This window comes from Paenibacillus eucommiae (assembly GCF_017874215.1).
Lineage (GTDB): Bacteria > Bacillota > Bacilli > Paenibacillales > NBRC-103111 > Paenibacillus_AI > Paenibacillus_AI eucommiae.
In genome coordinates, this window is sequence record NZ_JAGGLB010000019.1 from 1 (window position 1) to 57,671 (window position 57,671).

Annotated in this window: 48 protein-coding genes (1 of these 48 running past the window's edge); 7 read left to right on the forward strand and 41 right to left on the reverse strand. The window is 44.6% G+C overall.

The window, feature by feature from the left end; all coding sequences use genetic code 11:
• Positions 1-282 precede the first annotated feature (282 nt).
• Positions 283-1,497 carry an S-layer homology domain-containing protein gene (locus J2Z66_RS24280; RefSeq protein ID WP_209975276.1) on the reverse strand — a complete coding sequence of 405 codons (1,215 nt, stop codon included), beginning with the start codon at positions 1,495-1,497 and terminating at the stop codon, positions 283-285.
• A gap of 294 nt (positions 1,498-1,791) precedes the next feature.
• On the opposite strand from J2Z66_RS24280, the gene trhO reads away from it, so the two are divergent.
• Together trhO and J2Z66_RS24290 are read left to right on the forward strand one after the other, a co-directional pair.
• Positions 1,792-2,697 (forward strand): oxygen-dependent tRNA uridine(34) hydroxylase TrhO, encoded by a 906-nt coding sequence (trhO, locus tag J2Z66_RS24285; RefSeq protein WP_209975278.1) that lies wholly within the window; start codon positions 1,792-1,794, stop codon positions 2,695-2,697.
• 257 nt (positions 2,698-2,954) lie between these two features.
• Positions 2,955-3,230 (forward strand): AbrB/MazE/SpoVT family DNA-binding domain-containing protein, encoded by a 276-nt coding sequence (locus J2Z66_RS24290; protein WP_209975280.1) that lies wholly within the window; start codon positions 2,955-2,957, stop codon positions 3,228-3,230.
• Between the two features lie 200 nt (positions 3,231-3,430).
• Here J2Z66_RS24290 and J2Z66_RS24295 read toward each other — a convergent pair whose 3' ends face one another.
• The 19 genes from J2Z66_RS24295 to J2Z66_RS24385 all read right to left on the reverse strand — a co-directional run bounded on the left by J2Z66_RS24295 (position 3,431) and on the right by J2Z66_RS24385 (position 27,992).
• Positions 3,431-4,450 carry a copper amine oxidase N-terminal domain-containing protein gene (locus J2Z66_RS24295; RefSeq protein ID WP_209975281.1) on the reverse strand — a complete coding sequence of 340 codons (1,020 nt, stop codon included), beginning with the start codon at positions 4,448-4,450 and terminating at the stop codon, positions 3,431-3,433.
• Between the two features lie 27 nt (positions 4,451-4,477).
• Entirely contained in the window at positions 4,478-5,161 is a 684-nt protein-coding gene (locus tag J2Z66_RS24300) for a hypothetical protein (RefSeq protein ID WP_209975283.1), read from the reverse strand.
• Between the two features lie 293 nt (positions 5,162-5,454).
• Complete coding sequence (locus J2Z66_RS24305) at positions 5,455-7,275, reverse strand: polysaccharide biosynthesis protein (protein WP_376774470.1); 1,821 nt, start codon at positions 7,273-7,275, stop codon at positions 5,455-5,457.
• Between the two features lie 27 nt (positions 7,276-7,302).
• Positions 7,303-7,992: a CpsD/CapB family tyrosine-protein kinase gene (locus J2Z66_RS24310; protein WP_209975286.1), complete on the reverse strand. Its 690-nt coding sequence runs from the start codon at positions 7,990-7,992 to the stop codon at positions 7,303-7,305.
• The gene (locus J2Z66_RS24315) at positions 7,970-8,728 is read right to left on the reverse strand and encodes a YveK family protein (RefSeq protein WP_209975287.1); all 759 of its coding nucleotides are present in this window, start codon (positions 8,726-8,728) and stop codon (positions 7,970-7,972) included. The genes J2Z66_RS24310 and J2Z66_RS24315 overlap by 23 nt, the downstream gene beginning before the upstream one ends.
• A gap of 110 nt (positions 8,729-8,838) precedes the next feature.
• Complete coding sequence (locus J2Z66_RS24320; RefSeq protein ID WP_209975289.1) at positions 8,839-11,262, reverse strand: S-layer homology domain-containing protein; 2,424 nt, start codon at positions 11,260-11,262, stop codon at positions 8,839-8,841.
• Positions 11,263-11,309: 47 nt separating this feature from the next.
• Positions 11,310-12,074, reverse strand: coding sequence for a tyrosine-protein phosphatase (locus J2Z66_RS24325; protein ID WP_209975291.1), 765 nt, complete (start codon positions 12,072-12,074; stop codon positions 11,310-11,312).
• Between the two features lie 1,036 nt (positions 12,075-13,110).
• Positions 13,111-14,283 carry a DNA sulfur modification protein DndB gene (locus J2Z66_RS24330; protein ID WP_209975293.1) on the reverse strand — a complete coding sequence of 391 codons (1,173 nt, stop codon included), beginning with the start codon at positions 14,281-14,283 and terminating at the stop codon, positions 13,111-13,113.
• Positions 14,280-15,416, reverse strand: a complete 1,137-nt coding sequence (locus tag J2Z66_RS24335; protein ID WP_209975295.1) for a DGQHR domain-containing protein — start codon at positions 15,414-15,416, stop codon at positions 14,280-14,282. Before J2Z66_RS24335 ends, J2Z66_RS24330 begins: the two co-directional genes overlap by 4 nt.
• Positions 15,417-15,768: 352 nt before the next feature.
• Positions 15,769-16,644 (reverse strand): SMP-30/gluconolactonase/LRE family protein, encoded by an 876-nt coding sequence (locus tag J2Z66_RS24340; protein ID WP_209975297.1) that lies wholly within the window; start codon positions 16,642-16,644, stop codon positions 15,769-15,771.
• Between the two features lie 595 nt (positions 16,645-17,239).
• Complete coding sequence (locus tag J2Z66_RS24345; protein ID WP_209975298.1) at positions 17,240-19,135, reverse strand: ATP-dependent protease PrkA; 1,896 nt, start codon at positions 19,133-19,135, stop codon at positions 17,240-17,242.
• Between the two features lie 159 nt (positions 19,136-19,294).
• Positions 19,295-20,803: an FAD-dependent oxidoreductase gene (locus tag J2Z66_RS24350; RefSeq protein WP_209975299.1), complete on the reverse strand. Its 1,509-nt coding sequence runs from the start codon at positions 20,801-20,803 to the stop codon at positions 19,295-19,297.
• A gap of 93 nt (positions 20,804-20,896) precedes the next feature.
• Positions 20,897-21,517 carry a TraX family protein gene (locus J2Z66_RS24355; protein WP_209975300.1) on the reverse strand — a complete coding sequence of 207 codons (621 nt, stop codon included), beginning with the start codon at positions 21,515-21,517 and terminating at the stop codon, positions 20,897-20,899.
• A gap of 17 nt (positions 21,518-21,534) precedes the next feature.
• Positions 21,535-22,272, reverse strand: a complete 738-nt coding sequence (locus tag J2Z66_RS24360; RefSeq protein ID WP_209975301.1) for a DUF2161 domain-containing phosphodiesterase — start codon at positions 22,270-22,272, stop codon at positions 21,535-21,537.
• A 156-nt stretch (positions 22,273-22,428) separates the two neighbouring features.
• The gene (locus J2Z66_RS24365) at positions 22,429-23,364 is read right to left on the reverse strand and encodes an NAD(P)/FAD-dependent oxidoreductase (protein ID WP_209975302.1); all 936 of its coding nucleotides are present in this window, start codon (positions 23,362-23,364) and stop codon (positions 22,429-22,431) included.
• A gap of 72 nt (positions 23,365-23,436) precedes the next feature.
• The gene (locus J2Z66_RS24370; RefSeq protein ID WP_245375807.1) at positions 23,437-24,681 is read right to left on the reverse strand and encodes an MFS transporter; all 1,245 of its coding nucleotides are present in this window, start codon (positions 24,679-24,681) and stop codon (positions 23,437-23,439) included.
• 150 nt (positions 24,682-24,831) lie between these two features.
• Entirely contained in the window at positions 24,832-26,139 is a 1,308-nt protein-coding gene (locus tag J2Z66_RS24375) for an ABC transporter substrate-binding protein (RefSeq protein WP_209975303.1), read from the reverse strand.
• Positions 26,140-26,274: 135 nt separating this feature from the next.
• On the reverse strand, positions 26,275-27,111 hold the full coding sequence (locus J2Z66_RS24380) for a carbohydrate ABC transporter permease (protein ID WP_209975304.1): 837 nt from the start codon (positions 27,109-27,111) through the stop codon (positions 26,275-26,277).
• Positions 27,111-27,992 carry a carbohydrate ABC transporter permease gene (locus tag J2Z66_RS24385; protein ID WP_209975484.1) on the reverse strand — a complete coding sequence of 294 codons (882 nt, stop codon included), beginning with the start codon at positions 27,990-27,992 and terminating at the stop codon, positions 27,111-27,113. Before J2Z66_RS24385 ends, J2Z66_RS24380 begins: the two co-directional genes overlap by 1 nt.
• A gap of 217 nt (positions 27,993-28,209) precedes the next feature.
• On the opposite strand from J2Z66_RS24385, the gene J2Z66_RS24390 reads away from it, so the two are divergent.
• The 4 genes from J2Z66_RS24390 to J2Z66_RS24405 are packed head-to-tail and all read left to right on the forward strand — an operon-like array spanning position 28,210 to position 33,168.
• Positions 28,210-30,006: a cache domain-containing sensor histidine kinase gene (locus J2Z66_RS24390; protein ID WP_209975305.1), complete on the forward strand. Its 1,797-nt coding sequence runs from the start codon at positions 28,210-28,212 to the stop codon at positions 30,004-30,006.
• Positions 30,003-31,625 carry a response regulator gene (locus J2Z66_RS24395; RefSeq protein ID WP_209975306.1) on the forward strand — a complete coding sequence of 541 codons (1,623 nt, stop codon included), beginning with the start codon at positions 30,003-30,005 and terminating at the stop codon, positions 31,623-31,625. Before J2Z66_RS24390 ends, J2Z66_RS24395 begins: the two co-directional genes overlap by 4 nt.
• Positions 31,626-31,663: 38 nt before the next feature.
• On the forward strand, positions 31,664-32,101 hold the full coding sequence (locus tag J2Z66_RS24400) for a hypothetical protein (RefSeq protein WP_209975307.1): 438 nt from the start codon (positions 31,664-31,666) through the stop codon (positions 32,099-32,101).
• The gene (locus tag J2Z66_RS24405; RefSeq protein ID WP_209975308.1) at positions 32,101-33,168 is read left to right on the forward strand and encodes a phosphodiester glycosidase family protein; all 1,068 of its coding nucleotides are present in this window, start codon (positions 32,101-32,103) and stop codon (positions 33,166-33,168) included. The genes J2Z66_RS24400 and J2Z66_RS24405 overlap by 1 nt, the downstream gene beginning before the upstream one ends.
• A 306-nt stretch (positions 33,169-33,474) precedes the next feature.
• Here the strand turns inward: J2Z66_RS24405 and J2Z66_RS24410 are convergent, their stop codons facing one another.
• Positions 33,475-33,732: an AbrB/MazE/SpoVT family DNA-binding domain-containing protein gene (locus J2Z66_RS24410; protein WP_209975485.1), complete on the reverse strand. Its 258-nt coding sequence runs from the start codon at positions 33,730-33,732 to the stop codon at positions 33,475-33,477.
• A 203-nt stretch (positions 33,733-33,935) separates the two neighbouring features.
• Complete coding sequence (gene trmL, locus J2Z66_RS24415; protein ID WP_209975309.1) at positions 33,936-34,400, reverse strand: tRNA (uridine(34)/cytosine(34)/5-carboxymethylaminomethyluridine(34)-2'-O)-methyltransferase TrmL; 465 nt, start codon at positions 34,398-34,400, stop codon at positions 33,936-33,938.
• Positions 34,401-34,512: 112 nt separating this feature from the next.
• Here trmL and J2Z66_RS24420 point away from each other — a divergent pair, with 112 nt between their 5' ends.
• Positions 34,513-35,226, forward strand: coding sequence for a response regulator transcription factor (locus J2Z66_RS24420; RefSeq protein WP_209975310.1), 714 nt, complete (start codon positions 34,513-34,515; stop codon positions 35,224-35,226).
• 93 nt (positions 35,227-35,319) lie between these two features.
• Here J2Z66_RS24420 and serC read toward each other — a convergent pair whose 3' ends face one another.
• The 19 genes from serC to ytxC form a co-directional block, all read right to left on the reverse strand.
• Complete coding sequence (gene serC, locus J2Z66_RS24425) at positions 35,320-36,408, reverse strand: 3-phosphoserine/phosphohydroxythreonine transaminase (RefSeq protein WP_209975312.1); 1,089 nt, start codon at positions 36,406-36,408, stop codon at positions 35,320-35,322.
• A 69-nt stretch (positions 36,409-36,477) separates the two neighbouring features.
• Positions 36,478-36,999, reverse strand: a complete 522-nt coding sequence (locus J2Z66_RS24430; protein WP_209975314.1) for a mismatch-specific DNA-glycosylase — start codon at positions 36,997-36,999, stop codon at positions 36,478-36,480.
• Positions 37,000-37,152: 153 nt separating this feature from the next.
• Complete coding sequence (glnA, locus tag J2Z66_RS24435; protein ID WP_209975316.1) at positions 37,153-38,577, reverse strand: type I glutamate--ammonia ligase; 1,425 nt, start codon at positions 38,575-38,577, stop codon at positions 37,153-37,155.
• A 967-nt stretch (positions 38,578-39,544) separates the two neighbouring features.
• Positions 39,545-40,588 carry a 3-deoxy-7-phosphoheptulonate synthase gene (aroF, locus tag J2Z66_RS24440; RefSeq protein WP_209975317.1) on the reverse strand — a complete coding sequence of 348 codons (1,044 nt, stop codon included), beginning with the start codon at positions 40,586-40,588 and terminating at the stop codon, positions 39,545-39,547.
• Positions 40,589-40,851: 263 nt separating this feature from the next.
• A complete protein-coding gene (locus J2Z66_RS24445) occupies positions 40,852-41,817 on the reverse strand; it encodes a 4-hydroxy-3-methylbut-2-enyl diphosphate reductase (RefSeq protein WP_209975320.1) in 966 nt (321 codons plus the stop codon).
• Between the two features lie 61 nt (positions 41,818-41,878).
• On the reverse strand, positions 41,879-43,348 hold the full coding sequence (locus tag J2Z66_RS24450) for a sensor histidine kinase (RefSeq protein ID WP_209975322.1): 1,470 nt from the start codon (positions 43,346-43,348) through the stop codon (positions 41,879-41,881).
• Between the two features lie 2 nt (positions 43,349-43,350).
• Entirely contained in the window at positions 43,351-44,040 is a 690-nt protein-coding gene (locus J2Z66_RS24455) for a response regulator transcription factor (RefSeq protein ID WP_209975324.1), read from the reverse strand.
• A gap of 150 nt (positions 44,041-44,190) precedes the next feature.
• On the reverse strand, positions 44,191-45,777 hold the full coding sequence (locus J2Z66_RS24460; protein WP_209975325.1) for a S1C family serine protease: 1,587 nt from the start codon (positions 45,775-45,777) through the stop codon (positions 44,191-44,193).
• Positions 45,778-45,949: 172 nt separating this feature from the next.
• Positions 45,950-46,366: a YugN family protein gene (locus J2Z66_RS24465; protein WP_209975328.1), complete on the reverse strand. Its 417-nt coding sequence runs from the start codon at positions 46,364-46,366 to the stop codon at positions 45,950-45,952.
• 94 nt (positions 46,367-46,460) lie between these two features.
• Positions 46,461-47,114, reverse strand: a complete 654-nt coding sequence (locus J2Z66_RS24470) for a response regulator (RefSeq protein ID WP_209975330.1) — start codon at positions 47,112-47,114, stop codon at positions 46,461-46,463.
• On the reverse strand, positions 47,107-48,174 hold the full coding sequence (locus J2Z66_RS24475) for a HAMP domain-containing sensor histidine kinase (RefSeq protein ID WP_209975332.1): 1,068 nt from the start codon (positions 48,172-48,174) through the stop codon (positions 47,107-47,109). Before J2Z66_RS24475 ends, J2Z66_RS24470 begins: the two co-directional genes overlap by 8 nt.
• Positions 48,175-48,182: 8 nt before the next feature.
• Positions 48,183-49,412, reverse strand: a complete 1,230-nt coding sequence (gene liaF, locus J2Z66_RS24480) for a cell wall-active antibiotics response protein LiaF (RefSeq protein ID WP_312894744.1) — start codon at positions 49,410-49,412, stop codon at positions 48,183-48,185.
• A 339-nt stretch (positions 49,413-49,751) separates the two neighbouring features.
• Positions 49,752-51,365 carry a family 20 glycosylhydrolase gene (locus tag J2Z66_RS24485; protein ID WP_209975334.1) on the reverse strand — a complete coding sequence of 538 codons (1,614 nt, stop codon included), beginning with the start codon at positions 51,363-51,365 and terminating at the stop codon, positions 49,752-49,754.
• 649 nt (positions 51,366-52,014) lie between these two features.
• On the reverse strand, positions 52,015-52,650 hold the full coding sequence (locus J2Z66_RS24490; protein WP_209975336.1) for an SGNH/GDSL hydrolase family protein: 636 nt from the start codon (positions 52,648-52,650) through the stop codon (positions 52,015-52,017).
• A 125-nt stretch (positions 52,651-52,775) separates the two neighbouring features.
• Positions 52,776-53,147: a hypothetical protein gene (locus J2Z66_RS24495; RefSeq protein ID WP_209975337.1), complete on the reverse strand. Its 372-nt coding sequence runs from the start codon at positions 53,145-53,147 to the stop codon at positions 52,776-52,778.
• Between the two features lie 217 nt (positions 53,148-53,364).
• Positions 53,365-53,508: a hypothetical protein gene (locus J2Z66_RS24500; RefSeq protein WP_209975338.1), complete on the reverse strand. Its 144-nt coding sequence runs from the start codon at positions 53,506-53,508 to the stop codon at positions 53,365-53,367.
• A 93-nt stretch (positions 53,509-53,601) separates the two neighbouring features.
• Positions 53,602-54,288 (reverse strand): 3D domain-containing protein, encoded by a 687-nt coding sequence (locus tag J2Z66_RS24505; RefSeq protein ID WP_281068884.1) that lies wholly within the window; start codon positions 54,286-54,288, stop codon positions 53,602-53,604.
• A gap of 669 nt (positions 54,289-54,957) precedes the next feature.
• On the reverse strand, positions 54,958-56,892 hold the full coding sequence (gene thrS / locus J2Z66_RS24510; RefSeq protein ID WP_209975340.1) for a threonine--tRNA ligase: 1,935 nt from the start codon (positions 56,890-56,892) through the stop codon (positions 54,958-54,960).
• A 351-nt stretch (positions 56,893-57,243) separates the two neighbouring features.
• A protein-coding gene (gene ytxC, locus J2Z66_RS24515) for a putative sporulation protein YtxC (protein WP_209975342.1) crosses the window boundary here: on the reverse strand, positions 57,244-57,671 show its final stretch. It continues 484 nt past the right edge of the window; 428 of the gene's 912 nt are visible here — the last part of the coding sequence; its start codon lies off the right edge, out of view — the gene reads right to left on this strand; it ends in the stop codon at positions 57,244-57,246.

The following is a 57,671-nucleotide window of genomic DNA, read 5'->3' on the forward strand; positions in this document are numbered from 1 at the left end:
CTCCTTTGTTTATAGCTCTGCAATGTGTTAGTCCTAACAACATTGTAACCTATGTGTGAACAAATTGGAGCTGTCTTACGTTCATCATAACTCTCAGCTACAAAGTGCCGAGCAGGTCACGCTCAATCGGGCTGCCAGCAGACGTTGCTTTCCTGAGGGAAAGGGATTATGACAATAAAACAAGGAGTCCCCCCTTAATCTCCTATGTGTGTAGGTTAACTACTTCACCCAGAGAAAGGTTGAACTCCTTGTATGGAAGATTCGTTATGAGATTCGAATTTTTTAGCTTACTGGTCTGGTTTTCAGTTCAGTCATACCATGTTCCTTCAGGTTAAAAATAAACTGCAGCGCCTCAGCTCTCGTGAGTGGATCCCGGCCCTGATAGCCTGCAACGGTTGGAGCGCTTTTTCCAGTCGAATATCCTTTGTCCAGCAAATATTGAATCGCTTTATCGCTTAGCAGTGCTTTTCCGTCTGCTCCGGCAATGATCTCGGCCACCTGACTTCGGCTAACAGGAGCATCCTGCTTTCTATCTGCTTCCAGGGATACTGGATAGTTCCGCTGGTAGGCAAGCTGATACGCTCCAGCAGACCAATGCTTGCCCTTGCCAGCTTCGGGTAGCACGACCTGAAAGGCCTTGAAAAGCAAAGTCAGAAACTCTGCTTCCGTAATAGAGCGGTTGGGTTTAAACGTGTTGTCGGGATAGCCCTCTGCAATCTTCTGCTCGACTGCACGTTGAATCACATTCTCCGCCCAGTGTCCTCGCACATCGTCAAACTTAACAGCTTGTGGTCGCGCTTTCAGTTCGACCTTGTCTCCATCAACAATAGCATCGGGAGCCTCCACCCTGCTGCCTTTATAGACAAAATCCCATCTCGCGCTCGGAAGCTGGTTAGGCGCATACGTTTCATTCGTGTAAAAAAATATAGTGTTTGGCTTCCCTTCAGCCAAATCAGGAATACGGTAAGTTCCATTCTCATCGGCATCCGCGGAAAAACGCCCGACTCCACCTTCTCCATATGACACATAAGCACCCTTTACCGGAGTTCCGTCAGCATGAAGAATTCTTCCAATTAGCTGCACCTGCTCCAGGCCAAATTGCACATTCGTTTCATTTGCCTTGCCATTTTTGATGACGAGCTTATACGGATAATCGCCTATCACCTCGTCGTTGGACAACCGTACCTGATAAGATCCATCTGCCAGATTGTCTATATGGAAATATCCCCTCGCATCCGTAATTAGCTGCAGCACCTTCTTCTCTACTGCACCACTACCTGGATCCGCGCGATAAATATGCACATCCACCCCGCGGCGATGCTCGCCAGTATCATTCATTACGGCAACTCCGGTAAACTGTTGATTCGAGACTTGAGATATGGCTGTACTTGCTAACTGACCGGGAGATAGAGCATAACTATCTGCGGCTAGAGTCTTGTCTCCAAGCAGAGTAAGTCCTAGACACATCATGACATATAGCGCCAAGCTTTTTTTCATATTGACTGATAACCCCTTCGCTAAGAAATAAAATGCTGATAAGAGCAAGGATAGTATTATATATTATTTCTTAATTCACTCTATTGTAAACCAGGCTGTCAATTGCGACAAGGAATTCATTGTCAATCACTGTCGTTCCTTGCAATTCTATGTATTTCTATGTTTTTCTTTCACGAACTTTTCTACGTTTGATGAACCTTTGATGAATCTTTGGTGAACCGTTTGAAAAAATAAGTGATTTATGTCACTATAGATGTATCTGAGCAAGCATTTTACAAGTATAGGTGGTTAACTATGACAACGGGAGAAGCTCCATACCGCATTCTTTTGTACTATAAGTTTATAACGATTGAAAATCCTGAGGCACTAGCCCGCGAGCATTTGGCATACTGCAAGAAGCTGGGGGTCAAAGGGCGTATCCTTGTTGCTCCCGAAGGTATTAACGGCACCCTGTCAGGAACTGTAGAGCAGACGGAAGCCTACTTGAGAATGATGCGGCAAATACCGCTTTTTCAGGACCTTGTGGTAAAAATAGACGAGAGTGACAAGCATGCCTTTCATAAAATATTTGTGCGTCCCAAAAAAGAGCTCGTTACCTTCCGGTTGGAAGAGGATGTGAATCCGAACGAGCTAACCGGCAAGCATTTGAAGCCGAAGGAATTCTATGAGAAGCTGCAGCAGGAAGATGTTATCGTTCTGGATGGACGCAACTACTATGAATATGACATTGGACATTTCCGCGGCGCTATTCGCCCTGAAGTAGAATCGACCAAGGAGTTCCCTGAATGGATCCGAAACAACCTGAGCGAGTATAAGGACCGCCCCATTCTTACCTACTGTACCGGCGGTATTCGTTGCGAGAAGCTCTCGGGCTTCCTGTTGAAGGAAGGCTTTACAGACGTTTCCCAGCTCGATGGTGGCATTGTGACCTATGGGAAGGACCCTGAGGTAGAAGGCCGGCTCTTCGACGGCAAATGCTATGTCTTCGACGAACGGGTCTCTGTTCCGATCAACCGTACCGATGAAGATATCGTAGTTGGAAGCTGCCATCATTGCGGCAAACCTGAAGACCGTTACATTAACTGTGCGAATGATTACTGCCATCTCCAGCATGTTTGCTGCGAGGAATGTGAAGAAGCGCATAACAGCTTTTGCTCTAAAGAATGTGAAGAGAAGACGCTGAGAAGTTTAGAAGCTTAATAGCACATCAAAGGACGCCTTGCGGCGTCCTTTTGATGTGCTTGTTCACGGCTTGGCTGTTTGCGGAAAGGAAGCAGCGTGCAGGCAATATTCCGGGATAAGGTTGATGACAACCAAATTCAGTATTTTTTCCTTTGCTGTGAATTTTACGTAAATTTTCATCTGTTAATAAAAGGTTTTGAAGCACAAATGTGGAATAGTACATACATAACGACTCTTTTGGTTAGAGTCCATCATTTTAATGTGAGGTGAGCAAAATGAAAGCTACTGGAATTGTAAGAAAAATCGATGAATTAGGGCGGATCGTTCTACCCATAGAGCTGCGCCGCTCGCTAAGAATTGATATCGGGGATGCAGTAGAAATTTACGTGGATCCAGATAAAATCATGCTCAAAAAATATACACCCGCTTGTCTTTTTTGCGGTAATTTTGAGGACATGACCTACTTCCGCGGTAAAATGATCTGTAAAGGTTGTTTCAATGAAATGACCGAAGAAACCGAGAAACCGGTTGAACAACAGGATCTATCTTAATCATCCTATCCAAAAAACGTCAGTCGCATGTGAAATCCTGGCGGTCTTTGCCGAGAAAATTTGTGCCTATATCACGTAAAAGCCCACAGCACGCTCAGGTGAAGTGGGCTTTACGCATTTATTTCCGTGAAAAAGGAACCGCCATACTCGGTCAATGCTGTGCACGACATATGAGTATGGCGATTCCTACAAGATGCATGTTATTGACGTTTTTGGAGATCTGCTAACGCTGCATTTTTCACTTGCTCATAAGTATTCTTATAGGTTTGAATGATGGAGGTACTGTAACCATTCGCACTTAGCTGGCTTTCTGCTTCTCCAACAATTGTTGAAAACTGACTATCGCAGGCGCTTAGCTTAGCAGAACCTTGTGCAAGCAAATCAGTATCCCCTGTTTTAAAGAATTTATCCGCGAGTGAGCTCAGTTCGCTTGTACAACTGCTCTGCAAGGCTTGAAGCTTGCTTTGTGCTGCGCTTTTAATAGATTCTTCACTCGGCTTGGTTGATCCTCCAGAACCTCCTGGGGTTCCTGGTGCTCCTGGATTGCCCGCATTACCATTTCCTTCATTTTTACCATCTGTTCCACCCGAAGGTTTGCCAGATCCAGAAGTATCCTCTGGCTTCTTGCCGCTTCCATCAACAGGATCTTTCTCCTGTGTACGAACTGATGCGGCAATTGTATATGTCGCAGGATCCCAATCGATCTTCTTCCCCAAAGCTTCTGATACGAAGCGGATAGGCACATACAAGCTGCCATCAATGATAAAGCCAGGCAGCTTCTCAGAAGGCTGTATTCCCTTACCATCGAAAATATAAGTTACCTTTTCTTTATACACCTTCAAGTCTGTTGGCTTCAGCTTTACTTTATCTCCACTGCCAGCCGCTTGATTCCGTACTTGCGCATTTAGCTTGAACTCATTAATGCTGATCAGCTCAGAAGCTGTAGGCTTTGAGATCGTTACCGTATAGCTTTTACCATCCCATTTGACTGACTTGTCCAAAGAATAAGCAATAAAACGCAAAGGCACATAGGTGCTGCCTTCATAAATAAAACCGCGTTGATCCTTTGCAGGAGCATACTCTTTACCATCGAAAGTGTAATGCATAGGAGCGAAATAAACATTTACCGTTATCGGCTTTTGCGCTGCTGCAGCTGAAGTCGTAATTGCCATGATAAGAGCCAAAGACAGAACCATAATTGCTTTCAACTTGTTTTTCATATACAAGCACACCTTCTTTGCTCCTCATTATTTAGAGGTTTCTTTGTAGGTTTTTCCTTGACTTAAACCATATTTCGCCGCTATCTGAATCAAATGATCATATTCATCCTCTGTCAGCTTTTCCATGATAATCTTTTTGGCTGCCTTCTTATCCTCGATAGAAAGACCATTTCCGGCCATTTTGGAAATCAGTTGAATGTCTGAAGCGCTGAGCTTTTTCAATAATACAGTAGTCACAGATAATTTGTCCTTTAGTGATATCGCACTTTCTACGTCCTTGGCCTTCTCCTTAGTTACCTCCGCTTGATATTCCAGCTTCTGTCCCTTGGGAGTTGGAGATGGGGAAGCAGGTTTAGAGGACGGTTTAGATGTTTCAGAGGATGGTTTTGATGAAGCTGTAGGCGATGGATCCGTTGAGGAATCTGGTGAATTGTTATCAACACCATTGCCAGCTTCCTGCCCACCTTCCGGCTTCTTTCCTTCATCAGTCTGTCCACCAGATGAAATTGGATCTCCACCTTCTCCATTCTGCTCTGAAGAGTTTTCAGTCGGGTTCGGCGTAGTCTCCAGTAAAGCTTCCACTTCACTTGGTACTAAAGATTTAAGCGTATAAGAGACAGCCATATTCATTCCTATGTATCCAACAATGAGTAGAACAATAAGGACAGAACCCGACCAAATTAGCCACTTTTTCCATTTCTTTTTCTGCATGCGTTCACCAGCCTAAGTCTCAATTTGAATGTGGATATACCATATCATACCACATTTCCACACTCTAAAGCTACAAAACGTATATCTCCATGCCAGAGTCCGCTTATTCAGTGCAAGTGAAACGCATCTTTACATGGTTATTTTAGAGGTTGACAAAGGGAAGCCGAGACAAGTCTACTCCCTGAAATAATGCTTTTTTTATGCTGCAGCGCTTTGAATTATTAAGTTAAAATGGAGAAATTAAAAAAGCATCCTAAGATGCTTCGCTTTCTTTGTGATACTACCTATGTACTTCAACTAACGTGAGAATAACCCGAAACCAAATGCCCGATCACTTCTCTTATGGCACTATGCTCTTCCCCAATTACTTTCTCCAAGCGCTTCATCTCAAGATCAAGCTGACTACGACTTATTGTTATAGGTCTCCCGATAAATATTCGATCATGGCGTGTAGAAGAAATATCCTCTTCACTTAGCAGTAATTCCTCGTACAATTTTTCTCCTGGCCGAATACCACTGTAAGTAATCTCAATGTCTACTCCTGGCTCAAAACCAGATAGACGGATAAGATCCGAAGCAAGATCGGCAATTTTAACTGGGCTTCCCATATCCAATATAAAGACCTCTCCGCCTTGAGCGAATGCGCCCGCTTGAATAACTAGCTGCACGGCTTCCGGAATCGTCATGAAATAACGAATCATTTCCGGATGTGTAACTGTAACAGGGCCACCTGCTTCGATCTGCTCTTTAAAATGTGGGATCACGCTTCCACGGCTGCCAAGAACATTTCCAAACCGTACAGCTACGAATCTTGTATTGCTTGTGCGATCCAGACTCTGAATCAGCATCTCGGCAATTCGTTTAGTTGCCCCCATTATGCTTGTAGGATTTACAGCTTTATCTGTTGAAATAAGCACAAATCTTTCTGCCTGATACAGATCAGCACATTCTGCTACATTCTTCGTTCCAAAAACATTGTTCTTAATAGCTTCTGCAGGATTGCGCTCCATCAAAGGGACATGCTTATGCGCTGCGGCATGAAACACTACTTTCGGACGATAGCATGTAAATACGTCTTGAATGCGCTCTTTATCTTGAACATCTGCAATTATAGTTTCCAATAATAGCCCGGGAAATAATCGCGACATTTCTCTTTCAATATCATAAATACTATTCTCTCCATGTCCTAGCAGCAGCAGCTTACTTGGGCGAAAAGGGGCTATTTGTCTGCATAGCTCAGAACCGATGGAACCACCGGCACCTGTAATTAACACGACTTTATCTTCCACGTAATTGGCTATACCCTCTAAATCCACATTGATAGGATCTCGTCCCAGCAAATCTTCTACTACAACATCCCTTATTGCATTAATCGTTACCTTGCCTTGAATAAGGTCATTGATCTTCGGAATGATCTTCAGTTTTGCTTTCGTCAGCTTACAAATGCCAATAATTTCTGATATATCTTTACGTGATACGGAAGGTATGGCAATAATGATTTCGTCGATATCGTGCTTGGCAACAACTTCAATAATTTGATCGCGCCCCCCGAGAACTGGCAGACCCACTACTTGATGGTTCTTTTTGGCAACATCGTCATCAATAAATGCCATCGGGTACAAATTCGACTGAGAATTAAATTTCAATTCCTTAGCGATAAGAATTCCGCAATCCCCCGCTCCAACAATCAGAGCTTTACGTTGATCCAGCTTCTTTTTATAATATTTGTCCCTTAGTACCCGCCAAGCAAATCTGCTTACCCCTATCACAATAATCATAGTCTCCAGTACACGGATGAAAACAGAGAAAGGAATTCTAGGTGAGAAAAAGAAGAACATAAATAAATAAGACGCTGTACAGCCAATGGTAACCGCCTTGAAAATCGAGATCATTTCGCCAATGCTGGCATATTCCCAGATTCGATTGTAGAGCTTGAAATACATCAAGCTAGCTGAACAGAAAATCATAGATATAGCCGCATATCTAATACATTGCTCTATATAATTCGGGGAGATGTAGCCATCAAATCTGAAGAGATAAGACGTATAAATACTTACCCATACCAACAGCATATCTATAAGAACTAATAAAACTAATCTGCTCTGAAGCTTCACACTGCATCCCCCATTTAAGGCGCTCTTCTACGTTTTATTTCCATAATAATAGTAATAATAGGCTTCTCTGCTATTTCTATCCACATTATTCAGTACAACACCGAGTATTCTGGCTTGCACATGTTCAAGATTAGCCTTCGCCTTCATCGCTACTTCCCGCTTTACATTTCCAGAATCCACAACAAGGATAACACCATCACATTTGGTGGCCAATATTTGCGCATCCGTAACAGCAATTGCTGGAGGGGTGTCTAGTAAAATAATATCGTACCTCTGCTTCAGCTCTTCAAGAAGAGTAACTAGCCTCTTCGAGGATAAAATTTCGGAAGGGTTAGGCGGTATCGGACCAGACGTAATGATATCCAGATTAGGAATACCAGAGCTTTTGATCGTTTCTTCGATTGCTGCCTGATTCGTCAACAACCCGGTTAAGCCCACTCTGTTCGTTGTTTTAAAAGTATGATGGACAGTTGGCTTGCGAAGATCAGCATCAATCAACAGTACCTTCTTATCAGCTTGCGAATAAGCTGTTGCCAAATTGGCGATCGTCGTTGATTTACCTTCTCCCGGCCCTGCCGAGGTGACCATGAGTACCCTCAAGTCTTCATCTATAGCAGAAAATTGAATATTAGTCCTTAAAGTTCTATAGGATTCGGAAATGGGAGATTTCGGATTAATATGCGTAATAATTTGTTTATGATTGGTTGGTTGTGACATGTGGCGCCTCACTTCCCTTGTGAATGATTGCGGCAGAGCTGTTATTGATATAATCCTCTGATTTAGCTTTGGTTACCATAGTTAAAGTAGGGAGGTTCAAATATCGCTGAACATCCTCTTCACTCTTGATCGTATCATCCAGGTATTCCAGCAGAAAAGCAATACCAACAGCAACCATCAATGAAACTACCAGACTGATCGCAATATTCAATTTGGGGTTCGGTTTAACAGCTGAGGGCTTCTTATCTTCCTTGGCTTCATTCAGCAGTGATACATTGTTAACCTGCATAATTAAAGGAATTTCACTTTCAAAAACCTTGGATACCGCGTTAACGATCTGGGCAGCTTTCTCATAAGAAGCATCTTGAACACCAAGAGTCATAACTTGTGTATTATTTACAGAACTAACCTTTACCTTCTGAATAAGCTGTTCAGCTGTTAAACCAAACTCAGGGTATTCTCTTACTACTTTATCCATGATCCTCGATGTTTTGATAACCTCTTTGTACGTATCGATTAATTTGATATTCAAGTTTACTGAATTAATATCGACTACATCCAGGCCTTGGCGCTCTTCAGATTTATTGATAATCAGCTTGGTAGAGGCTTCGTAGGTCGGTTGTATAAAAAAATAACTAATTACGCCTGCAGCTATGCAGCTAACTAGTACTATAGAAACTATCATCCACACCCTTTTCCTGATGATTTTCAAATAATCTCTTAAATCTAGTTCCATTATTAGACCTCCGTAGTCATGCTTGACCTTCATATCATGATGCTGAATACAAATCCCTCCCCAGCAATAGGAGAGGGGATTTGTAAACTCTCAGTAAATATTTTATTTATCTATTTATTTAATAATCTGTAGATTACAACTGCTGCTTGTGCACGAGTGGAGTCCGCATTAGGATTGAACTTATTACCTTCTTCGCCCACGATGATGCCTTCACTTGCTGCCAGTGCAACCCCTGCCTTAAGTGAAGCATTAACAGCTGCAGCATCAACAAAGTCTTTCAGCGCCGCATCCACGTCTGCCACATTCTTAGTAGAACCTGTTAGTGTAAGAGCTCTTGCTGCCATCGTAGCCATTTCAGCACGAGTAATTTGACCGTTAGGATCAAACACACCTTCTGCGCGTCCATTAACAATGCCATGTTTAACTGCAGAGGCTACATACACCTTGAACCAATCGGAGTCTTTAACATCGTTAAAGCTTTCAGTTGCTGCTTCATCTTCAAGACCAAATGTCTTCACAATCATCTTGGCAAATTCAGCACGTGTTACTTTTCCGTTCGGTACGAAAGTATTGGCTTCACGACCTTCGAGAATTCCTTTCGCCGCTGCTACCTGGATTTGTCTTCCTGCCCATTGTTCAACTGGTGCAGTATCGCCAAACGTAATTTTGTTTTCTACAACTGTATAGGTAGAGAACGAATTACGGGAAGCTTCCAAATGACCATCTTTGAATTTCCCAACAAAAATAATGAGCTTGCCATCCAAAATTTTTGCAAGTGTAAGCAGTTCAGTATCGAACTTAGCGCTGTTAGCAACCGGAATGGTTAACTGAATTGGAGTTGTGAAATTATTAACGGCAGCTCCATTGGATGTGAATTCAAATTCATATACATCCGATGCAATCGGCTTATCCGTAGCATCTGAAGCTACCTTCAAATCTTGCTTGCTAATTGCCAGAGTAGTATCAGCTGCGAACTCAGTTGCGCTAATCGACATAACAAGTCCGTTAAGCGCAACGTCCACTTTGGATATACCGTTATCTTTCAATGCTGTGAGCAGCTCTTTGGCAAGCGGAACTTCAGTTGTCTTCGCATTTACTGTACCCAGGTTCAGCGTGAATTCAGGCTTAACTGCTGCAGCATTTGGATCCAGTTCCTTTAAGGATTCATTAAGAGCTTTAACTTGCTTGTTAATTTCCTCAATTTGCTTCACCAAATCGCCAACGACTAGCTTAGGTATTGCTTTATCGTCTGTAATTGTAATGGCTTTAGATAAGTCGATATTGCCCATTTTCTTCACGGCTTCTTCAACCTTTTTCTGAGCCTCAGCTAATAGCTCTGCTATTTTCTCAGGTGTTGCATCCTTTAATTGATCTTTGAGCTTGTTCAGATCGGCTTGTGCTGCTTTTCCTGCGTCAGCAATAGCCTGACCTGGCGCTGGTGTGATTACACCACCTGGACCTCCAGGATTACCAGGATTGGTAGTCTGTGGAGTAAGTGTGATTGATCCGATGTAGATCAATCTACCATAAATGCTATCACGGGCAGTAATCCGGGCAGTAGCGGCCGATGAACTATTGAGTTCAAATCTATCATTTTGAAACACGATGCTAGTATTGGCAGGTTCTACTTTCCAAGTCAAGAAATTTGCAGGTACCACAGTTCCAGCTACTTTAAAACCTGGTGTCAGAAATTTCCCGTCATTAGAACGGCTTTCAGTAAATCCTGAGCCTGAAATAGTTGAGATCATATAACGTAATAATGCTGACTCTCCTGCTATTCTAGCCTTGCTCCCATCATTGACAAAAGCATTGAAACGTTCCGTTACAGCAATAATGTCATCAATTGTAATTCCTGTTGAATTAATTACTTGGCTTACTTTTAATGTACTATCGTTAAGTACCTTAGTGTTAATTGACTGCTTTATTGCATCTTTGATTGCAGTTGCAGCATTGGAACCAGTAGCAGCCAAAATTATTGAGGCTTTGTCCGTTTCTAGCGCAGATATAACAGCTTCATAGAAAGCAACTATATCATTGGTCGAAACATCATTGACACTGTTCAGTCCAACTAATGTTGCCAGCTTACTTACTATAGCCCTTAAATCAGGGTTATTAAGAGCGGCAACAAGTTCAGTTCCATCAGAATCAAAAGTAATTGCAAGGGGACTAACTAAAGTATATAGATCCAGAGCACTGACTGTTTGAGGGTTATTACCAAATTTCGCTTCAACTTTATTCCAAATTTCAGTAACTAACTCTTCTTTTTTTGCAGTGTCATTGGAATTGGTAAGAGCTTTAATAGCATCCCGAGCTTTACGAACATCATCAATACCTTCAGTATCTTTTGTTAATTCGCTATGAATTGCATTGTACTTAACAAGGAAACTGCTAGGAAGCGTAGCAGCGGATGCCACACTAGTGCTAATACCAAACTGACTTGCCAAACCTTGCTTACTTAAAGGAAGTCCAGCTACTGTTCCAAGCACCAAGCTTGCAGCCATAGTTGTAACTACTAATTTCTTTTTCATAGTCATTCTAACCTTCACCTCATCAAATAATATTTGTTAGTGCTAATTTATGATCATTTCCAAAAATGAAACCACTTGCGCTTTGGCCACTGTGGCTTATTCAGCTGCACAGAGGTGTGATTAATCACGCTTTCGGCATTATTTTGGAAATAGTCTACATAATCGGCTCCAAGTTTATCGCCAAGCTGCTGATAAGCCTGAGCCAGACCAAAAGGTCTGTTAGTCATATTGTGCGCATCGGATGCAATAAAGTGGGCGAGATGATGCTTACATAGCTCCAGAGATAAAGCCTGGATGGATTTCCCGAATCCTCCACTTACAGATTGAGCTGTAACCTGCGACAATGCGCCCTCCTCGACAAGCTCCAGGAGCTTCTCCGGGTTTTTGGTAATCTCCACATTGCGCTCAGGATGAGCAATAATCGGTGTGATACTGTTAATTCTCAGCTCATGAAAGACTTCGCTTGTATAACTTGGTATAGAGCCCGAAGGAAATTCGATCAACATATAGCCAGAGCCGTCCAAAGTCTCGATCAGCTGCCGATCCAAGTCATCGAGCAAATCACGGTACATGCGGATTTCTTGTCCAGTGTAGACCTCTAGCGGAATACCCTGCTGCTGCAGCTCCGTGTTCAAGGACAGAACCGACTGTCTGACAAGCAATAATTCATTCTGATACATGCCATTAGCATGATGTGGAGTGGCGATAACTTTATGTATGCCTTGCTGAACTGCCTGCCTGGCCATCTCAATAGATTCGTTAAGACTTCGAGCACCATCGTCAAGTCCGGGCAAAATGTGGCTATGAATATCAATCATTGCGTACTCCTATGTGAGGGATAAGAAATTTCAGTCCTCAGAAACTATCCAAAATGTGACAAATCGTATCAAAAATCGACATGCAATAAACACAGAATATGTAAATTGTATCATATGAGGCTCTCTGTGGCTATTCCTTTTTACCCTTATGCAGTATTCCAATAGAAAACTCTATGAAGCTGGCAGCATAAATCCTGCTTTTTGTGATATAGATCACAAAACTATTATAAGATCTGTTCAATGGGCATAATATACTATCTATTATCAACCACGCCCTGAATAAGTACAATATCGTTTATATATCGGCAAAATAATTTAAATATTTAGCTAATTTCAAAAAAACAAAACAATTTTTCTTCCAATCGATATCAATGTGATATAGATCACAAAATCATAGAGAAATGATCGGCTTTTCAAGAATGAACCGCTTCGCTTCCGTAGATGGAATAAAAATCATCATTCCCAATCACGATACAAAACGTATACAAAAAAACAACCTTGTGGCTTCCTTTGAGTTGCATTTTCAAAACTTGAGTGTGTTGCGGAGGGAAGTGATGTGAGCTGCAGCCGCTGTTAAGGATGAGTTTCCTTGAATCAACTCTAGCGGTAGATACACATCTTTAAAAGCAGTCGCTATCGCACTTCCACCCATACTCTATCCCTCTTTCGGCACCATCGTACGAAGATCTGAGAGGAGCTGCTGCTTTAACGATGTTTTTCATCACTAAAAACTCCAGACCATCCCACATCCTTACTTTAACGATGAAAAACATCGTTAAACTCCCTTTCTACCACCAAGAGAGTGGCCATCCGCCCTCTTTTAACGATGAAAATCATCGTTAACGTGACAGATTGACCTGGAACACTTGCTTTAACGATCAAAAAAACATCGTTAGGTACTACACACGCTCCATTCGGGGGAGGCGGGCTTCTAAAAGATTGCTCTTCCCTAAAGAACTTATTCTTTATGTAAATAAAAAGAACCATGTGGAGTTACCTCCAAATGGCTCTTCCCTTTGCAGCCTTCATTACTCTTTTAGAACAGTGTGTATTCTTCTACTTTTTCTCCAGTGAGCATTTCAGTGAAATATTCAACCAGACGCTGGTGCTTACGCAACGATTTCTCATGAATCAGGTTAATCTTGCCATTATCAAGCTGGCCAAACCGGTTAATCAGCTCTTCATTCTCCTGTGACCAATCAAAACCTTCGAAAATCTTCAAGCAAGCAGTCCAATCCTTGTTATAAGCACCATCCTTGTAGAGATGCTTGTGTGCGTACAAGGCAATACTTTCCTGCATCGCTCTTCCGGATGAGGTGTAGATCGGAAGCCCAGGCTGTTCAGGCATCATTGGCAGCAGGCTGGAGAAGAATTGATGTAAAATCTCGATATATGTTGAAGGGTCCTTACGAATATTTCTTTGGAATTCGTAAGAGCTTTGCATTTTACCTGTGAATAGCATAGCAGTAGTGGAATACAACCAGCTAAGCGAAGTAAAGTTTTTGTTAAAGGAAGTCAAATTGGCTCTGCGCTCTACGCCCGCGCCTTTAAGAACGACGTTATTGTCAACGACCTGCTGGATAACCAGGTTAATCGGATCGATCGAGTCGAAGGAATGACCTAGTTCCTTACTAACCAGTTGTACCTTGGAGTTGATATCTCCAAACAGCTGGCACTCATCCTGCTCAGTTAAACCAATATAGATTTGCACGGCGAGACTACTCTCCATCAGCTCAAGCCGTCTCTTCTCCAATTGATTTACACTGCCTTCAAATTGCTCCAGCTCCTCTGAAACTTCAGTATTCTCAGGGAAACGGCGCTGTTTAACCTTCAGTGCGGCGATCTTCTTCTCGAAGGAACGTACTTCCTTCAGAATCTGTTCGTTAACGAAGCTTAAGGCAAGTATTCTGTGCTGACCATCCAGAATACTAAGCTTGGAGCCTGGCAGCAGCATAAGCCCGGTTTCATCCTTCGAAAGCTGTCCTACCTCACGAAGCGAAAGCGTTACCGGTCCGAAAAATACCCGGTCATATTCTCTTTCCTGCAAATAATTCGCAATCTTCTTGCGCTGCCCAGCGTTCAGCTTACGCTGTACCATCGGGTCAATTACAGTGTAATTAAGCAGGTCCTGGACCTGAATGGCCACTGTAGCCAGACCGAACTTGCCGCGCAGTGGATGTATTGTCATGTTCAAACGCAAGCCATTCATAGGTTGGTTTCCTCCTTCTCACTAATTACAAGATTGTGCTTTTCATTATAGAAATCACGAACATATTGGAAAGCTTTCATGATACGGGAACGTCTAGGAAGACGATCCTTCTCGTCTCCAACATAGATAGCGTCCCAATCGATATGAGGCAATATTTTTGTTGAATAGTCCAGTGCATAACGGTTAAACTTACCTGTTTTGGTAGCTTCTCCGTGGAAGAACAGGGCTAGTGCAATCTGCAGATTTTCAGTCCAACAGATTTGACTTCTATCTGGTTCCGGCAGCGTTCTTAGCAGTGCCTCCAGGTAGCCGACAGAAAGCGCATAGCTCTCTTCTAATTCCTTATCCGTAAAATTATAACGATTATTGCGCGCCCCTGACTTCATTCTACCTTCGAATAAAGCAACGAGGATTTCGATTAATAGATGATAGGACATTACAAATTCCGGGCCTCTTCCCCGCTCGGAATAAATATCAACAGTAATTTGCTTAAGCTTCGGGTCACTTGCCAAACGAGTGGCCAATACATGATAGAAGCGGCGTTGCTCACGCAGCACAGCCAGGTTTCCGCCGATCTTGCGCGGAAGTTTGTTAATATCAGAAAATAATTGACGCTCTTGACGTGCATTAATATCCATATAAATCATAACAGACATAGGGAATTCATAAAGATTGCTTAATTTAAGGGAGATTTCGTCCATCTTCTCATACTCACGTTGATCCTTGGCACGAGCCATTAAGCCCTGCAGCATTTCGGCCAGACGTTTGAACGCTGCCAGACGGTGCTGCCCGTCAACGACATAAAGCTTCTCTATCGCTTGTAGCTGGTAAACCCCATGCTGCTCATCATAGGTACCTGCTCCTCTTGCCGATAAAATAATTCCTGGAAAATAAATACCCTGCTGATTTTCAAGATAAAGCATAACGTAATCCATTAATTTGGATAAGTTCTGTGGAACGATCGAACGTTGAACTTCTAAATCCACCTCGTAAATCGAAAAAAGCTTACCGATCGGCAATGTTGTCGTTAAAGTCTCTTGCCCGAATGTCGTAGCGACCACTCCGGGAATTTCGATGTATGCCGACGCTTTTTGCCCAGAAAAAAGCTCCGTTAGTGATGTTATTGGATCCACTTCTAATTCCTCCTGCTTCCTTAATAAATAATTATTATATCGAACAGACACTCCCTGTTATTAGTGTTACAAAAATTATAAGTATTAAGACCAACGATTTCAAGTCATCTTAGCAAATAAATTGATATAATTAGTGAAAATCAGTGTATTTTAAGCAATATTATCGCAAAAAAATAAAAAAAGCCAGTCGCACGCAATTTTTTAGCTATTTCTTCCATCATGCTTACCTCAAAAGCAAGGGAAATTGATGGTTAATAATGGTTATTTATGGCTATTACAAGAAAAAACACTTGCCCTTGGAAGGACAAGTGAACGGTATAAATCAACCTGATATTTCCACGTTAATTTCCCTCTAACCTCCGAACGAATAAGTAGCCGCTCCTCTAACCTGGGCTTTATAATGGAAGAGCCCTCCAGCCAGCGGTTGCAGACGAAGCTCCTCATCACTTAGATCTTTTCTTGAGGTAGTTATGTAGATGTTATCCATATTCTCACCCGCAAACACGCAGGAGGTCACTCTGGCCGAGGGAACTTCTACGGACTGCAGCAATTCCCCTGTGTTTGGATTCCAGCGTCCAACTCGGTACCCGTCCCACTCGGCAACCCAGAGCATGCCTTCTTCATCAATGGTCATACCATCTGGAAGCGAAGGACCTTCCTCCAACTGCACGGCCGCTCTTCCATTGCTCAGCGTTCCCGATTCCAAATCAAATTCATATTCCATAACCACCCGAGTGAGGGAGTCTATAAAATACATTTTCCGATTATCCGAGCTCCAGGCAATTCCATTTGAGACAGCCAGACCGGACAAAACAGGCCTTATTGTTAAATCAGGCTCCAGACAGTAGAGCGTGCCATCACTTCCATGCTCATTCATGCGCATCGTACCAGCCCAGAAACGGCCTGCTGCATCACATTTCCCGTCATTGAACCGGTTGTTGGGCAGATGCTCTTCAGGATCTCCTAACGGCGTCAAAGCCCCGGAAGTGAAATCATAGGCGTAAAAGCCTTGCTGCATGGCGAGAATTACACCACCGGAACGTCTCGGCACAACCGCGCCTACCTGCTGTCCTACTTGAAAGACTTCATCCGTACCCGTTACAGGGTTAAAGGCGTGGAAGGACTCCCTGGTAATATCCACCCAGTATAGCAGCTTACGCTCAGCATCCCAGCTTGGTCCCTCGCCTAGAGCCGCCTTCGCATCCAGTACCAATGTAGCAGTATTCATTCCCAAACACATCCCTTATGTATAATAAAAATCTTCCTACATTGTACCAAAAACCTGTGTGAAAGGTATAGCACGAAAAATGCCTTGCGGCCTCCTTTGATGTGCGTGTTCGTGACTTGGGTGCGTTGCGGAGGGAAGGGCTGTGGGATCCAGCCGCTGTTAAAGATTTGTTCCCTTGAATGGAGTGGATGAGGGGGTTGGAACAAATCTTTAAAGGCGAACGCAACCGCTCTTCCCCCCACAGCCAATCCCCTCTTTAGCTACGATCGCTCGATTCGAATGAGCACCAAGCACAGACGGACAGCCAGCTCAAATGGACAGCGAGCAAGGTTTTTCTCTTGATTAGAGGAGATTTCCTAGCGGGGGCGGGGCGGGCATGGGCACGGTGAATGAAGAGCGCGCGCAACAGCTGAGAAGGATCTGCTGCTTTAACGATGTTTTTCATCGTTAAAAGCACCGGTTCCTGTCCTCATCCTTACTTTAACGATGAAAAACATCGTTAAGTGAAGCACAAAAAACAGGCAGAGTCGCTGAACTCAACCTGTTCCTGTGCATATCTCTAACAAGTCTAACATTGTTCAATCATATTTAAGACTTAACGATTGAGCAGGCTGCCCACATAACGAAGCAGCTCGTTAGCGCAGGCTGGGCAGTATCCGTGCCCATCAATCAAACGCTCAGTGACATCGTTGATTTTACGAAGCTGTCTCTCGTCAGGTGTCTTTGTTGAGGTCGTAATTTTGACGATATCCTTCAGATCCGCGAACAGCTTCTTCTCAATCGCTTCGCGCAGCCGCTCATGACTGCTGTAATCGAATTTCTTCCCCTTGCGGGAATACGAAGAAATGCGAATAAGGATCTCCTCGCGAAAAGCTTTCTTGGCATTCTCAGAGACGCCGATTTGCTCCTCGATTGAACGCATCAGGCGTTCATCCGGATCCATTTCCTCACCGGTCAAGGGGTCTTTGATTTTTCCCCAATTGCAGTAAGCCTCAATATTATCAAGATAGTTGTCAAATAAAGTTTTGGCGGATTCTTCGAAGGAATATACAAATGCCTTCTGGATTTCCTTCTTGGCAAGCTCGTCATATTCCTTGCGGGCCACAGAAATGAAGTTCAAGTAACGCTCCCGCTCCTCCTTCGTGATCGAAGGATGCTGATCCAGGCCGTCCTTAAGTGCTCTGAGAACATCCAGTGCATTAATGCATTGTAAATCCTGGCGGATTAAAGCACTCGATATGCGATTGATTACATACCGGGGATCAATGCCGCTCATGCCTTCTTCGGAAAACTCGTTCTGCATTTCCTTGATATCCGCATCCTTGAATCCCTCAATGGTTTCCCCATCGTACATCCGCATCTTTTTCAGCAAATCAACGCCCTGCTTCTTTGTTTCCTTAAGCCGGGTAAGAATCGTGAAAATTGCAGCAGCACGCAAGGAATGGGGAGCAACATGAATGTGGGACATATCGCTTTGACCAATGAGCTTAAAGTATATTTTCTCTTCGTCGGATACTTTAAGATTATACGGAATCGGCATCACGATGATCCGTGACTGCAGAGCCTCATTCTTCTTGTTGGCTATGAAGCTTTTGTACTCGGACTCATTCGTATGAGCAACAATAAGCTCATCCGCGCTGATTAAGGCAAATCTGCCTGCTTTGAAATTGCCTTCCTGAGTGAGTGATAGCAAATTCCACAGAAATTTCTCATCGCATTTAAGCATTTCCTGGAATTCCATAATGCCCCGGTTGGCTTTGTTCAGCTCGCCGTCAAACCGGTAAGCACGCGGGTCCGACTCGGAGCCAAATTCTGTAATGGTTGAGAAGTCTATGCTGCCGGTCAGGTCTGCAATATCTTGCGATTTGGGGTCGGAAGGACTGAAAGTTCCAATCCCTACTCTTGCTTCTTCAGAGATCGTCAATCTTTCGATGAGGACATCCTCGATACGGCCATTGTACTCGGTCTTGAGTCTCATCTGGCAGGAGGGGCAGAGTGCTCCCTCTATGCGAACACCCAAATTCTTCTCCACCTCAGGCCGAAGCTCCTGCGGAATCAGGTGCAGCGGTTCTTCATGCATCGGGCATCCTTTAATGGCATACACAGAGCCAGCTTCCGTACCCGAAAATTGCTCAAGCCCACGTTTGAGCATTGTTACAATCGTTGATTTGCCCCCACTGACAGGTCCCATTAGTAGCAGTATACGTTTGCGCACATCAAGCCTTCGCGCCGCGGAATGAAAATATTCCTCGACCAGCTTTTCAATAGCACGGTTCAAACCGAAAATTTCTTGATCAAAAAATTTGTATGTTTTTTGTCCGTTCTCATTATCGATGCCATGTGATGCGATCATTTCATACACACGTGAGTGGGCGGTCATCGTAAGAGCCGGCTTTTCGCGAATCAGTTCTATATACTCCGCGAATGTACCATTCCAGGCCAGTTTTTCCTTTTGCGCTTGATGCTCCGTAATTTTTTTAAAAATGTCCATGGGTACCTCCCTTCACTGTCGCCTCTATGGCACGAGGGTCAGCTCGTCATTGTAATTGTGTATTTATTACAATCCTATGCACCAATGAAGGATAAGTTTCCCGCAATTTTATTTTCACTTTTATTTTCAGTTTATTTCCCATTTAATCCCAATCAAAGACTATTTCCGGAGCTTTCCCTTATTGGCTTCTTCGAGCTCCTCCTTGGAGTAATCGGCAATCTTATTTTTAGCTTGAACGTTCAGCAGCTTGATATCGTAGTTTTTTTCTACGTACTGCTGCAGCTTTTTGATTTCTTTTTTCGAAAGCGTGGAGATTTGTGACTTCTTGTCCATTTGACCTAACATAATGCCGATTACTTCTCCAGCAAGTGAGGTGTTAGGCTGAATCCTGGCACTTCCATAAGCTACAGCAGATGCCCCTACATTTTTGCCGGCAACGAGCACATTGGCATAATCTTTTAAAATAAATGAACGCAGCGGCATTCCGTATTTGTCCGGCTTGCCTGGGCTGGTGCCCCATGGATTGTTTTTTGTACCTTGAAGATCAATCGAGTATCCCGCAATACTGACGTTGTCATCAAACATTGTTCCTCTTAATAAATCAACAGCTTGCAGTACATATTCCGTCTCATATCTATCGTAGTCACGGATGTAGAGATAGTTCGGAAAGCCGTTAATCTCGGCGTTTTCCCAACCCGGAAGCTCTTTCTGGAAATGCTTGAGAATCTGCTGAGTCTCAGCTTGCCCATTCTTAACTCCTATTGCTATGCTTTCATTATCAGAAGGATCCACACCAAAGGTAAGCAGTGCATTGATCAGAACCTCACCGTCCAGCTGATTCACTATATTCAAGCCGCGCAAGTAGATATCCTCATGTGTTGGGGTGTAGCTTTTACCAATATTGCCAAAGCCCCAGGTGAAGGTATCCGTTACATTGGTGTTTCCGCCGTACAATTCTTCTCTTTTCTCTTTACTAAGCGCATTCACTGATTTCTGGAATTCTTTCCAGTCTACATTCTTGAACTTCATGATATAGGAGGAGGCCATGTAATCCTTGGTTCCGCCAAACACGACTTCCGCTCCGGGAATTCTGTTTCCCTTCAATTTGCTTGTGAGAGCGGTAAAATCCGTATTTTCCACCCAATAAGGGGCGGCAAGCGTCTTCTCTTCTCCCTCGGCCGTGCGGTATGTAAGGCTTGCAATTTTTTCCTTTGAAGTTGCCGAATCCTGTTCGGTTGCAATACTTACAATAGTGATACCAGACTCGATCGGAATGCCCTCTGCCAATTCATGAAAATAATCCACAAACTCACTTTTCTTGCGGATCTCGCCCGTCTTATACTTGTCAAAAAGCTGCTTCACTCTACCTTGCAGCAGAGATTTCCCTGCATCATCAAACGGCTCGTCCAGAAACAGCATCTCTCCTTCCAGCAATTGCCCACCCGGAAGCTCACGCGGATCCAGCACTACAACAGATAACCCTTCGTCCCTGGCCGCACGCGCCAGATACATCCCCTCAATCTCCGAACCGATTAAAACAACGTCAGGTTTGTTGGGATCATTAACCGTCTCTTTGCCCCCATTCCCACTGTCTTCCTTCCCACAGCCTGAGAGAACAATAACTACACTTAACAGTAACATTGTGAAAACTTGAACAAATCGTTTCATAGATTCTCCTTTTACATGGATATATGGATGGATTAAAGATTCAAATTTTTAATACGTAGGGAAACACAGAAAGGTTGCAGCGATTTTCCCCTGTCAGAGCAAAAATCGAAGCAACACAAGGACCATTAGATGCACCGGATAGAACCCGCGCCACAACCAGGCGGGAATTCGCAACCGCTTTTTCGAGACATTCCGCACCTGCCATGCCGCAAAAAGCAAACTAGGCAGCACGCTCCACATTTGAATCTCCCACCCTTTTCCATACCACCAAAGGACATTTAACGTGAAGTGAAGAAGGAGCATCGTAAGCCCTGTGGTATATCTGTAAACAAGGACAAGGAGCATGGCATAAGCACCATAATCGGCAAACATTTCTAACAACAAAGCAGCACCAATGAACCATACCGCGCGGCTTGCATAACTTTTGTTTTCATCCGTTTGGAAGCAAGTGAACACAATTACAGCAAACGTTCCGATTACATTTATTTTCAGAGTGTCAAACAGAAACATATACGGTATTTGCGAGATTAGTGCCAATAAAGCCAGCCTCTTCAAATACTGCCTTCGATCGCTGGTATGTTCCATACTCTTCACAATTCCAAAGGCGTATATCGGAAAAGCAAGCCGTCCTATCATCCGCCACAAGTTTTCTTCCGGAAACCAGGAATAACCAATGTGGTCTATCAGCATGGACAGCATTGCGATCCATCCCACTGCCATCACCTTCTTGCTTATGAATTCTCTTGCGCTGGAAGCTGGCTGTTATCAAGTGTTGTCAAACCCGGGAGCACATGCTTATATTCGGATAATGCCGCCGTTCCCTGCAGAGTAATATCATAAATACCCCGGCCTTTTCGCTCAAACCAGCGATAATAGTTCTTCTGCAGGAGTCCATTAACGGCTGAATTCCCTGTAAGCTCACGCAAGCTTTTGGGACTTAGCGGGCCATGCTGCTTAATCAAATATACGCAATGCAGCGCTTTCTCCCGATAGGCCGTCATCAGCTTTTGCCTCGTGCTGCCCCCGATATTGTAATCGCCGCTGCGCTCGCGGAATTCATTGACGATCCGCAGTGCTGCCCTTTTATTGGAGCGCGGCGTATAAGGTGTAGGTTCGCAAACAATGTCGACCAATGGAGCTTTTCTTTGAAAAAATTGCACCGTTATAACGCCAAGACCCAGCATGCGGCACAGCCGGCTAATATCATCCCAGCGCAGCCGATGGGGAGCTCGTCCCTTCGCAGGCAGCTCAAACGCAACGTAGACTTGCTCAGTAAGCTTCATTCTCTCCAGGCCCTGGACGAGAAGTGGGATCGTAAAGCTCTTCTTCAGTTCAATGATAACCGGAGGCTCATCCCCACGAATCGCTACCAGATCGCAATGCTTCACTTCTGCGCGCACTACATATCCCTGCCGCTCAAGAAAGCTTTTGATAGGAGCATACAGCTCAGTCTCGCTTTGAATCGCCATGACGCCTCCCTCCTCCTGCTCTCTTTACATGCTTACTTAGCCCAATACGGAGTAAGGACTTGCAAGCTGTCACTAATAAATGTCATTATAGCATACGCAATAATGATAGGGGAGCCACCTTACTAGGTCCGGCCATTCTGGTATGCAGCGGTTGGCCTAGGTGTTCACTTGCGAGGCTTCTGGTTGCATGCTCATTAAAGCCTTGTGCATCCATATGGCCGCTTGCGACCCTTCGCCCATCGCTATCGTCACCTGCTCTGCGTGCACGCCCACATCGCCTGCTGTCCAGACATAGGGGACATTGGTCTGCTTCGAGCGGGGATCGGCTAAGATATGACGGTTTTCCAGCCGCTCTATACCGAGCTGGCGCGCAAGCTCCGATTTCACCTCATTGCCTCCAAAGGCAATAAAACCGCGATCCGCCTGCAGCACTGAACCACTTGCCATACTGAGCCCACGGAATTTCCCGTCTCCTTCAGTAATAACTTCCCTCGCAGGCTCGGCCATATAGCCGATGCCGAACGCTTCCAGTTTAGCCAGCAATGAACGCTTCACTGGTTTACATTCATGATTGACATATGTCAATTGGATCGTCCAATCCTTCAGCGTCAGAGCCATCGCAGCACCTACATCCCCTGATCCGAGGACAATCGCTGTTTTTCCCTTGAGTTCATAGCCATCGCAATCAGGGCATACATAAACCGTTAGCCCCAGACATGGCCGGAGACCAGGCAATTCAGGAAAACGATCCAGCAGTCCAGTGGCCAGCAGCAGCGTCTTCGCGCTGTATGCAGTGCCCGTTTTACCCTGTAGCTGAAAACCTTGAGATTCCTCTTTATGGCTGGCACCTATCACTTCATCTTGAGCAAATTCGACTCCAAGTGATTTGGCATGCATCCGTCCCAGGCGCCGCAACTCTTCACCGGATACACCCTGCGGCCATCCGAGCAGATTGTGGTACATTCTGCACAATGTAGAACGGCCATAGCCAGCATCCACAACAAGAACACGATGCTCATATCTCCCAAGCTGAATAGCAGCTTGAAGCCCGGCTATTCCCCCACCTACAATCAGACAGTCCCAGTTTTGCATATGTTTGCCCTCTTCAACTTTTTAGCCATAGGTTGTGCAAGTGGTATGCTTTTCATGCTTTCACGCCAGCTATCAATCCTTATGATCAACAAGCCAGATAATCATAACCTGAATGAGCGATGCACCAAGCAGAATCCAGGGAATGATATGTCCATCCAAATCTCCAGCCAAAGAGATTAAGGTACCAATCGAGAGCACCCTCCCTATATTTATAAAAAGCTCTCTGACCACAACGCTCTCTACCCTGAGTTGTCCCTTAAGTGGCAGCTGGGCGATCAGACTGTAATAATGGCTTGTCATCGAATTCCCTTGCAGCGGGGCGAAGATGGAGTACAAAATCATAAATAGGATAACGGTCGTCAAGGTTACTCCGCCGAGCAGGAACGAAGAGCCAATCAGAAAGCCAGCCGTGGACAAGGCCAAATAATACCTGACCTTATTCGCCCTTGCGTATTTCGAAATAAAAAAGCCGGTCAGAATGCTTAAGCTCGAATAAATAACACCGAGATATCCGACTACATCTTCCCGCGGCATAACCTTGAACAGCAGAATATTGGGGAGAAATAACATAATGCCCTGCAGCAGCCCCAATACTAAAAAACCAAATAGTGATTTGACCCACCTGTGGTTTTTTTTCATTACAATCCCGGTTAATTTTAAATAGTAAGCTTTGTGATGATCGCGAACTGTTTTGATTTTCATACTGATAAGTGCGGCTATAAGGAACGTTAGAAAAGCAATGCTGAACACGATTGTATATCCGCGAAGACCTTCCTGCTGGGAAATAATTAAACCTGCCAATGCAGGTCCAGCCAAGCTTGCAGCAGTGAAATACATCATATTCAGTGCGAGATAACGGATTCGATTGTGCTCATTGGAAACATCATACATTAACGTCAAATAACCAACCCAATAGAAAGCATTGGCCAAAGCATTAAACACGGCAAACCACACGAAGTAATCGACCAAGCGGTTTTGTACCAGAATAACGATCAGGTAAAATACAGCCGTAAGCGCAATTCCTATCCGGTAGGCAACCATGCGATCCTTCTTCTTGAGAATCCAGCCGCCTAATGCAAAAGCCAGCGGAGTTAGCGCATACATAATCATATAGTAAGCACCATTAATCTGCAGGCTTTGTGTGAGACGCCAAAGATATAAATTCAGAAACACGTTTGACATCGAAGCTCCGAATTGAAAGAAGGTATGGATGGTCAAAGAAAGGTTCGCATCCCTTGACAATCTCTTCTCCGGTGGTATTTGTCCTCTTCGGTAACGCAACCAACTGGAAAAGTTCATCCTCGTCTGACCCTGCATCCTTATTCCTCCTGGGGATTCTCGCATCGTAAGCAAGCGAAATCTGTCATTGTGTGCAATCCTATATATTGTACCAGTGATTGCCATGCCTGTTAAACGGCAAAAAGCCCCAGCAAAGGCGCTGAGGCTTTATAACTCGTCAATAACAGGTTATTTCTTAAGACTATCCCATGTTTTCTGGAATTCATCAAACATTTGGTCCTTTGTCTTCTGCTTGGCAATATAAGCTTGCATAATATCACCGAATTTTTTACTGGAAGCTTCGCCGCCAGGGAACTTGAACCAGTTCCAGCTTAGAATCTTATCTGCTTTGCTGTAAGAGATAATATCTGCTGCCAGAGGCCCTAATAAGGTCTCATCCGCCTGAATTGTCGTGAAGGCAGGAATAAATTTGAACTGCTCTGTAATATAAGTTTTGCCGATATCCGAGGTAACCATCCAATTCAAGAACTTCTTGGCTTCTTCCTTTACGGCGGAATTTTTGTTAATTACCCAGTTGTTCGGAACACCAACGTACAGCTTATCGTTCTTAGCTTCATCATCACTGATTGGCATTGGCAGGAAGCCCAGCTTGATATCCGGGTTCGTTTGCGAAATTTCTACCTGTGTCCAGTTGCCTTGCTGTGTCATTGCCGCTTTGCCTGTAGCGAATTCGGTAACTTGTGTTTTGTAATCGGTTTGCAGTGGATTTTTGTTGCCATACTGCAGCTGCAGGTCAAACAATTTCACCCAATCATCGAACACTTGATTTCCGGTAATTTTGGCAGTGCCTTTGTTCAGGCCATCAATAAAGGCATTAGGATCAGGCTGCTGGGCAAAAGGAATATTCACGAAGTGATTCCCCAGCACCCACCATTCGCCATAACCGTTCACAAAAGGTTGAATCCCTTTAGCTTGCAGCTTCTTCGCAGCATCTTCCAGCTGTGTTAAAGTTTTGGGCAGCTCGGTGATGCCCGCCTGAGCGAATAAATCCTTGTTGTACAGGAAGCCGTAGCCTTCCAGATTAAGCGGCTGTCCATACAGCTTGCCGTCTTTGGTCATAGGTTCCTTAGCTGCCGGGACCAAATCCTTAACCCAAGGCTGATCCGATAAATCCTCCAGGTTCTCAATCCATTTATCCAGATCAGAGAAGCCGCCGTTATTGAAAATATCAGGTTTATCACCGGAGTTGAATTTGGCCAGCAGCGCAGCGCCGTAATCGGCACCTCCACCTACTGTATCAACTTGAATTTTCACGTTCGGATTTTCTTTCTGATACTCGGCAACCAGCTTCGAAAGCTGATCAGCGATTTCCACCTTAAACTGGAAAAGCTTGATTGTAACCTGCTTGCCGTCACCACCACTGCTTCCGCTTCCTGGTGATGTAGAAGGGTTTGTATCTGATTTTTGACCACAGCCAACAGCAATAATGGAGAGCAGCAGCACTACAGCCAAGCTGAGTAATGATATTTTTTTCATAAGTAAATCCTCCCTTTTATTGTTTTTTTTTGTATTTTACATCTTTAATTGTAAAGATAAATAACCCTCAGCGGAACCGATAATATTGAACGATAAGGTGGAAAATCTTGAACTGAACAGCTGCTCTGCCATTTCTTATCCTTTTACCGAGCCGGCTGTAATTCCTTCAATAATGTGCTTTTGCATAATTAAAAAGAAAATGATGATCGGCAGCACACTCAGAACAAGCGCAGCAAGCGCTAAATCCCACTGCTTCGTATATTGCCCAAAGAATGAATACGTTCCAAGCGGGATGGTTCTAAGCTCTGGACTATTTAAAACTAAAGACGGCAGCAAATAATCATTCCATATCCACAAGCTGTTCAGAATAATAACTGTGATCGTCATTGGCTTCAACAACGGGAAAATAATTCTCCAGAACACTCCGTAAGGACTGCTTCCATCTACTCTTGCCGACTCTTCAATTTCAAGCGGAATCGATTTAATAAATCCATGATACAGAAATACGTTCAACGAGACGCCAAAACCGAAGTAACAGGCGACCAGGCCTAACCTGCTGTCCATAAGTCCAACCTGATCGGCAACCCTGACAAGAGGAATCATAATCGATTGAAACGGTATGACCATGGCTGCAACAAATGCCAGAAAAACTAGATTATTAAACCGTGAAGATTTCCTCACCATACGGTAAGCAGCCATCGAACTAATCACAACTAATCCTAGGTTGGCAACGACAGTTATAATCAGAGAGTTGAAAAGCAGCTTTGGAAACTTGATAATGCCCCACGCTTTAACGTAATTATCAAAATTAAGACTCTTCGGCAAGCTGGCCGAGTTTGTAAGCAGCTCGCCAAAGGTTTTCATCGAATTAACAATAACGAAATAGAAAGGCACCAGAAAAAGAATAGCGACTAAAATTCCGATAACCTCAAGAGCAAATAACCGACCGTTGTAGCTTCTTTGTGCTCCCATTAGACTTCTACCTCCTTACGCTTCGTATACACGACTTGGATGGTGGAAATCAGAGCAACTACGATGAAGAAAATAAAGGCTTTTGCTGTTCCCAGACCATAGCGGTTATTGCGGAATGCTTCCTGATAAATGTTCAAAGAGACGGATTCAGTTGAATTGAAGGGCCCCCCTTTGGTCAAGGAAATATTCAAGTCAAACATTTTAAAGGACCAGGATATCGTCAGGAACAAGCATACAGTAACTGCAGGCATAATAAGCGGCACTGTAATTTTACGCAGCATCTGCCAAGCGGTTGCCCCATCAATATACGCAGCTTCCATCATATCCTTAGGCACATTGAGCAGCGCGGCAATATATACAATCATCAGGTAGCCAGACCCCTGCCACACACTCACGATAACCAAGGCCCAGTAACCGGTAGCCTCAGTACCCAGCCAAGGAAGCTGAAAAAAGCCGATATTGGTGATTTCACCGAGGGTTGCGAAGCCTTTTACAAATATAAACTGCCATATAAAGCCGAGCAAGAGACCCCCAATGACGTTAGGCATAAAAAATATCGTTCTTAACAAATTCCTTGATTTCAGATACTGGGTTAATAAAAGAGCCAGCAGGAAACCGACCACGTTCGTTAAAATTACGCTGACCACTGTAAAGCGGGTAGTGAACCAGAAGGCCTTATGGTAATCCGTATCATGAAATAAAATTTGCTTGAAATTGTCGAGTCCGTTCAGCTTAATGTTGGATGTGACCCCGTTCCATTCCGTAAATGAAAAATAAATGCTCATGAAAAAAGGTATTACGACAATAATGGTAAAAAAGACCAATGCAGGACCTACAAACACCCACTGCTGCAGAAAACCGGACCATCTTCTTTTGGTTATCACAGGAAATCCCTCCTTACTTTACTTCAAGTATGCTTCGAAAAGATTACTTTTACTCATGTCAGAAAGGTTTCTCTCATCCCTTTGTATGTATTAAGTATAAAATTTATCCCCCCTCCAGGGACACCGACTGTTGTGACCCAATTGGTGGAATTTGTTGACCTAACCTGATAACATATACATATAACCACTTCCGAAACGGAGATGATCCGTTCCCTTGATAAGAAACAGCATCCGCAATAAGCTTATTATTTTCCTGTTGATTGCCACCTTGATTCCTATCGTTACATCGATGGTTGTAACTTACCTGTTCACTAAGGAAAAGGTGACCGAGGAAACGATAAAGAACAATTCCAGCTTGATTGTGCAGGGGAAAAATAACTTGATCACTTATCTAAACGGCGTTGTGCAGACTTCCCTGGCCATTTATTCCAATGAAAGACTGTACACCATGCTGGATACGAAGGATATCGATTATTTAAGTGACAAAGAGATTTCCACAGCGCTAAGGGTAATGTCCCATTCCGTTAAGGAGATCCATCAAATTTATTTGTATGCTGAAGCAAGCAACCGCTCCTATCGGATGATTAACGGGGTTCCGAACCCTTCCCTGGGCAACCATGTCAAGCATGAAAGCTTTCCGCCTGGAAAGGACGTTTTTTTCGAGACAACACATCTGAGCAGCGACTATGGGATACCGCTAACGACGAATCTCTCCCTCTCTTCAGCAACGGTTATCTCCATGCACCGCCAAATTATTAACTTCCCGGAAAAGCGCACGCTTGGTGAATTGTCTATCGATTTTAAGCTGGATATGATTCATAGTATTAGCGAGAATTTATATGCAAAAGGTGAAGAGGAATTGTTTATTTTGGATCATGAGGGCAAGGTTGTATACGGTCCCGATCCTAAGCAATGGGGGCTTCCACTTGAAGCCGATTGGGGACGGCTGGCAGTAGCCAATGAGGCGGAAAGAGGCAATTTTGAATGGAAGAAGAACGGCTTCTCGGGCATTAACTTATTCGAAAAAATGAAGACCGAGGATCTCGAATGGACCATTGTCAAACGCATTCCATATGGACAGCTTTACAAAAATGCGCGACAGCTGACACTCATTAATCTGATGGTACTCACCATCTTTTTAATCATCGCGATCATTAGCACGGTTTATATTTCGTTTCGTTTTACGGCACCCATCAAGAAATTAATTCAATATATTACCAAAATTGGAATTGGAAAACTGGATGTCGACATCGATTTAAAACGCACAGACGAGCTAGGTATTTTGGCAAAGCGGTTCCATGACATGATGCAAAACTTGAACCATATGATTTTACGGGAATATCGGCTGGAGCTCGCCAATAAATCGAATCAGCTGCGGGCACTGCAGGCTCAGATCAATCCGCATTTTATGAACAATGCCCTGCAATCCATAGGCACCCTTGCCTTACAGCATGATGCGCCGAAAATTTACGCGCTAATCTCTTCTCTGGCCAAAATGATGCGTTACAGCATGAATACGAGCGAAACCCTGGTTACCTTTCAAAAGGAGATGGAGCATGTAAAGGCTTATCTGGAGCTGCAGCTGCAGCGATTCGAGGACCAGTTGGAGTACGAGTTCCACATTGAGAAGAACACGACTTTGATTGTTGTGCCCAAAATGATCATCCAGCCGCTCGTTGAGAATTATTTCAAGCATGGCTTCGAGCCAGGTCTTGGAACCGGCAAGCTGGTAATCAGCTCCCACATGCTGGACATCAAGGGCGACCCCTTCCTGCAAATCAGTGTTGAGGATAACGGCAAAGGAATAACAGCGGAAAGACTGCTCGAAATCACAAGTGCCTTCCACTCTTCAGGTGAAGACGATGGGGATGACGGGATCGGACTCAGCAATGTGTTCTCAAGACTTAGTCTGTATTACCGGAATACAGCCAAGCTGGATATTATGCATGCGGCGCCACAAGGTGTAAAAATCCTTTTGACCATACCGCTTATCGAGGAGGTAGAGGAATGAAGGCCTTAATCGTTGATGATGAAAAACATGTGAGGGCAGCGATTCGGATGTTGGTGAAATGGGAGGCACATGGCATTGATACGATACTTGAGGCTCCGGATGGTCAGGCAGCTACAGAAATCATTGCTCGCGAGGCTCCGCAAATTATTATGACGGATATGATGATGCCTGTGAAAAATGGCGCCCAGCTGCTCGAATGGATTCACAGCCAGGCACCTCACAGCAAAACGATCGTGATCAGCGGACACGATGACTTCTCACTGCTTCGCCATACAGTGCAGTATGGCGGAACGGATTATATCCTGAAGCCGATTGATGCTGAACAATTAAATGCGGCGCTGGATAAAGCAGTCGAAACCTGGCGCTCCGAAGAAGCTGTCCGCAATCACAGCCTTGAACGCAATATACAGATCAACCAAATCAAGCCGGTTTATTGGGACAAGCTGCTGTCCAATCTGCTGGCGGACCCTGCGCAGTATGAATCGACAGCCGGGACTCTGCACAAAGAGCTTGGCTTGTCTGCAGAAACCACGACAATTCGGGTAGCGATCTTAAGCTTGGACACGATGGAGCGAAGCCTTAAGGATAAGTTCTATTCCAATCAGGAGCTGCTGCTTTTTTCACTTATTAATATTTGCAATGAATTTCTGCATGTGCAACATCGCGGCTTTGCTTTTCGTCATTGGAATAGTGATCATGAGATTGTCCTGCTGCTCTGGCTGGCCCCGGACAAGGCCGCTGGTGTTCTAAGCGAAATTAATGAAGGGATGCGGCAGACTCTTCGCTGCAAGCTGGATTTCGGCTTGGGCGAGCCCCATTCTTTCCCGCTTGGGTTAAGCGCCTCTTATAAAGAGGCCCAAGAGTCGTTAAACCAGCGCAACCTACTGGTCAAGACCTCATGGATACATTCCATAGGAACGAGCTCCTTCGTACCTCCGAAGCGGCTGCTGCGCTTCAGCGACTTTGAAGAACGGCTGCTGGTTGCGATCCGCAGCGGCAGTCATGAGCAAATTCAGATGAGCGTCCAGCTGTGGATTGACGCCGTAAAGGAGGTTGATACGATTACGCCGCGGCAATTAAACCATTGGTGGAATGAATTTAATATGCTCAAGCGGCGCTGGGTTCAAGATTTCTTTCCTGACCAGGGCGAAGACAATTCCGAGCTCAAAGCAATTTCTGAGCCTTCAGGCTTTATTATTCCGCTGGATGAACAAGGGATTCTTTCCTTGAAGCTGTGGCAGCAGGAGCTTACCCGCAGCATGCAGCAGTTGTCCAAGCTGATGCTGGAGCATCAGCAAAAAGGCAGCAACATTATATTCGAGATCGCCAAATATATTGAAAACAATTATTCCCAGGACATTACCTTGCAGGATATGGGGCATCGGTTTTATCTCAGCAGAGAATACATATCCAGAAAATTCAAGCAGCAATTTCATGTCAACCTGTCGGATTATTTAGGGAAGATCCGCATCGACAAAGCCAAGCTCCTGCTGCTGAACCCGCATCTGCGGATCTCGCAGATCGCTGAGATGGTTGGCTACCAGGATGAGAAATATTTCAGCAAAGTATTTAAAAAAACGGAGGGCGTGTCCCCCAACGAATACCGTAAGCTTTTATAAAATATCGATAAAGCTATACTTTTACAGAGGTGAATGAAATGAATATGCCCACCCAGAATACATCTGCAGATCACTCTATTGCGCGTACACCGAAAGCTGCTGCCAAGAGCAAGAAGAAGGCGTATCTACTCTTATTTATGGGCTGGCTTATCCTTATCGCTGCAGGCGTTACCTGCGCGAAGCTATATACGGATCATTTGCAAAAAGAGCTTACTGCAAACATCGCCAGTCAAACGGGGCAGCAGCTGCAGGCTATCCAGCAGGATTATCAGCAGCAGGTCGCTCAATTGAAGAGTGATGTAACGGCGGATATAACGAATCTCCAGCAAAAGGTTGATTCTTTAAACGAGCTGCTGGCTTTTACGAAGGACAGCGCCAATAGCAAGACCGACAACAGCAATCAGCTTTATACGCAGCTGGCCGAAGTGAAGAAGAAGCTCGAAGAGCTGCAAAAAAATCTGGATGTGTTGAAATAATGAAACCAATTAAACAAATCAATCGTATGCTGCTGCTTGCCTGCGCTCCTTTTCTTGGCATTATGATCTGGCTTCTGTCCATCCAGGCTGCTCTGCAGCTCCCTGCCGCGGCTGCATCGGTAAGCACGGACTTCTCGCTGCATGACGAGGTCCAGCTCATGAGCAGCAAGCTGGACCAGGCTAAAGAGGATGCTGTGCAGACCTCATCGCTGATCGAGAAGTATTTCCAGGTCTACGAGCAAAGCTCTGCAGACACAGCGGCGATGCTCAAGCAAGCCAAGGCACAGGCCTCGCTTCCAAAGTTCGTCTATGACAAGAGAATTTCCGTTAAGCTGGGGAGCCCTACCAAGCAGACCGCTTCCGGTAATATAGATGTCAAGCTATTTACCCTGCATGAGAAAAACTATCAAGGCTATGCTATGAAGGTGAATCTCAAATCCGACAAAGCGATTAAGCTCGTGCTTGGCAAGGATAAGCTTGGAAGCAGCGAGACCACCTTAGAAGCCGCCAACCGCTATGGCGCATTAGCTGGCGTTAATGCCGGCGGCTTTGCCGACGATAACAAGGGAAGACGATTTCCGCTGGATACTACCGTGATGAACGGTGATTATCTGAATGGCTTCTTCCCAAGCAATAAAGACACGATCTTTATCGGTTTGTCCAAAGAGCGGAAGCTGATCGGCGGTAAATTCAATCAGAAAGCGGAGCTCGACAAGCTTGGGCCTCAGATGGGCACGACCTTCGTGCCCACCCTGCTGAAGGATGGGAAGAAGCTGAGTATCCCTCTGCATTGGCAAACATCACCGGCCAGAGCGGCCCGCACAATCATCGGCAACTATAAGGATGATCAGCTTCTATTCCTCGTTACAGACGGCAACAATGAGGATGGCACTTCAGGCGCGACACTTGCAGAGCTGCAGGACAAGCTTATTGCATTAGGGGTGCGGGATGCTTACAATCTCGATGGGGGCGGCTCATCTACGCTCATCTTTGATGGGGCCCTTATCAACCGCCCATCAGACGGCAAGCTTAGACCGCTAGCGACCCACTTTCTTTTGTTTAAATAAGACTATAAAACTTCTTGTCCTACTTCTAATAACGCATCACATTTTAGTATGTTCACATTTTATTCGTTTCATTTTTCCGGGCTATTGGGTATAATAAATATTACTAACGTAAAGCCTACAGGAGGTGCACGACCATGTCAGATACATTTTGGTTAATTATATCCGTTTTTGTTTTAATGATTGGTGCGATATTAACGTCGTCTTACAATGAAGATAAGACTAAGGGTCTATAGTACCTATGAACATGAGAAAAAGCAGCGAAGCTCCTTAATCGGAATTCGCTGCTTTTTTCTTGATAAATTTAAATTACTGTATCTTTACTTTCAATTCATTCATTTCAACTAGACACGATCCACAAATGTGACGGTCTTTGAATTCGCTAACCTGCTCCATACTTCCGCAAAAAACGCATTTCGGACGATATCTTTCAAGGATAATGTGATCTCCCTGAACAAGAATTTCAACCGGATCGCCTTCATTCATCAAATACCTCTTGCGAAGCGATTTAGGGAGCACGATGCGGCCCAACTGATCGACTTTTCTTACAACACCTGCTGGCTTCATCATCGATTTTCACCTCTCTCCTAGTTCCAATTTCCCATAGACAAACACTACCATGGTATGAATATTTCCCTTATGGTACCTAATTCGCCGCGTTTTTTCAAATTCCTTCTCAATTCGTTCCAAATTCTCGGAAAATCTTTACCAATTCTCTATAAGCAAGCTTAACTGAGACATAACGGAGACATAACTTGGCTTAACGGAGCTTAACTGAGCCCCGCAAAGCCGGTTTGCCTAAGCCCTTCATAGAGAACAACCGCCGCGGAGTTCGATAAATTAAGCGATCTGACTGCATCTGACATCGGGATTCTCATCAAAGTATCCAAGTGGGACTGCAGCAGCTCTTCAGGCAAACCTTTCGTTTCCTTACCGAAGACAAAAAAGTCTCCATCCTGAAACGCATAGTCCGTGTATCCTTTTTCGGCTTTCGTGGAAGCAAAGAAAAACCGGTTTTCTGCATATTTGGATTTAACCTCTTCGAAAGAGTCGTGGTACTCCAATTTAACAGAATGCCAATAATCCAGCCCAGCCCGCTTTAGTGTTTTATCATCGGTATCAAAGCCGAGCGGCCTGACCAAATGCAGGTAGGTGCCAGTTGCCGCACAGGTACGGGAAATGTTGCCCGTATTGGCTGGTATTTCGGGTTCCACCAGTACAATATGAAAAGCCATAACTTGTCTTTCGCCTCCAATTTTAACACTGCGTTTACCTTATCTTCATATGTCGATGATAGTACTTTGCCATAATAGACATATCTTCCCGACAAAAGGAGCAAAACTAGCGATGAATACAAAAATTCTGGTCGTTGATGACGAACCTTCAATCTCTATGCTGATCGAGTTCAACCTTAAGCTAGTCGGCTTTGAGGTTCACTGTGTGTATGACGGCGAGGCGGTATTTGAAGCCATTCAGTCCTTCCGCCCCGACTTGATCATCCTTGATTTAATGCTGCCAAAAATGAACGGCCTGGAGGTTTGCCACAAGCTGCGTGCCCAACAAAATTGGGTGCCCATCATCATGCTGACCGCTATGCAGGATCTCTCCGATAAAATCGCCGGGCTTGATAATGGCGCCGATGATTACATGACTAAGCCGTTCAGCCCGCAGGAGCTCATCTCCCGCATCCAGGCGATTATCCGCAGGCTGCAGACCTTGCCCTCTGCCAGCGAAAACAGTCCGATTCAGATCGGACAAATGAGCATTCAGCCCGAGCAGCGCGAAGTCACCGTAAATGGTGAACAGATCGAGCTGACGCCCAAAGAATTTGAGCTCCTGCTTTTCCTGTGTAAGCACCGCGGCAAAGTGCTTAGCCGCCAGCAGTTGCTGCACGGAGTATGGGACTACCATTTCCTCGGTGACACCCGGATTGTCGACGTACACATTTCCCATCTGCGTGATAAAATTGAAAACAATGCCCGCAGCCCCGTCTATATAGTGACCATACGCAACGTTGGCTACAAGCTGACTGAGCCCTCTGTCAAAGAATCTCTTGCTTAATAAGGGCTAATAAGAAGAACTTAAATAGCCCGCAAATAAAACCCCAGCAGGAAGTCCATTCTGCTGGGGTTGGCTTCGTCCATTGAGAGCTTATCAGCCGTTACGGCGCTGGAAATCCGCCATAAAGTCGGCCAGTGCTTTACAGGATTCGTACGGAACTGCATTATAAGTGGAAGCACGAAGCCCTCCTACACTGCGATGCCCTTTAAGACCAACGAATCCATTTTGCTCGGATTCCTTCACAAATCTTTTCTCCAGCTCCTCGTCCTGCAAGCGGAAAGTAATGTTCATAATCGAACGGCTGTCCTTATCTACAGGGCCGCGATAAAATCCGCCGCTTTGATCGATTGTACCGTAGATCAGGCTGGTTTTCTCCCGGTTGCGTTTTTCCACAACAGCCAGTCCACCTTGCTCTTTAAGCCATTTCAGCACAAGATTGACCATATAGATCGAATAAACAGGCGGCGTGTTGTAGAGCGAGTTATTTTTGCCATGAATGTCATAACGAAGCATGGTCGGGATATTTTTGGGAAGATCCTGCAGCATTTCTTCTTTAATGATAGCAACAGTAACACCCGATGGCCCCAAATTCTTTTGAGCTCCTGCATAAATCAATGAGAATTTAGAAACATCCACCTGACGGCTTAAAATATCACTGGACATATCGGCTATCAGCGGCAAGCTGCCCGTTTCCGGATAGGCTTGAAATTGAGCTCCTTCAATCGTTTCATTCGAAGTAATATGCAGATAAGCGCTATTCGGGTCAGGCTGAATTTCGCTCAATGCGGGAATTTTCATAAATTTAAAAGCTTCCGAGCTGGCTGCGATAGAGGTTTCACCAAACAGCTGAGCTTCTTTCACTGCTTTTTCTGCCCATGCTCCAGTCAGTACATAGCTTCCAACCTTGCCAGGTTTCAGAAAGTTCATCGGTATCATGGCAAATTGGGTGCTTGCTCCGCCTTGCAGAAACTGAATTTGATATCCTGAAGGAATGTCGTAGAGTTCTTTAAGCAGCTGCTGCGTCTCCTCGTGTACTTGCTCGTAGTGAGCGCTCCGGTGCGAAATTTCCATAATTGACATGCCAATACCTTGAAACTCAACAAGCTCTTCCTGAGCTTTTTGCAGAACTTCCATCGGAAGTGCCGCAGGCCCTGCATTAAAATTATAGGCCCGATTCCCCATTTGTGACCACACCTTTGCTTTGTATTATCGCTATGATAGCAAGATTATCCGCAAGCATCAAGTAAAACCTCAATCTTTTAACCTGGTGTACACACCTAAGCCTCGAAATAACTCCACGATTTCTTCTATTTTCATCCGTACCAAGCCGCTGGAAGAAGGACACACAAACTCCACAATTCCCGGAACAACCGGTTCCTCCTGTACGCCCCAAGGGATGTCCTTTCTCCTGCCACTATATTGTTCGTAAACCCCTTTACCTACAAAGCATGCCACTTTCGGCCGGAATCGTTCGAGCTTCTTTTTTAAAATTACCCTGCCCTGCTTATACTCGTCCTTGCTAATCTCAGCAGCGGTTGCTGTAGGCCTGGATACTATGTTCGTAAAGCCGTACCCCAGTTGAAGCAGCTCTCCATCCTCTTCCGGCTTGTACAGACGGGGCGTGAGGCCAGCCTGATGGAGGATATTCCAGAAACGGTTACGAGGATTGGCATAATGATGTCCACTCTCACCAGAACGAATGCTGGGATTAAAACCAACAAACAAAACGGTCAGCCCTTCGCCAATATGATCAGGAATCGCTTTTAAAGTCATGCCTCTCCCTCCTTGAGTCTATCCTCTTTTCATCTTATTTTACCATGATAACATCGATAGAAGCTCGTAAGCAAAAGCCTCCCCGAGATGACTCAGGAAGGCTTTTGTCCGTTTTGTATAAGTTCGTCCTAATATGAACAATTAAGAACAATTTTAGCAATCAAAGTACAGTGCATACTCATGCGGGTGAATACGGATGGAAACGGATTTCGCTTCGCCGCGTTTGAAATCTACATAATTATCGATGAAATCCTTAGTAAATACGCCGCCTTCAAGCAAGAAGTCGTTGTCGGCTTCAAGTGCGTCAAGCGCTTCGTCCAAAGTTCCTGGAACGCTGCGGATTTCCGCTTTGTCTTCATCAGACATTTCATAAATATTTTTATCGAAAGGACCATAGCCAAGTGCACGCGGGTCGATTTTCTTTTTGATTCCATCAAGACCAGCCATAAGCATTGCAGCAAAAGCCAGATAAGGATTAGCTGTAGAATCCGGCGTACGGAACTCAACGCGACAGCCCTTAGGAGTTACAGCAGCAATTGGAATACGAACCGCTGCAGAACGGTTACCCTTGGAGAACACTAAGTTAACTGGAGCTTCATAGCCTGGAACCAGACGCTTAAAGGAATTCGTACTAGGATTTGTAATAGCAATAAGTGCAGGTGCATGATACAAAATACCGCCAATATAATGAATGGCCATTTCACTCAGGTTGGCATAGCCGCCTTTTTCATAAAATAACGGAGTGTCACCATTAAAGATCGATGAATGTACGTGCATACCGCTACCGTTGTCGCCAAATAAAGGCTTCGGCATAAAGGTCGCTACTTTTCCATATTGTCTAGCTGTATTGGCAACAATATACTTATATTTAAGCAAGTTGTCAGCTGTCTTCGTCAAAGTATCAAAACGGAAATTGATTTCAGCTTGACCTGCAGTAGCTACCTCATGGTGATGGCGCTCAATGCGAAGCCCAGTCTCTGCAAGCAAACGGCACATTTCACTACGGATATCCTGTTGGGTATCCACTGGAGCTACAGGCACATATCCGCCTTTTACAGGAATTTTATTCCCAAGATTGCCGCCTTCTTCTTTGCGTCCTGTGTTCCATGCTGCTTCCTCCGAATCAACCTCGAAGAAAGATTTATTCATCCCTGTCTCATAACGAACATCGTCAAATATAAAGAACTCAGATTCAGGAGCGAAATATGCTGTTGTCCCGACGCCTGTCGTTTGTAAAAATTCCTCTGCCTTTTGGGCGATAGCACGTGGGTCACGGTCATAACGCTCTCCGTCAGGAGTATGGATATTGCACATGATAACAAGTGTGGCATGAGCTGTAAAAGGGTCCACGTAAGCAGTCTCGATATCCGGCATCATGACCATATCAGATTCTTCAATACCACGGAAGCCATGGATCGAAGATCCGTCAAAAGCAACACCGTTTTCGAACGTTTCCTCTTCCACTTCAGAAGCAGGAACGGAAATATGCTGCGCTTTACCGGATAGACCCACAAAACGGAAATCTACCCATTCGATGTTTTTTTCCTTGATGAGGTCCAACACATTTTGAACTGACATGAAAACTCCTCCTATTTCCGTACATTCAACGTACTTTGCACGAGAATTGTTCCTTTTTTTTCATTTTCTGAACATATTATAAAACGATTTTGCTGGCAACGTCAATACTCATGTCAGGTATTTTTTTGCTCGGTGTGAGGTATTCTCACATATTTGTCGAAAATATGTTGAAAACGCCTCGCGGCGTACTTTGAGGAGCTTGTTCGAGACTTTGGTGCGTTGGGGAGGGAAATAGCTGTGGGCAGGGATGTGGGCTCCAGCCGCTGTTAAAGATTTGTTCCCTTGAATGGAATGGATGTAGGGGTTGGAACCAATCTTTAAAGGCGGATGCTATCGCTCTTCCTTCCACACCCCTTACCTCTCGCAGCTACAATCGCACGAACACCAAGCTCAAACAGACAGCCAGCAAGTTTTTTCTCTTGGCTAGAGGAGATTTCCTAGCGTGTGGGCGCTATGGATGAAGAGCTGTCACTTTAGCGATGTTTTTCATCGCTAAAAGTACGGGACGTCTCCACAACCTTATTTTAACAATGAAAAACATCGTTAAAATCCCTTTTTACCCCCCTGTGTGGGTGGTGGGAGGCCCTCAGGCCTCTTTTAACGATGAAAATCATCACTAACGTGACGGCTAGATCTGGAAACACTCCTTTAGCGATGAAAAACATCGTTAAGTGAAGCTCACTTTCCATTAGGCGAAGGCAGGCGCTACTCTGGCTGCTACTTTGGCTACTAGTCACCTGCTACTCTTGTTTCCTCCCCTTTACCTCTCACCGCTTCAAAGTGACCAAACATGCCACGCTCAAGCGAACTGTCAGCAGCAGGTTGCTTTCCACAGGGAATGTGTAATAGAAATTTATTCACTCCAAGCTTCCACCAAAAACTTCTACTTCACAGTAAGTTCACACAAAAAAAAGACTTGCCCCTTCTTGGTTGAAGGAAGCAAGCCAGTAAAGAAAAATAAAGAAAATTAAACGAGTATCGGCTCTTTCTTGGTATTAAAGGTTTTTCCGCACAGAGGGGAGAGCTTTTCCAAATCAGCAAGTAATTTCGCGAATTGATCCGGGAACAAGGATTGTACACCGTCTCCGGTCATGGAGTTGTCCGGATCTGTGTGCATCTCTATGATCAAGCCATCCGCACCTGCGGCGACGGAAGCTTTGGTCATAGGCTCCACAAGCTCTCTACGTCCCGTTCCGTGGCTCGGATCAGAGATAACAGGGAGATGACTGAGCTGCTTCAGAACGGGGATAGCGGCCAAGTCCAAAGTGTTGCGAGTGTAGGATTCAAAAGTGCGAATACCTCTTTCGCAAAGCATTACGTTAGGGTTGCCGCCAGCCAAAATGTATTCGGCTGCATTTAACAGCTCATCATAGGTGGAGCTGAAGCCACGTTTGAGCAGAACTGGTGTTTGAATCGTCCCTAACTTGCGAAGCAAGTCAAAGTTCTGCATATTCCGTGTACCCACCTGAAGAATATCAGCATGCTCTGCACATACATCCACATACTCAGGAGTCATCACTTCAGTAATGGTTAAGAGGCCATGCTTCTCTCCTGCTTCTGCCATCATAATAAGGCCTTCCACGCCCACTCCCTGAAAGCTATAAGGTCCTGTCCTTGGCTTGAAGGCTCCGCCCCGAAGCACTTGACCTCCCGCCGCTTTAACTAAACGGGCTATCTCATCAATTTGCTCAGGTGTTTCTACTGCGCAGGGTCCGCCCATAACAACAAGCTCATCCCCGCCAATCTCTACGCCTTTGATCTTAATTACCGTATTGGCCGGATGAAAATCCCGGCTTGCCAGTTTGTATGATTTGGATATTTTAACGACCTGCTCAACGCCGGACGTTTGACGAAGCTGCTCAGCCAGAACCGGATCTGCCTGACCAATAATACCAATAACAGTGCGATCCTCACCTTTGGATACATGAGCCTTCACACCATGTTTCTCAATCAATTGTACAAGCTCTCCGATACGTTCTTCGGAAGCCTTATTGGATGTAATTACGATCATTGCTTTCACGCTCCTATAGGAAATAAGTTCTTTATCACTTCAATGCTTGTTCGCTTTTAAGCTTTCTTGCTTTTAAGCTTCTACGCTTTTAATCACTAAAGTAAATATACAGCATCCGGCCTCCTGCGTCAAGCATTAAATATATTTTGGCATAATAGAATTTGGTATACTATTTTTTGTTACATATCTCATGGGCAGATTATATGAAAGGCCCCAGCTAAATGCGTACAGTCCGCATCCAACCGGGGCCTTTCGAATAATCACTAGGCACTGCCTTGTGAGGCTGCGCTGGATACCTTCGCTTGAGGAATAAGCTTTTTCATGTTAATCGTGCGTTTGATCTCCCAAGTAGCCTCGTCCTCTGCATCGTATGCTTCCAGATAGACAATAACCTCTTTGGTAATCGGCGTTGGTGTGGAGGCGCCTGAGGTTACTCCAACCTTCCGCACATGCTTCAGCCAGCTTCGCTGCAATTCAGACACATCAGAAATGCGGTAAGCCTTTACTCCAGCTATTTCCTCCGACACCTGTGCAAGCCGGTTAGAATTATTGCTCTTGGGATCGCCCACAACGATCAATAAGTCGACTTCCTTGGCCTGTTCCGCGACAGCTTCTTGTCTGACCTGAGTAGCTAGGCAAATTTCATTATGAATTTCCGCATGCGGAAACCGTTCCAGCAGCCGGTTCATAATATGCTTGATATCCCATTGGCTCATCGTCGTTTGATTCGTAATAATAACACGGCTGTCACCAAGCTTCAGATCATTCGCTTCTTCCAGCTGCTCAATCAAGTGCACATGGTTCGGGGCAACCCCTATAGCACCTTCGGGCTCCGGGTGTCCCCTTTTACCAATATAAATAATAGCATAGCCCTCTGCCGCTTTCTCACGAATCAAATCATGAGTCTTCGTCACATCCGGACATGTTGCGTCGACTACGGTTAGCCCTTTATCACGAGCCCGGCGTCTGACCTCTGGGGATACACCATGCGCGGTAAGAATAACGGTACCCTGCTCGATTTGCTCAAGTATTTCCAGTCGATTCTCACCGTCCAGAGTAATAATACCTTCTTCCTTAAAAAATTCAGTTACGTGCGAATTATGCACAATCATGCCCAATATATAAATAGGCCGCGGCAAATTGAGATTTTTAGCGGTACTCATGGCCAACGCCATAGCGTCTACAACTCCATAGCAATAACCCCGCGGCGTTATCCGAACGACTTCCATTCCATCCACCTGCCTTAATCTTAATGAGAAAACGAAAAATGATCTCTATTTCAATTATAGCCTATTGTAGGGATAGAGAAAAGGCAGCCGGGAACCAAATGACAAATATGCTTCCCTTCTCTTTGCTGGTCGTTACCTCAATCGACCCATTATGCTCGTCAATAATCCATTTGGCGATCGATAAGCCAAGCCCTGTCCCAGCCGTCTGCCCCCTGGAAGGATCCGCCCTGTAAAACCGTTCGAAAATCATCGGTACCTCTTCTTTATCCATGCCAATGCCTGTATCTGCTATACGAACTCCTATTTGGGTATCAGACCGCAGCGCGTCGAGCCTTACAACACCCTCTGCCGTGTACTTAAAAGCGTTTTCGATAAATATAAATAAAAGCTGCTGAATGTAATCGCGATTCCCCTCCACGATTGTGCCCTCCAGCACTTCAAGCCCCTCAACAATCCACTCCGCCCTACGCGGCAAAAATTGCGCTCTACGCACCACTTCTTCGATGAGCGGCTTCATCTCCAGGGGTACTTTCTCCATCTGGAATCCGGCATCCGCTCTGGCTAAGGCTAATAAATCATTGACAAGCCTGCTCATTCGTTGTGCCTCACCGGCAATATCCTGCATCGCTTCTAGTGAGAGCTCCATCTGCTGCGGATCTGCAAGCTTATTATTATCCAGAGACATCTTCCACATTTTCTCAAGCAAATCTACATTGCCGCGAATAGTCGTAAGCGGGGTCCTCAGCTCATGAGAAGCATCTGAAACGAATCTGCGCTGTGCCCGGTAAGCTTCATCCAGCTCCGAATAAATGACCTGAATACGGGAGAGCATGCCATTGATTGTATCGGTCAGCCTGCCAATTTCATCTCGCGGTCCATCGTAAAGAATACGCCGTTCCAGATCATGTCCACTTTCAATTCGATTAGCAGCTTCAATCACCTGATCGATCGGCATTAAAGCTTTACGCGCTAAAAACCAGCCCAAAGAAGCAGCTAGCAAAATCGTAAGCAAGGCAAGGAAAGTTAAAATGTATTGAAGTCTTTCAAAAAACATTTCGTATTTACCAATAGGAATAGCCGTTTGCAGGACACCTAGCAGCTTACCGTCAGGTTGATCAAAAATACCAATATTGTAGATGAGCAGATCCTGCCCTTCCAGCTTCTCCTTGACGAAAAATTCTTTTTCTTCCTTAAAACGATCCAGCCTTATTGGTAATTTCACTCCATAATATTGAAGAATGACCGATTGATGCACGGTATTCAGCTGCACATTATAGAGCTGAAGAAACGTGTTCGTTGAATAAAAATCCCTGTTTTCCAGCTCCAGGCCCAAGACAAGGCCCGTTTTTAAGGAGATACCGAGATTTTTCTGAATACGTGAAAAGGTCGTTCTTCCATTATCAGCCAAGTCTTTTTCCAGTGTATTGTATTGATAGTAATGTAAAAAAAGATAAAGTCCTATACCGAAAAGCAGCAAGGTAACCGCCAAAATGCCTGAGTACCAAAGCGTTAGTCGGAGGCGGATAGACATGTCTAAGAATCTCCTCTCAATACATACCCTGCTCCGCGGACTGTCTGGATGATGCGCTTGTCTCCGTGCTCTTCCATCTTTTGACGGACTAAAGCGATGTATACCTCCAGCACATTGGATTCCCCGCTATAATCGTAGCCCCATATTTTCTCCATAATCAAATCCCGCGAGAGCACTCTTTTCGGATTTTGCAAAAACAGGTACAGCAGCTCAAACTCCTTCGTCGTCAGCTCAATCAGCTTGCCACCACGAAAAACCTCTCTGGTATCTAGATCCAATACAACATTATCATAGCTTAAGCGGTTCGTCTGCTGCTCAGGACGCTCTGCACGTCTTCTCAGAAGGACGCGAACCCGGGCAAAAAGCTCTTCAAGAGCGAATGGCTTCACCAGATAATCATCCGCTCCCAAATCAAGCCCCTTGACTCGATCACTGATTTCATCCTTAGCTGTAAGCATCAGAATCGGCAAATCGCCGCCGCCTTCACGCACTCTGCGAACAACTTCCCAGCCGTCTATCTGCGGCATCATAACATCCACAATAAGCAGCTGAGGCTCATGCTCCAAAATTTGCTTCAGCCCCTCAGCTCCATTATTTGCCGTATGAATGATGTAACCTTCAAAGGCTAGTCCCCTTCTTAACATTGAGGTTATTTTCTCATCATCATCTATAACCAAAATTTTCTCTCTCATTTGCAGCAGGCCGCCTTTCGATTCACTTACACATTATAGCTTACATTGTATCAAAAAATCTCTGAAGCAAAAAGAAGCGGGGCCTGCAAGCTTCCGGCTGCCGGTCCCCGCTTCCCTATAAGTTGAAGCAACAAGCATTTATCTTCCCGTTTATTCTGTGGCCACGAGATTCCTGTCTCCAACCTCTACACTGATCTCTATTCTACTTCCATCCCGTATGACGCCTAATGACGCCTTATCGCCAACCTTAGTTGCTTGTATCTTGACGATCAGCTCTTCTCTGGATTTCACCTTTTCGCCGTTAATATCCACAATAACGTCATAAGGACGAAGGCCAGCCTTAAATCCAGGACTTCTGCGCTCAACCGTACCGACAAGCGCTCCTTCGGTGTTTTCCAGCTTCAGCTCAGTTACCCAATCCTTATCAATATTTTGCAGTCCCACTCCTACATAAGGTACTGGCGTTTTAGGAATGGTTACATTATTTTTAAGATTATCAAGTACCTTCGATATCGTGCTGGTTGGAATGGCAAAGCCAATTCCTTGTGCTTGCACGCTGACAGCCGTATTGATTCCTATAACTTCGCCATTCAAATTGAGCAGCGGGCCACCTGAGTTTCCAGGGTTAATGGAGGCGTCAGTTTGCAGCAAATGTTCATATTTACGAGTACCCTTGCTGTCCGGGATATCAATCGGACGTTCCTTGGCACTTAACACCCCAACCGTTACCGTATGGTCAAAGCCGTAAGGATTTCCGATAGCAACGACCCAGTCACCCACGTTAATGTTATCTGCATTGCCAAGTGGAAGAGTCGGAAAATCTTTATCGCCTTCAATTTTCAGTGCTGCCAAGTCAAGATCGTAGCTGTTGCCCAAAAGCTTGGCCACGAAGGGCTTATCGTATCCTTCTACAGTTACACGAATTTCATCAGCACCTTCGATTACGTGCTCATTAGTAAGAATGTATCCGGATTTTTCAAATAGAAAGCCGGTTCCCATCCCAACCTGCTGCAGCTCGCCTTCACCGTTCGGCTGCTGTTCATTCTGAGAGCCGCCTTCATCGCCGAAAAATTGACGGAAGAAAGGATCATCCAGGAACGAGCCTCCAGAGCCGTTATTCGTGCCTCCCTTGGATTTTACCAGCGTCTCTATTTTCACAATAGCAGGGCCTGCATCGGAAGCAATTTGCGATATGTTATTAGGCCTGTTAATATCTAGACCCACGTTTTGTAAATTTGCGCCATTGCCGTTATTGGATGACGCTGCATTATTAGTAGAGGCTTCGACTGAGTTATTGGAAATTAACGGTTGATTTCCGGTGAACAGGTTCATTTTGTCTGCCGAGAACATCAAGGTTGCGACAACCAATGCACCTGCCAGAAACGAGATAAACACACTTCGTGAAGATGAGCGTCTTTTCCGGTCATAATCCCATTCTTTAGAGGCCGCAGCCTGGCTTGAATCCGGATTAAAGCCAAAGGGGCGAAGCGGCTTGGGCGGTGTAACCTCAACACTCGAAGTACCGCTCGAGCCGGATACCGAGGTTGGCCTTGCCGCTGCATCTTCCTGAGCCTGCTTGTTTTCTTGAAAAGCCGATTTATAAGGTCCGTAAGAATAATAGTAAGAAGGACGCTCCTGCTTGGGTGCTATTTGTTCGCTGTCCTGGTTCTCAGGCTCATCCGAACCGTCATGCTGCGGCTTGAAGAAATCCTTGTAATCTTTTTTGTCGTCTTCCATCTGTACTTCCCTCCATTTAATCGATAAAGTTATGTCATGCATGCAAGCTATTTACACCTGAAGTGTTTGCTCTTGCTGTTCATATCCCTATCATGCACCCATAACCTTAAACAAACATTAAAAAACAATAAAATGGAGGTAAATAAACCGCATTTTGCATGCATTTTGCATACTAATGCAGCTGCCATTTGCGTTCAACCTCATTCAGCACCTTGACAGCCTCTTCTACCCAGTGGTCTTCCACCTTGGCATCTGAATCCACAGGGGTTTGGAATTGATCAATTAAAGCCCCCAAGACTTTAGGCTCAGCTTCTTTATCCAAGCCTTCATTGTAAACATGCTTCAACACAAATGGAGCTCCAATTTCGATAGTCGCATCGGTCGCATCGGAATCTCCATCCAGCCTGCCAGTAATGACCTGAAAGGGAATGCGCAGCCAAACTTTATGAGCCTCGTCCAAATAACGGTCAAAATAACCATGATCATACTCCCAATTCCCGCCCAAAGTAAATTCGTCTTCATACAAATGATCGCGAACAGTATCGAATGGCTCACGTACCTGTTCCAGCTTTGAAGTCAGTGCTATCATTTTCGCCACTCCTTAATTACCCAAGTTAAGCTTATATAAAAGCTTTACCTGTAAGATGTGCCAAAAATGATTTTTTATGTATAAGCGGCTTAAGTCATTGGACCCAGCCTTTGCGATGTGCATAAATAGCCAATTGTGTACGATCCTCAAGCTCGCATTTCATCAGCAAATTGCTGACATGAGTCTTAACTGTCTTAATACTGATGTGCAGCTCGTCAGAAATATCCTTATTGCTTTTTCCATCCGCAATGAGCATCAGCACTTCCCTCTCTCGCTGCGTCAGCCCCTCCTCATCCGAATGGACGTTGCGCTGTCTTAGTCCTTTCGTTAGAGCGAGTGAAACCTCCGAATTCATCACAGGCATCCCTTGGCTTGCGCTGTACACAGCCTGGACTAGCTGATCCGACGAAACGGTTTTTAGCACATAGCTGATAGCACCAGCCTCCACGGCTTCCAGCACCTTTGCCTCCTCCAGAAAACTTGTCAGCATGACAACTTTGACTCCCGGATACTTGGCGCAAATATGCCTTGTCGCTTCAATTCCATCCATCTGAGGCATCATAAGGTCCATCAAAACAACATCCGGGAGACCTCCGGAAAGTTCCGACTCCAGCTTGCTTAAAGCTTCCTTGCCATTAGCTGCTTCAGCTATTACACGCATGCCTGACTCCAATGAAATATAAGTGCGCAGCCCCGCTCTTACCATATCATGGTCATCAACAATCATTATAGTAACTTCACTATTCATCTTTTCCCTCTTCCTCCCCAGCCTGCTTGCCGAGCGGCAAAACATTTGTAAATTTAGGAATTTGTACTCTAATTCTCGTCCCTGATCCAAGCTTGCTGAATATTTCCGCATTCCCACCCAGCTTCTGAGCCCTTTCCCTCATCGTCGATAGACCATGTGAAGCAGATGGAATCTCACTTCTTTCAAAGCCCAGCCCGTTATCTACAAGCTGCAGCATATATTGATGCTCTCCTTCCTGCAAGGAAAGCCGGATCTGGTCAGCGGATGCATGCTTAACTACATTGGCCATCCCCTCTTGTATAATAAGAAAAAGCTGATGCTCAATAGCCTCAGAAATTTCTTCCGAAATGACGACCTCCATTTGTCCCTGCAGATCATTTGCCTGGCAGTATGCAGGGAACCATTTCTCCAGAGCCTCTTCCAATGAATGATTATCCAGCTCTATCGGTCTTAATTGGGATATCAGGCCTCTCATTTGTTTTTGTGCATGATGCGACATTTGAATCAGATGCTCCATTAAGCTTGCCGCGGCAGCAGCATCCTTACCAATTATTTTGGGCAAAGAGGATGCCGCCATATGAATAGCGAAGAGCTCCTGACTTACCGTGTCATGAAGATCTCTGGCAAGCCTTCTCCGCTCTTCCATTACAGCTGCTTCTGTTAGCTGCTGATCCTGGATAGCCTCAGCCTCACCGAGCTTTTGCAGGAGCTGAATCTTCGTCTGCACAGCAGCGGCCATCTTATTGAAGGCATCAAAAAGATCATGAAAGGAATTGACCGGCTCCATATCGACCCGGCTGGTGAAATTCCCCTTGGAAAGCTCCAATATAGCCAGATGCAGCTCATCGATTTTACGCTGCCATCTTTTTGTCGCCACATAACCCATCACCAGACCTACGACAAGCAAGGCGGCCAGCAAGCCAAACCGAAACGCAGGTCTGCTCAGCTCCGCCCCATAATATTCAAAAGCAATATAGAGCGTGAATACCGTTATCAAGCCCACCGTGAGAAAATATCCCAATAGCTGCCACTTCAAATTGAACATTCGTAATTTATACATAGTTCGCCTCAGCCTATTTTTTTGACAATAACGTCCCCGATAAACATGCTCGTGGTAAGTACGATCTTCCGCGATGCTTCGTCATACTGGGAAGTCTGCATATTCAAGTGACGCATCATTCCGCTTTCCCGGCGGTCCATGATTTTCATGTCGCCAATAAAAGAGCTTGAGTTAACCTTTACTTCCACATCCATATCATTGGGGATAAAAATTTTCACGTCGCCTATAAAAGCTGAAACTGAAATCTTGGTTTCTCCCATGGGGATGGAAGCCCGTGTTAAATCAATCACTGTATCTCCAATAAATTGCGAGATGGCTAGCGGCTTTAGCTCCCAGGGCTCTTTCCCTAAATGGACATCCCCAATGAAGCTTGATTTATGCTGCACGCCTTCCGTATGATAATTACTAACAAAATCGTCATAATACTTATTCTTCTTTTCATACGGTGGACGAGGCCCGCTACGCGGAGGCGCAGCGTTGGCAGAAGGCTCGTTTGCCGAATTGGCAAACCGGGCTGAATCTGCCGGCTTGGATACATTAGGCGTACCCCAGGTCTCCTTAATCTTTTCTGCTGCAAATTCTCCATGAATGTCCTTTAACACAGCTTTCTCTTCTTCACTCAACTCACGGCGCTCCTCTTCCACATCCCTTGCCGCCGGCTCCCGCTTGGATAGATCCACCTTGTTCGTGCCACAGTGCTGATTGTGCTTGTGCTGATTGTGCTTGTGATGTTTGCGCTCCTGCCGGTACTGCTCACGCTGCTCTTTATAAGCCTGGCGTTGAGTATCCCATTGCTGGCGCCAGTCGTCCCCGCCTTCGTTATTACTTGCTGTATCCTTTTCCCAATCCCAATCTTCTTTCGCAGCTCTCTTCGTTCTGCCAGAAGGCCTCAAAATCATGCTGATCCCAAAAATAATTAACGCTACAGGTCCAAGATAACGCAGCATTTCACCGATCGAAAGCTCAGTGAGCTCCAGATTCTTAAGCAGAAATATAACACCAACACAACAAACAATGAGATTCCATGCAGCACCGCCCCATTGATACCTGATTTGGTTAATAAATCCCATCAAGCCAAAATAAATGAGAAAAACGGGCCAATATGTTGAAAAAAACGATCCAATATCCATGGAAATAACACCCATTTGATTTAACAAGAAAAATAGTCCTCCTGCTATTAAAACTAAACCCCATGATAGCTTTTGAAAAAAGTGAGGGCTCATGCTCCGTTCCTCCATTTGCAGTTCTAATTTGTGTTATCTCCAGTTTATAAGAGTTGTACGTGAAAGGAAAGAGACGAGGGATTGAATTCTTTCTCGGTCTCTAGACGGAGGAAGCCATTTATAAAATTTGCATTAAAAAGAGCCCCGCGAATACATTCATGGGGCTCCCTGCGGAACAAGCTCACAGTCCGGAAGCAGCCGGGCCGGGAGCTATTCATCTTACACTTTACTCTTGGTAGTCCATAGCCTCCAACAATTGATACCTCCATATTTTCACTGGATCATTCATATTTATGTATCACATTGCAAGTCTTCGATTTGCAGCCTGCTGCCAACCATTCACCGATCCGATTATCATACCTTTGACAACATTAAGTTGATACTCTGGATATACTCACCTGCGGCTGTTTTTCCGGAAGCCCCCGAATCGATCAGAGTATGGAGTACTCCAACACATTCTTCAAGCTTCGCTTTGCTTTGATTCACATTTTGCACATTTTCCAATCGGTCTTTATCTTGCACCAGTAAGATGCCTCCGAGAGATTCAAATACATCAAAGTCCCTTGGCGTTTGCAGTCCCAGCACAGCTCTGGTAAGAGCTCGTCTGTAATCGCTTGTCGCCTCCCTGTCAGAGTAGCCCCAAAGCTTATCGCCAAAAACAAACACAGCACTTGGAAGCGTGCGCCCATAATGATCATTGGGCTCCCATGCACACATCTCTCCCCCAATAATTAAATGCTTCACCTCATCAGTGCTTTCTGGTCTTGCCTTTGGATGCCAGCTTAATATCTGCTCCTCTTCCATATAGAGATCCAAGTAAGTCTCTGGATAATAAGAGTTCACAACATGGAAACCTTCCTCCAAAAAACGCTGCATACTGCATCCTTCCACGGGCCCCCTTCCCTCCCCGGCAACTCTCCAAAATTGAATACGAATATCTCTCGGAATATTAGGCGAGCTTGAAATATCTATCCCATCGTTCCACATCATCATTTTCTTCCCCAAACCGGCAACTATATCGTAAATTCTTCTGACAAAGTAATAAAATAGTTCTCTTTTACCTTCTATGTTCTCTTTTCTGGACAGCTCGGCACATACATCACAGTCATCCCATGTCGGCCACAATCTTTGCTCCTGATAAACGTCAGTAAATTCAATTTCATCCGTACCGATATGAATATACTCCCCCGGGAAAATCTCAGCTATCTCTTTGATTAAGTTTCCCAAGATCTCATATGTTTTTTCACTGCCCACACACATGGTCCAATTGCTTGGTTCGACATTCCTGGTCTTGCATTTCAAATCCTCAAGCTTATCTATTATAAATAATCCATGTGCCGGCATTTCTATTTCAGGAATAATCTGGAGTCCGAAGAAATCTGCATACTCGATAATTTCCTTCAGTTGGTCTTTGGTATATTGCTGCATCGGAGTTTCATTCAATTCTGGATACACGTCTGTCTTCACAGGATTATGTTCGGTTTCGAGCAGATGAAGACGCAAAGTATTGTATTTTGCTTTTGCCATTTGTACGATGATTGTTTTAATATCTTCAAGAGGTAAATATTTTCTTCCCAGATCAATCATGACTCCTCTGTATTCTCCGTCGGGATAATCCGTTATTTTACACGCTTTCAGATAAAAACCATTATCATCCTGTTCAATTAATCCACACAAAGAGATAGCAGCATTTCTTGCACCCAGCTCATCGCCATATGTTAATACAACCTTGCCTTTACAGAACTCAATACGATACGCTTCTTTTATATGGAATGCATCGCTGGAAAGCACAAATTCAATAACAGGATCGAGACCATTCGAAAAAGAAATATTAATTTCAGAGGTCAAACTATTAAGCACCTGAAGGGCCATCTCGCCATAATCATCCCCTGCCAGCACAACCATCTCACTGTGTAGATAAAATTTATCATCAAAATATTCAATTTGTTTAGGTGTTGGTAATAACATAAGTTATCTTTTCCTCCCATTTATACAAATAGCCTTTCGGACGAATCGCGGAATTTCTTAGTTTTTCTTTTTCTTCTCCCCTCCTATTGAATGACAGAGTTCTAAGTGTCACGGTAGTTGTGAAAGCGTGCTATGAAAGCGCTCTCCATCTGTCTTGCTCCCAAGTTTATTTCGATTCGGTATGGGGTTCAATATGTGGTTTGCCGCGAAGTATGCAGAAATTCAACTCAATTGTCCTTAGAGCATTTTTTACATATTTATGTAAGTGTTACATATTTGCCGCAGGGTACTAACGCCTTGTGGATCCTTTGATGAGCGTGTTTGTGACTTGGGTGCGTTGCGGAGGGAATGGCTGTGGATACAATTGCGCACTTTCATACGAACACCAAGGTCAAACGAACATCCAACGAGGTTTTTTCTCTTGTCGGAGGAGATTTCCTAGCAATTAAGACCTAGGGATGAAGAGAGCTAAGAGGACCTGCTACTTTAACGATGTTTTTCATCGTTAAAAGCACAGGCCCTCTCCGTAATCTTACTTTAACGATGAAAAACATCGTTAAGTGCTTTACTGTTAGTTCAACGAGAACGACGCCTTGCGGCGTCCTGAGATGAGCGTTGATATAATAACAATGAAACATTTGTGGATAAATTAACTAAGCTGTTCTTTAATGGCTGCCCGAATGGCAGGAACTATCAAAGAGTGGCCCTTCGTATTTAAATGACATCCGTCTTCATCAGCTGTAAATTGCTCGAAAAAAACCTGATCGTCCCAATCTGTCCCATTCCCGGTAATGGAATTAATATCAACAAAGCCCGTCTGCAGCTCATTACTCAGCTTCTCAACAATATGACAGTATTCGAGTAACCTACTCTGGTTCACATCGGTGTCCGCCACATTCATGTAAGTCGCCACAAAAGGCGGGGTCATTAAAATAACTGATGGTGCTTCTGCCGGGGCTGCTTGAATACTGCCGTTATCCCGAATCTTTTGAACGATTTGTCTCAGATTGGTCTCATAGGCTGCAAGCGATACATCAGGCTCAGTCTTACCTTTATATACGGCGTGATCATTAGTCCCGAGCATGATAGTGACAAGGCCTGGATGATATTGAAGACATTTATTATCCAGATGTGCCAATAGATCCGATGTTTTCCAGCCGCCAACTCCGCTATTGATCATTTCCGTGAAGGGAAACTCTTCCTGCAGCTCCTGTAAAAATTCAAAATATACCTTAACTCCTGCCCGAAAAGCCGTTATAGAATCCCCTAATGCCACATATTTCATCTAAATCAACCTTTCAACCCTAATGAATGCCTGTATCCTTTCGGCCAAAAAGACCCGCGGTCACTCATTCAGTTATAATATGGTATTACCAATTTAATATTATTTTAGCACGTTCCTTATAGATGTCAATATAACGCTTCCATATGTATAGGGATTATCATCTCATCCCCAGGTTTAGATTCACTCAGCAGCCACCGGGCATGACTGATCTCTTGCCGAATCCTCTTTACTTGTTCCATGGGCTTCTTCACATGATGCATATATTCAAGAGCAAGCTGATGAGCAGACTTTTTGCTGGAGAAAACCCTGCGTAAGGGCGACATCGTTTGATAAGCACGCTCTTCTTTTAATCTCTTTATTTCATATCGTTCAACAACCCGCTCAATCTCGGCAGCCTGCTGCTCCTTGCGCGAAATATAAGCCTCCAGAAAAGGATAAATGTCCGCCGCTTTTTTGCTTTGTTTGTGATAGTTTTCTTCTGAAATTAGCGAGTTCATTATGAAAGCCTCCTCCAATGCTCATGTTAGTAATTATGACGTAATTTCTTCATTTTACACTGAAAAGTATTTTTTGAGAATATATTTCTAAAAAAACAAGAATAAATCACATATTTCCTCATTTAAACGTGAACTAAGTTAACATAAAAAAAAGAAAACAGAGAGGAATCCTCTTTGTTTTCTTATCTTCAACGACTAAAGCCAATATTTGATTATTCTAATTCTTAGATTGTTGTTGTTGTTGTTGTTGCTGCTGCTTGTTAGGAACGGAAGTTTCAACAGCAAATTCTGTATCTTGAGCATTATTTTTGTTATTGTTATTGTTGTTGTTATTTCTATTGTTGTTTTTATTCTTAGCCATTTCCATCACCTCCCTATACCTATTGTTTCCCACAACAATTAAGTTATGAGGAATTTTCATGGGATTATATGGTTGTGATTGAATTCAAATGGCCTAAACCTTATTTGTTGCAGCAAGAAGCTCATCTTTTATCTGTTTCCACATAGCTTCGTTGACTTTTCCCGAGCCTTTCTTAAGCACAAACACCTTAACTGTTTTCTTGCCCCACTCTTTATAAACCTGATCCTTCGTGTCAAAATAAAGATCGATCTTATTTCCCTTAATAGCACTTCCGGTATCTGCCACTACCCCATATCCATAACCAGGAATATAAAGGAGTGTCCCAAGCGGGAACACCTTAGGATCCGCCGCAATGGTTGATATCGCTGTTTTATCCCGAACCACTTTAATTCCGGAAAAAGTAATTCCATATTGCGGATGATCCGGATTTTTGCCAGTTGATTCAATGCCGGGCGAATACCCGGTAGCTATAACTTCTACTGCTGAGGAAGCGGCTAAATCACTGGTTAGCTTTGGAACAAATTGATAGCTGACCGTTGATTCTTGCTGGTTGGCCTTGACTTCTTCGGTCACTGCCTTCGGCTCAGTATCGTTGGCAACACTCTTTGCCATAGTTTTTATTTGAGCTTGCTCCTGTATTTGTGCTTGTTTTACTGCAGCGTCCGCCTTGACTTCGTGTTCGCGGCTTCTGGTCTGGCCCAGAAGGATTAGCCCTGTAATCAATAAAAATAAGATCACAAGCCCTCTGGATGAACTGAAGCTTAAACCTTTAAACAACATTTTTAGATTCCTCCCCTATTAGGGCAGGTTGTCCAGTTTTAACTTGCTTTATACGCGGTGATTATTGGCAATACAAGAAAAACGGCTTGTGGTGTCCATAGATTGTGTGCGTTCGTGACATTGGTGCATGGAGGGAGTGAATGGTTTTCGGCTCCAGCCACTGGGATCAAGAACGCCTCCGCCATCGCGAGCAAATGAGAAAGATCTTGAAGGATCTGCTACTTTAGCGATGTTTTTCATCGTTTAAAGCACCACGTCTTCTCCACATTTTACTTTAACAATGAAAAACATCATTAAAACCCCTTTTCCAACCCACTGGAGCCATCCGCCCACTTTTAACGATGAAAATCATCATTAACGTGACTCATTGGCCTGGAGCACTCGTTTTAACGATCAAAAACATCGTTAAATGAAGTGCATCCTCAAACGCCAGCCCCGAGAACGCACGCCGCGCCGTACACGCACTGCTAGCAGATGTTGCTTTCCTGAGAGAAAGGGATAGTGACGATAAGGAATAATTGTGCTTAATTTCTGCTTTCCTTAGAGAAATGTAATATCGTTAACTTTACCACTGCAAAGCTGCACTTCGTAATCGAAAGTTATTCACTCCTTCTAGTTGAGTAAATAAAAAAGTACCATCCGTAGATGATACCTTTTTGCCTTTTTAGCTTATTTTTTGTTTTTAATTTCATCCTGGATGAGCGCGATGACGTCTTCAACCGGCTGTGTCCCCAGATCACCTTGACCCCGTTTTCTGATGGAAAGAGAGCCTGTGTTCACTTCATTCTCGCCCACTACAAGCATGAATGGAATTTTTTCCAGCTGAGCCTCACGAATTTTGTAGCCAAGCTTCTCGTTGCGGTTATCTGCTTCCACACGTATGCCTGAAAGCTGCAAGCGCTCGGTCACTTCGTTCGCATAAGCTTCAAAAGCAGGTGAAACCGGAATGATTTTCGCTTGAACCGGCATAAGCCAAGTTGGCAAAGCACCAGCGAAATTCTCAAGCAAATAAGCTGTCATCCGCTCCATGGTGCTAATAATGCCGCGGTGGATAACTACAGGGCGATGCTTCTGCCCATCTTCACCGACATATTCAAGCTGGAACCGCTCAGGCAATAGAAAATCAAGCTGCGCAGTTGACAAAGTTTCTTCTTTTTTTAATGCAGTCTTAATCTGTACATCCAGCTTAGGGCCATAGAATGCTGCTTCTCCCTCTGCCTCGTAGAAAGGTAAATCCAACTCCTCGACTACCTCGCGAAGCATACGCTGCGACATTTCCCACATTTCATCGTTTTGGAAATATTTCTCTTTATCCTTAGGATCCCGGTAAGAAAGACGGAAACGGTAATCTGTGATGCCAAAATCTTTGTAAACCTCACGAATCAAATTCACGACGCGGGCAAATTCCTGCTTGATTTGATCTGGGCGGCAGAAGATATGAGCATCATTCAAAGTCATGGCGCGAACACGGTGAAGTCCGGTCAAAGCACCTGACATTTCATACCGGTGCATCGTTCCAAGCTCAGCAATCCGAATCGGAAGATCGCGGTAGCTGTGCATATCATTCTTGTACACCATCATATGATGCGGGCAGTTCATGGGACGAAGAACCAATTCTTCATTATCCATAATCATTTTCGGGAACATATCTTCCTGGTAGTGCTCCCAGTGGCCTGAAGTTTTGTACAAATCGACATTGGCCAGAACCGGAGTGTATACATGCTGGTAGCCGAGTCTTTCTTCAAGATCAACAATGTAACGCTCCATAGTACGGCGCACTCTGGCTCCATTAGGCAGCCACAGCGGCAAGCCTTGGCCTACCTCGCGAGAGAAAGCAAACATCTTCAGCTCTCTGCCCAGCTTTCTATGATCCCGCTTCTTGGCCTCCTCCAGCAAGTGGAGATGTTCATCCAGCTGTGCCTTTTTAGGGAAAGCAGTACCATAAATACGCTGCAGCATTTTATTTTTGGAATCACCGCGCCAGTATGCCCCCGCAATGCTAAGCAGCTTAAATGCCTTGATTCTTCCGGTCGACGGTAAATGGGGGCCGCGGCACAGATCGAAGAATTCACCTTGATCATAAATCGTAATCACGGAATCCTCAGGCAAATCACGAATAAGCTCAAGCTTCAAAGGATCTTCTAAGCCAGAAAAAATGTCCAGTGCCTCATTACGGCTCACTATACGACGGCTGATGGGCAGATTTTGCTGGATAATCCGTTCCATTTCTTTCTCTATTTTACCCAGATCCTCTGGGGTTAAGGAAGACTCCAGATCGATATCGTAGTAAAATCCATCTTCAATTACAGGTCCAATACCTAGCTTCACATTCTTATCCCCATAAATCCGCTTGATCGCTTGCGCCATCAAATGAGCAGTACTATGACGATATATTTCAAGACCTGCCTCACTATCGAGCGTAAGAATTTCCACCTCAGCGTCATGCTCCAAAGCAAAAGCAAGGTCTACAGGCTTTCCGTTCACTTTGCCCGCGATTGCGTTCTTCTTCAAACCGGACGAGATCGATTCAGCCACCTGTTCGATAGTTGTACCATAAGCAAACTCTCTTACAGCACCATCCGGTAATTTTACTTGTATCACCATATTCATTTCCTCCCACAATTGTTTATTGAACGCAAAAAAAACACACATCATCCCAAAAGGGACGAGTGCGTTCAGCTCGTGGTTCCACCCTAGTTCGATCCGCATAAGCGATAGCTTTGCTGCGAATCCTCATCAGCATTTGTTAACGGGAATGATCCGGTCTTGTATACTGTCGGCCTTCAATTACGTAAGAAACCAAGTTCCACAAAACAGCTACAGAGGGGTAAATATACCGGTTAACTGAAGGAGCTTTCAGCCAAGTCTCCTCTTCTCTGGACAGTTATTACCCGAACATTCATATCTCTGATCTAACGCCTTCGTATCCTATTATAAAGCCGACTTCTTCCGAGGTCAAGGATACAGTTGATCCTTTTTTGCTAAATCTCCCAGATAGGCATGGCACATTCGGCAATAAGGACATACGGTTGCTCTTCCCTCAAATATTTGCATAATGGTATTTACAATTGGCAGTTCCGGTTCACGAGTATGGATATATATCTTCGCAGGTGAAACCGTAATTAACGTACTGACAATCATATCTTCAAAATTCACGTCTTTTTCGAGCACCTCTACCTTGAAGGTGGCATCATATTCATCCAAATCTACAGGCTCAAGCTGGTCATTAAAAATAAGAAAATCATGGCCGCCTTTGTGAATTAAATGCGCTGTTGGCATTTTCGCTTCCTGCATATAGACGAAATACTGCAGCAAGGAAATAAACTCCTGATATTGACGATCCATCAGGCTTTCATCCACGGCATATTCCACGACCTCACGCA

Bases quoted from the DNA above. Each gene is read 5' to 3' on its own strand.
- J2Z66_RS24485 (WP_209975334.1), bottom strand. From the start codon at position 51,365: ATGTTATTACCAACACCTAAACAAATTGAATATTTTGATGATAAATTT.
- J2Z66_RS24315 (WP_209975287.1), bottom strand. From the start codon at position 8,728: ATGGAACTAGATTTAAGAGATTATTTGAAAATCATCAGGAAAAGGGTG.
- aroF (WP_209975317.1), bottom strand. From the start codon at position 40,588: ATGATCGTAATTACATCCAATAAGGCTTCCGAAGAACGTATCGGAGAG.
- J2Z66_RS24410 (WP_209975485.1), bottom strand. From the start codon at position 33,732: ATGAAGCCAGCAGGTGTTGTAAGAAAAGTCGATCAGTTGGGCCGCATC.
- J2Z66_RS24450 (WP_209975322.1), bottom strand. From the start codon at position 43,348: ATGTCTATCCGCCTCCGACTAACGCTTTGGTACTCAGGCATTTTGGCG.
- J2Z66_RS24340 (WP_209975297.1), bottom strand. From the start codon at position 16,644: ATGAATACTGCTACATTGGTACTGGATGCGAAGGCGGCTCTAGGCGAG.
- J2Z66_RS24460 (WP_209975325.1), bottom strand. From the start codon at position 45,777: ATGGAAGACGACAAAAAAGATTACAAGGATTTCTTCAAGCCGCAGCAT.
- J2Z66_RS24320 (WP_209975289.1), bottom strand. From the start codon at position 11,262: ATGACTATGAAAAAGAAATTAGTAGTTACAACTATGGCTGCAAGCTTG.
- J2Z66_RS24345 (WP_209975298.1), bottom strand. From the start codon at position 19,135: ATGGACATTTTTAAAAAAATTACGGAGCATCAAGCGCAAAAGGAAAAA.
- J2Z66_RS24400 (WP_209975307.1), top strand. From the start codon at position 31,664: ATGAATATGCCCACCCAGAATACATCTGCAGATCACTCTATTGCGCGT.
- J2Z66_RS24295 (WP_209975281.1), bottom strand. From the start codon at position 4,450: ATGAAAAACAAGTTGAAAGCAATTATGGTTCTGTCTTTGGCTCTTATC.
- J2Z66_RS24280 (WP_209975276.1), bottom strand. From the start codon at position 1,497: ATGAAAAAAAGCTTGGCGCTATATGTCATGATGTGTCTAGGACTTACT.
- J2Z66_RS24380 (WP_209975304.1), bottom strand. From the start codon at position 27,111: ATGGGAGCACAAAGAAGCTACAACGGTCGGTTATTTGCTCTTGAGGTT.
- J2Z66_RS24490 (WP_209975336.1), bottom strand. From the start codon at position 52,650: ATGAAATATGTGGCATTAGGGGATTCTATAACGGCTTTTCGGGCAGGA.
- trmL (WP_209975309.1), bottom strand. From the start codon at position 34,400: ATGGCTTTTCATATTGTACTGGTGGAACCCGAAATACCAGCCAATACG.
- trhO (WP_209975278.1), top strand. From the start codon at position 1,792: ATGACAACGGGAGAAGCTCCATACCGCATTCTTTTGTACTATAAGTTT.
- glnA (WP_209975316.1), bottom strand. From the start codon at position 38,577: ATGTCAGTTCAAAATGTGTTGGACCTCATCAAGGAAAAAAACATCGAA.
- J2Z66_RS24420 (WP_209975310.1), top strand. From the start codon at position 34,513: ATGAATACAAAAATTCTGGTCGTTGATGACGAACCTTCAATCTCTATG.
- J2Z66_RS24470 (WP_209975330.1), bottom strand. From the start codon at position 47,114: ATGAATAGTGAAGTTACTATAATGATTGTTGATGACCATGATATGGTA.
- J2Z66_RS24430 (WP_209975314.1), bottom strand. From the start codon at position 36,999: ATGACTTTAAAAGCGATTCCTGATCATATTGGCGAAGGGCTGACCGTT.
- J2Z66_RS24365 (WP_209975302.1), bottom strand. From the start codon at position 23,364: ATGCAAAACTGGGACTGTCTGATTGTAGGTGGGGGAATAGCCGGGCTT.
- J2Z66_RS24370 (WP_245375807.1), bottom strand. From the start codon at position 24,681: ATGCAGGGTCAGACGAGGATGAACTTTTCCAGTTGGTTGCGTTACCGA.
- J2Z66_RS24350 (WP_209975299.1), bottom strand. From the start codon at position 20,803: ATGAAACGATTTGTTCAAGTTTTCACAATGTTACTGTTAAGTGTAGTT.
- J2Z66_RS24405 (WP_209975308.1), top strand. From the start codon at position 32,101: ATGAAACCAATTAAACAAATCAATCGTATGCTGCTGCTTGCCTGCGCT.
- J2Z66_RS24290 (WP_209975280.1), top strand. From the start codon at position 2,955: ATGAAAGCTACTGGAATTGTAAGAAAAATCGATGAATTAGGGCGGATC.
- J2Z66_RS24325 (WP_209975291.1), bottom strand. From the start codon at position 12,074: ATGATTGATATTCATAGCCACATTTTGCCCGGACTTGACGATGGTGCT.
- J2Z66_RS24330 (WP_209975293.1), bottom strand. From the start codon at position 14,283: ATGAATGGCTTGCGTTTGAACATGACAATACATCCACTGCGCGGCAAG.
- J2Z66_RS24505 (WP_281068884.1), bottom strand. From the start codon at position 54,288: ATGTTGTTTAAAGGTTTAAGCTTCAGTTCATCCAGAGGGCTTGTGATC.
- J2Z66_RS24495 (WP_209975337.1), bottom strand. From the start codon at position 53,147: ATGAACTCGCTAATTTCAGAAGAAAACTATCACAAACAAAGCAAAAAA.
- J2Z66_RS24375 (WP_209975303.1), bottom strand. From the start codon at position 26,139: ATGAAAAAAATATCATTACTCAGCTTGGCTGTAGTGCTGCTGCTCTCC.
- thrS (WP_209975340.1), bottom strand. From the start codon at position 56,892: ATGGTGATACAAGTAAAATTACCGGATGGTGCTGTAAGAGAGTTTGCT.
- liaF (WP_312894744.1), bottom strand. From the start codon at position 49,412: ATGGAGGAACGGAGCATGAGCCCTCACTTTTTTCAAAAGCTATCATGG.
- J2Z66_RS24360 (WP_209975301.1), bottom strand. From the start codon at position 22,272: ATGGCGATTCAAAGCGAGACTGAGCTGTATGCTCCTATCAAAAGCTTT.
- J2Z66_RS24500 (WP_209975338.1), bottom strand. From the start codon at position 53,508: ATGGCTAAGAATAAAAACAACAATAGAAATAACAACAACAATAACAAT.
- J2Z66_RS24465 (WP_209975328.1), bottom strand. From the start codon at position 46,366: ATGATAGCACTGACTTCAAAGCTGGAACAGGTACGTGAGCCATTCGAT.
- J2Z66_RS24395 (WP_209975306.1), top strand. From the start codon at position 30,003: ATGAAGGCCTTAATCGTTGATGATGAAAAACATGTGAGGGCAGCGATT.
- J2Z66_RS24300 (WP_209975283.1), bottom strand. From the start codon at position 5,161: ATGCAGAAAAAGAAATGGAAAAAGTGGCTAATTTGGTCGGGTTCTGTC.
- J2Z66_RS24475 (WP_209975332.1), bottom strand. From the start codon at position 48,174: ATGTATAAATTACGAATGTTCAATTTGAAGTGGCAGCTATTGGGATAT.
- J2Z66_RS24445 (WP_209975320.1), bottom strand. From the start codon at position 41,817: ATGGAAGTCGTTCGGATAACGCCGCGGGGTTATTGCTATGGAGTTGTA.
- J2Z66_RS24310 (WP_209975286.1), bottom strand. From the start codon at position 7,992: ATGTCACAACCAACCAATCATAAACAAATTATTACGCATATTAATCCG.
- J2Z66_RS24455 (WP_209975324.1), bottom strand. From the start codon at position 44,040: ATGAGAGAGAAAATTTTGGTTATAGATGATGATGAGAAAATAACCTCA.
- serC (WP_209975312.1), bottom strand. From the start codon at position 36,408: ATGGGGAATCGGGCCTATAATTTTAATGCAGGGCCTGCGGCACTTCCG.